General features: G+C 43.0%; 54 protein-coding genes and 1 pseudogene (2 of these 55 running past the window's edge). 20 read left to right on the top strand and 35 right to left on the bottom strand.

The window, feature by feature from the left end:
• Positions 1 to 384, top strand: partial view of a DNA polymerase III subunit beta gene (dnaN, locus tag B1A85_RS02725; RefSeq protein WP_104545376.1) — the end only. It extends 756 nt beyond the left edge of the window; only the last 384 of its 1,140 coding nucleotides appear in the window; its start codon lies off the left edge, out of view; it ends in the stop codon at positions 382 to 384.
• Positions 385 to 395: 11 nt separating this feature from the next.
• Here dnaN and B1A85_RS02720 read toward each other — a convergent pair whose 3' ends face one another.
• The 3 genes from B1A85_RS02720 to B1A85_RS02710 all read right to left on the bottom strand — a co-directional run bounded on the left by B1A85_RS02720 (position 396) and on the right by B1A85_RS02710 (position 3,056).
• On the bottom strand, positions 396 to 1,211 hold the full coding sequence (locus B1A85_RS02720; RefSeq protein ID WP_104545375.1) for an SAM-dependent methyltransferase: 816 nt from the start codon (positions 1,209 to 1,211) through the stop codon (positions 396 to 398).
• 224 nt (positions 1,212 to 1,435) lie between these two features.
• Complete coding sequence (locus tag B1A85_RS02715) at positions 1,436 to 2,623, bottom strand: TRC40/GET3/ArsA family transport-energizing ATPase (RefSeq protein ID WP_104545374.1); 1,188 nt, start codon at positions 2,621 to 2,623, stop codon at positions 1,436 to 1,438.
• A 43-nt stretch (positions 2,624 to 2,666) separates the two neighbouring features.
• Positions 2,667 to 3,056 (bottom strand): DUF2358 domain-containing protein, encoded by a 390-nt coding sequence (locus B1A85_RS02710; RefSeq protein ID WP_104545373.1) that lies wholly within the window; start codon positions 3,054 to 3,056, stop codon positions 2,667 to 2,669.
• A gap of 391 nt (positions 3,057 to 3,447) precedes the next feature.
• On the opposite strand from B1A85_RS02710, the gene B1A85_RS02705 reads away from it, so the two are divergent.
• Both B1A85_RS02705 and B1A85_RS02700 read left to right on the top strand, forming a co-directional pair.
• Positions 3,448 to 3,813 (top strand): hypothetical protein, encoded by a 366-nt coding sequence (locus B1A85_RS02705; protein ID WP_146087131.1) that lies wholly within the window; start codon positions 3,448 to 3,450, stop codon positions 3,811 to 3,813.
• A 63-nt stretch (positions 3,814 to 3,876) separates the two neighbouring features.
• Entirely contained in the window at positions 3,877 to 4,413 is a 537-nt protein-coding gene (locus tag B1A85_RS02700; RefSeq protein WP_104545371.1) for a hypothetical protein, read from the top strand.
• Between the two features lie 93 nt (positions 4,414 to 4,506).
• On the opposite strand, the gene B1A85_RS02695 is transcribed toward B1A85_RS02700, so the two are convergent.
• Both B1A85_RS02695 and B1A85_RS02690 read right to left on the bottom strand, forming a co-directional pair.
• Positions 4,507 to 5,073, bottom strand: a complete 567-nt coding sequence (locus B1A85_RS02695; protein ID WP_104545370.1) for a hypothetical protein — start codon at positions 5,071 to 5,073, stop codon at positions 4,507 to 4,509.
• 76 nt (positions 5,074 to 5,149) lie between these two features.
• Positions 5,150 to 6,403, bottom strand: a complete 1,254-nt coding sequence (locus B1A85_RS02690; protein WP_104545369.1) for a DUF4912 domain-containing protein — start codon at positions 6,401 to 6,403, stop codon at positions 5,150 to 5,152.
• Positions 6,404 to 6,985: 582 nt separating this feature from the next.
• Here B1A85_RS02690 and B1A85_RS02685 point away from each other — a divergent pair.
• A complete protein-coding gene (locus B1A85_RS02685; RefSeq protein WP_104545368.1) occupies positions 6,986 to 8,374 on the top strand; it encodes a cobyrinate a,c-diamide synthase in 1,389 nt (462 codons plus the stop codon).
• A gap of 93 nt (positions 8,375 to 8,467) precedes the next feature.
• Here the strand turns inward: B1A85_RS02685 and B1A85_RS02680 are convergent.
• From B1A85_RS02680 to B1A85_RS02665, 4 genes and pseudogenes are all read right to left on the bottom strand, one after another.
• A pseudogene (locus tag B1A85_RS02680) lies at positions 8,468 to 8,999 on the bottom strand (Uma2 family endonuclease).
• Positions 8,996 to 9,121 carry a hypothetical protein gene (locus B1A85_RS02675; RefSeq protein WP_210404141.1) on the bottom strand — a complete coding sequence of 42 codons (126 nt, stop codon included), beginning with the start codon at positions 9,119 to 9,121 and terminating at the stop codon, positions 8,996 to 8,998. The pseudogene B1A85_RS02680 and the gene B1A85_RS02675 overlap by 4 nt, the downstream one beginning before the upstream one ends.
• 32 nt (positions 9,122 to 9,153) lie before the next feature.
• On the bottom strand, positions 9,154 to 9,591 hold the full coding sequence (locus B1A85_RS02670; protein ID WP_104545367.1) for a DoxX family protein: 438 nt from the start codon (positions 9,589 to 9,591) through the stop codon (positions 9,154 to 9,156).
• A gap of 227 nt (positions 9,592 to 9,818) precedes the next feature.
• Entirely contained in the window at positions 9,819 to 10,940 is a 1,122-nt protein-coding gene (locus tag B1A85_RS02665; protein WP_104545366.1) for an AI-2E family transporter, read from the bottom strand.
• A 202-nt stretch (positions 10,941 to 11,142) separates the two neighbouring features.
• On the opposite strand from B1A85_RS02665, the gene B1A85_RS02660 reads away from it, so the two are divergent.
• Entirely contained in the window at positions 11,143 to 11,730 is a 588-nt protein-coding gene (locus B1A85_RS02660) for a DUF99 family protein (RefSeq protein WP_104545365.1), read from the top strand.
• Positions 11,731 to 11,804: 74 nt separating this feature from the next.
• Positions 11,805 to 12,218 (top strand): gamma-glutamylcyclotransferase, encoded by a 414-nt coding sequence (locus B1A85_RS02655; RefSeq protein WP_104545364.1) that lies wholly within the window; start codon positions 11,805 to 11,807, stop codon positions 12,216 to 12,218.
• A gap of 32 nt (positions 12,219 to 12,250) precedes the next feature.
• Here the strand turns inward: B1A85_RS02655 and B1A85_RS02650 are convergent, their stop codons facing one another.
• The 12 genes from B1A85_RS02650 to B1A85_RS02595 form a co-directional block, all read right to left on the bottom strand.
• Positions 12,251 to 12,811 carry an anti-sigma factor gene (locus tag B1A85_RS02650; protein WP_104546282.1) on the bottom strand — a complete coding sequence of 187 codons (561 nt, stop codon included), beginning with the start codon at positions 12,809 to 12,811 and terminating at the stop codon, positions 12,251 to 12,253.
• Between the two features lie 159 nt (positions 12,812 to 12,970).
• Positions 12,971 to 13,627, bottom strand: a complete 657-nt coding sequence (locus B1A85_RS02645; protein WP_104545363.1) for a sigma-70 family RNA polymerase sigma factor — start codon at positions 13,625 to 13,627, stop codon at positions 12,971 to 12,973.
• Between the two features lie 188 nt (positions 13,628 to 13,815).
• Entirely contained in the window at positions 13,816 to 14,001 is a 186-nt protein-coding gene (locus tag B1A85_RS02640; protein ID WP_104545362.1) for a hypothetical protein, read from the bottom strand.
• 181 nt (positions 14,002 to 14,182) lie between these two features.
• Positions 14,183 to 14,743: a late competence development ComFB family protein gene (locus B1A85_RS02635; protein WP_104545361.1), complete on the bottom strand. Its 561-nt coding sequence runs from the start codon at positions 14,741 to 14,743 to the stop codon at positions 14,183 to 14,185.
• A 98-nt stretch (positions 14,744 to 14,841) separates the two neighbouring features.
• Positions 14,842 to 15,717, bottom strand: coding sequence for a M23 family metallopeptidase (locus tag B1A85_RS02630; protein ID WP_104545360.1), 876 nt, complete (start codon positions 15,715 to 15,717; stop codon positions 14,842 to 14,844).
• Positions 15,718 to 15,942: 225 nt separating this feature from the next.
• Positions 15,943 to 16,287, bottom strand: a complete 345-nt coding sequence (locus tag B1A85_RS02625) for an STAS domain-containing protein (RefSeq protein WP_104546281.1) — start codon at positions 16,285 to 16,287, stop codon at positions 15,943 to 15,945.
• 36 nt (positions 16,288 to 16,323) lie between these two features.
• Entirely contained in the window at positions 16,324 to 16,902 is a 579-nt protein-coding gene (locus B1A85_RS02620; RefSeq protein WP_104545359.1) for a DUF6272 family protein, read from the bottom strand.
• A gap of 64 nt (positions 16,903 to 16,966) precedes the next feature.
• Positions 16,967 to 18,676 (bottom strand): SpoIIE family protein phosphatase, encoded by a 1,710-nt coding sequence (locus tag B1A85_RS02615; RefSeq protein ID WP_104545358.1) that lies wholly within the window; start codon positions 18,674 to 18,676, stop codon positions 16,967 to 16,969.
• A gap of 4 nt (positions 18,677 to 18,680) precedes the next feature.
• Positions 18,681 to 19,052 (bottom strand): response regulator, encoded by a 372-nt coding sequence (locus B1A85_RS02610; protein WP_104545357.1) that lies wholly within the window; start codon positions 19,050 to 19,052, stop codon positions 18,681 to 18,683.
• A 10-nt stretch (positions 19,053 to 19,062) separates the two neighbouring features.
• Positions 19,063 to 22,023, bottom strand: a complete 2,961-nt coding sequence (locus B1A85_RS02605; RefSeq protein WP_104545356.1) for a response regulator — start codon at positions 22,021 to 22,023, stop codon at positions 19,063 to 19,065.
• A gap of 208 nt (positions 22,024 to 22,231) precedes the next feature.
• Positions 22,232 to 25,228 carry an amino acid adenylation domain-containing protein gene (locus B1A85_RS02600; RefSeq protein WP_104545355.1) on the bottom strand — a complete coding sequence of 999 codons (2,997 nt, stop codon included), beginning with the start codon at positions 25,226 to 25,228 and terminating at the stop codon, positions 22,232 to 22,234.
• A gap of 121 nt (positions 25,229 to 25,349) precedes the next feature.
• Positions 25,350 to 27,464, bottom strand: coding sequence for a diguanylate cyclase domain-containing protein (locus tag B1A85_RS02595; RefSeq protein WP_146087130.1), 2,115 nt, complete (start codon positions 27,462 to 27,464; stop codon positions 25,350 to 25,352).
• 607 nt (positions 27,465 to 28,071) lie between these two features.
• On the opposite strand from B1A85_RS02595, the gene B1A85_RS02590 reads away from it, so the two are divergent.
• A complete protein-coding gene (locus tag B1A85_RS02590; protein WP_104545353.1) occupies positions 28,072 to 30,351 on the top strand; it encodes a cation:proton antiporter in 2,280 nt (759 codons plus the stop codon).
• Between the two features lie 115 nt (positions 30,352 to 30,466).
• On the opposite strand, the gene B1A85_RS02585 is transcribed toward B1A85_RS02590, so the two are convergent.
• On the bottom strand, positions 30,467 to 30,733 hold the full coding sequence (locus B1A85_RS02585; RefSeq protein WP_146087129.1) for a hypothetical protein: 267 nt from the start codon (positions 30,731 to 30,733) through the stop codon (positions 30,467 to 30,469).
• 84 nt (positions 30,734 to 30,817) lie between these two features.
• Complete coding sequence (locus B1A85_RS02580) at positions 30,818 to 31,033, bottom strand: RNA-binding protein hfq (RefSeq protein WP_104545351.1); 216 nt, start codon at positions 31,031 to 31,033, stop codon at positions 30,818 to 30,820.
• A gap of 130 nt (positions 31,034 to 31,163) precedes the next feature.
• Between B1A85_RS02580 and dapF the strand changes: the two genes are divergently transcribed.
• Positions 31,164 to 32,009 carry a diaminopimelate epimerase gene (gene dapF, locus B1A85_RS02575; protein WP_104545350.1) on the top strand — a complete coding sequence of 282 codons (846 nt, stop codon included), beginning with the start codon at positions 31,164 to 31,166 and terminating at the stop codon, positions 32,007 to 32,009.
• Between the two features lie 52 nt (positions 32,010 to 32,061).
• On the opposite strand, the gene B1A85_RS02570 is transcribed toward dapF, so the two are convergent.
• From B1A85_RS02570 to cofH, 3 genes are all read right to left on the bottom strand, one after another.
• Complete coding sequence (locus B1A85_RS02570; RefSeq protein WP_104545349.1) at positions 32,062 to 33,570, bottom strand: family 10 glycosylhydrolase; 1,509 nt, start codon at positions 33,568 to 33,570, stop codon at positions 32,062 to 32,064.
• Between the two features lie 364 nt (positions 33,571 to 33,934).
• Positions 33,935 to 34,339 carry a photosystem II protein Psb27 gene (psb27, locus tag B1A85_RS02565; protein ID WP_104545348.1) on the bottom strand — a complete coding sequence of 135 codons (405 nt, stop codon included), beginning with the start codon at positions 34,337 to 34,339 and terminating at the stop codon, positions 33,935 to 33,937.
• Between the two features lie 149 nt (positions 34,340 to 34,488).
• Complete coding sequence (gene cofH, locus B1A85_RS02560; protein WP_104545347.1) at positions 34,489 to 35,655, bottom strand: 7,8-didemethyl-8-hydroxy-5-deazariboflavin synthase subunit CofH; 1,167 nt, start codon at positions 35,653 to 35,655, stop codon at positions 34,489 to 34,491.
• Between the two features lie 121 nt (positions 35,656 to 35,776).
• Here cofH and B1A85_RS02555 point away from each other — a divergent pair, with 121 nt between their 5' ends.
• A complete protein-coding gene (locus tag B1A85_RS02555) occupies positions 35,777 to 37,450 on the top strand; it encodes a glycosyltransferase (protein ID WP_104545346.1) in 1,674 nt (557 codons plus the stop codon).
• A gap of 103 nt (positions 37,451 to 37,553) precedes the next feature.
• Here the strand turns inward: B1A85_RS02555 and B1A85_RS02550 are convergent, their stop codons facing one another.
• Positions 37,554 to 38,156 carry a DUF3318 domain-containing protein gene (locus B1A85_RS02550; protein ID WP_104545345.1) on the bottom strand — a complete coding sequence of 201 codons (603 nt, stop codon included), beginning with the start codon at positions 38,154 to 38,156 and terminating at the stop codon, positions 37,554 to 37,556.
• A 187-nt stretch (positions 38,157 to 38,343) separates the two neighbouring features.
• Between B1A85_RS02550 and B1A85_RS02545 the strand changes: the two genes are divergently transcribed.
• Positions 38,344 to 38,598, top strand: coding sequence for a hypothetical protein (locus B1A85_RS02545; protein ID WP_104545344.1), 255 nt, complete (start codon positions 38,344 to 38,346; stop codon positions 38,596 to 38,598).
• 71 nt (positions 38,599 to 38,669) lie between these two features.
• Here B1A85_RS02545 and B1A85_RS02540 read toward each other — a convergent pair whose 3' ends face one another.
• The 7 genes from B1A85_RS02540 to B1A85_RS02510 all read right to left on the bottom strand — a co-directional run bounded on the left by B1A85_RS02540 (position 38,670) and on the right by B1A85_RS02510 (position 47,762).
• Complete coding sequence (locus B1A85_RS02540; protein WP_104545343.1) at positions 38,670 to 40,301, bottom strand: iron uptake porin; 1,632 nt, start codon at positions 40,299 to 40,301, stop codon at positions 38,670 to 38,672.
• 238 nt (positions 40,302 to 40,539) lie between these two features.
• A complete protein-coding gene (locus B1A85_RS02535) occupies positions 40,540 to 42,180 on the bottom strand; it encodes an iron uptake porin (protein WP_104545342.1) in 1,641 nt (546 codons plus the stop codon).
• A gap of 138 nt (positions 42,181 to 42,318) precedes the next feature.
• Positions 42,319 to 42,885 carry a Crp/Fnr family transcriptional regulator gene (locus tag B1A85_RS02530; RefSeq protein WP_104545341.1) on the bottom strand — a complete coding sequence of 189 codons (567 nt, stop codon included), beginning with the start codon at positions 42,883 to 42,885 and terminating at the stop codon, positions 42,319 to 42,321.
• Positions 42,886 to 43,295: 410 nt separating this feature from the next.
• The gene (phoU, locus tag B1A85_RS02525; RefSeq protein WP_104545340.1) at positions 43,296 to 43,955 is read right to left on the bottom strand and encodes a phosphate signaling complex protein PhoU; all 660 of its coding nucleotides are present in this window, start codon (positions 43,953 to 43,955) and stop codon (positions 43,296 to 43,298) included.
• 54 nt (positions 43,956 to 44,009) lie between these two features.
• Complete coding sequence (locus B1A85_RS02520) at positions 44,010 to 45,293, bottom strand: cell wall metabolism sensor histidine kinase WalK (RefSeq protein ID WP_104545339.1); 1,284 nt, start codon at positions 45,291 to 45,293, stop codon at positions 44,010 to 44,012.
• Positions 45,294 to 45,446: 153 nt separating this feature from the next.
• A complete protein-coding gene (locus B1A85_RS02515) occupies positions 45,447 to 46,199 on the bottom strand; it encodes a response regulator transcription factor (RefSeq protein WP_104545338.1) in 753 nt (250 codons plus the stop codon).
• Between the two features lie 348 nt (positions 46,200 to 46,547).
• Complete coding sequence (locus B1A85_RS02510; RefSeq protein ID WP_104546280.1) at positions 46,548 to 47,762, bottom strand: FAD/NAD(P)-binding protein; 1,215 nt, start codon at positions 47,760 to 47,762, stop codon at positions 46,548 to 46,550.
• A gap of 46 nt (positions 47,763 to 47,808) precedes the next feature.
• On the opposite strand from B1A85_RS02510, the gene B1A85_RS02505 reads away from it, so the two are divergent.
• The 6 genes from B1A85_RS02505 to B1A85_RS02480 all read left to right on the top strand — a co-directional run bounded on the left by B1A85_RS02505 (position 47,809) and on the right by B1A85_RS02480 (position 52,193).
• Positions 47,809 to 48,555 (top strand): GTPase, G3E family protein, encoded by a 747-nt coding sequence (locus B1A85_RS02505; protein ID WP_104545337.1) that lies wholly within the window; start codon positions 47,809 to 47,811, stop codon positions 48,553 to 48,555.
• Positions 48,552 to 49,367, top strand: a complete 816-nt coding sequence (locus tag B1A85_RS02500; RefSeq protein ID WP_104545336.1) for a metallophosphoesterase — start codon at positions 48,552 to 48,554, stop codon at positions 49,365 to 49,367. Before B1A85_RS02505 ends, B1A85_RS02500 begins: the two co-directional genes overlap by 4 nt.
• A 24-nt stretch (positions 49,368 to 49,391) precedes the next feature.
• The gene (locus tag B1A85_RS02495) at positions 49,392 to 50,111 is read left to right on the top strand and encodes a metallophosphoesterase (protein ID WP_104545335.1); all 720 of its coding nucleotides are present in this window, start codon (positions 49,392 to 49,394) and stop codon (positions 50,109 to 50,111) included.
• Between the two features lie 215 nt (positions 50,112 to 50,326).
• A complete protein-coding gene (locus tag B1A85_RS02490; RefSeq protein ID WP_104545334.1) occupies positions 50,327 to 50,893 on the top strand; it encodes a Crp/Fnr family transcriptional regulator in 567 nt (188 codons plus the stop codon).
• A 368-nt stretch (positions 50,894 to 51,261) separates the two neighbouring features.
• A complete protein-coding gene (locus B1A85_RS02485) occupies positions 51,262 to 51,678 on the top strand; it encodes a DoxX family protein (RefSeq protein WP_104545333.1) in 417 nt (138 codons plus the stop codon).
• An 83-nt stretch (positions 51,679 to 51,761) separates the two neighbouring features.
• Positions 51,762 to 52,193 (top strand): SufE family protein, encoded by a 432-nt coding sequence (locus B1A85_RS02480; RefSeq protein WP_104545332.1) that lies wholly within the window; start codon positions 51,762 to 51,764, stop codon positions 52,191 to 52,193.
• Positions 52,194 to 52,675: 482 nt separating this feature from the next.
• On the opposite strand, the gene B1A85_RS02475 is transcribed toward B1A85_RS02480, so the two are convergent.
• Positions 52,676 to 53,353, bottom strand: a complete 678-nt coding sequence (locus B1A85_RS02475; protein ID WP_104545331.1) for a bifunctional 2-polyprenyl-6-hydroxyphenol methylase/3-demethylubiquinol 3-O-methyltransferase UbiG — start codon at positions 53,351 to 53,353, stop codon at positions 52,676 to 52,678.
• Between the two features lie 237 nt (positions 53,354 to 53,590).
• Here B1A85_RS02475 and nikA point away from each other — a divergent pair, with 237 nt between their 5' ends.
• The 4 genes in view from nikA to B1A85_RS02455 are tightly spaced (at most 8 nt apart) and all read left to right on the top strand, a layout consistent with a single transcriptional unit that may run on beyond the window.
• Positions 53,591 to 55,177, top strand: coding sequence for a nickel ABC transporter substrate-binding protein (gene nikA / locus B1A85_RS02470; protein WP_104545330.1), 1,587 nt, complete (start codon positions 53,591 to 53,593; stop codon positions 55,175 to 55,177).
• The gene (gene nikB / locus B1A85_RS02465) at positions 55,174 to 56,163 is read left to right on the top strand and encodes a nickel ABC transporter permease (protein ID WP_104545329.1); all 990 of its coding nucleotides are present in this window, start codon (positions 55,174 to 55,176) and stop codon (positions 56,161 to 56,163) included. Before nikA ends, nikB begins: the two co-directional genes overlap by 4 nt.
• An 8-nt stretch (positions 56,164 to 56,171) precedes the next feature.
• Positions 56,172 to 57,056, top strand: a complete 885-nt coding sequence (gene opp1C, locus B1A85_RS02460) for a nickel/cobalt ABC transporter permease (RefSeq protein ID WP_104545328.1) — start codon at positions 56,172 to 56,174, stop codon at positions 57,054 to 57,056.
• Positions 57,049 to 57,671, top strand: the 5' portion of a protein-coding gene (locus B1A85_RS02455; RefSeq protein WP_104545327.1) for an ABC transporter ATP-binding protein. 187 nt of this gene lie beyond the right edge of the window; 623 of the gene's 810 nt are visible here — the first part of the coding sequence; the start codon lies at positions 57,049 to 57,051; its stop codon lies off the right edge, out of view. The genes opp1C and B1A85_RS02455 overlap by 8 nt, the downstream gene beginning before the upstream one ends.

Genomic DNA, 57,671 nt, shown 5'->3' with positions numbered 1-57,671 from the left:
TATCGTCAACTAATTCCCCGTCAATTTGAAATTCAAGTTACACTCGAACGCAAGTATCTACTCAGTGCAATCGAACGAATTGCTGTTTTAGCAGACCAGAAAAATAATATTGTTAAATTTACGCTAGATAGTCCAAGACAAGAATTAGCTCTATCAGTTGATGCGCAAGATATTGGTAGCGGTAGAGAATCAATGTCTGCACAAATCTCTGGTGATAGCATTGATATTGCCTTTAATATTAAATATCTAGTTGATGGCTTAAAAGCACTTCCAACTTCAGAAATTCAAATGCAGATTAATACACCAACAAGCCCAGTAATCTTAACGCCGCTGGGTGGTGTAAAAATGACTTATTTGATTATGCCAGTGCAAATTAGAACTTAGATACGCTAACCTCAGCGAGGAAATTTCTGCGCGGTTACAAGAAATACCCGTTCGACATTGGGAACGTCGCGAGGTGGTAATTTGCGAGTATAACGCCCAAAATGCGCGCCCTCATCTCCAGGTTGAATAACTTTTGCTTTCCACCCGTAGTCTGCTAGCAACTCTTCTGGGTTATCACATCCAGAACGCCAATATCCTTGAAAACTACTGTCTGTGGTTGATGGTATTGCTGTAGTATTAATGACATCTAAACCGAGCCAGCTTCCGGCTACCGCTAGTTGCGAGACTGTTGTCAGCAAAGTATGGACTTGCGGTATATCTAAGTACATCAATAAGCCTTCGATTAACCATACAGAAGGCAGATCAGTACGATAACCTCGATCTAATAATAAATGCGACCAAGGTTGCGTCAGATCGGCGGCGATCGCGTACCGTTGGCAAGTAGGTGTTGCGTCTTTTAGTACAGCATCCTTATAACGAAGAACTTCAAGTTGATCGAGTTCGTAGACTTTGGTATCTGCTACCCAAAGAAGCCGATAGGCTCGCGTATCCATTCCTGATGCTAAAATGACAACTTGCGGAAGTTGTTTTGCTAAGAGAAAATCATCAAAAAATCGCGTACGAACAACGACATAAGGTCTTCCATCCTGTTCTGGTTGAATTTTTCGTTGTGCTAAAAAGGCGAATGCATCAGCACCCGCAAGTTGAGTCGCAAATGGATCGTTAAAAAGGCGATCGCATCTTGCAGTTTCTTGCGATCGCATTGCTGCTGTGAGTCTTGCAGAGAGCGATACAAACGCCTTTGAATTAAGCTTTTGTTGCGTCATTTTTTGCTCCTAGTACGCTTTTATGCAATTGAATGTGTCGCTTGCACAATCACTACACGAAGCTGACGCACTTTTCCGGTTATGCTTTCCCGCGCCCTCTCAGTCCCCCCAATTTTGGGGAAAAGTCGTCGAGGCAATGCCTAACTCATACAAAAAGTTTGCAATACTAAATTGTAGCTAGCCTGCGAAAGCAGACTTTGTTTATTTAGCTGCAACTTTAGTTGCTAAGCTCCTACACCATTAGCAAAACGAATCTTCAAATAATCATCCTCCATTTTTGCACCTGCTGGTTGTAATGCGGCTAAAGCTTGCGGCAATACTAAGTTACGGCGATGATTGCCAATGGTGATATTTAATTCATCGCCAGTTTTACTTAATTGAATATTGTCTTTAGCGATTCCTGGTAGATAAAGTTCCAAGCTGTACTGATTGTTATTTTGAACAACGCGTACAGTCGTTTCTTTGTAATAAACTTGCGTTGGGTCTTCATCTTTATAAAGCGTATCTTTCAGTCGCTCTAAAGCTGCTAAACCGCACAGTTCTTCAGAATATAAAGGGACTTCCTTTACAGGTAATGGACGAAAATTTTCATGAATTTCTTGGCGATATTGCTGTTGATTTTCCTTCCATCTTTGAAAGAAAGGATCTTGCACTTCCTCAGGAATAATCCGATTGGCAACGACTAAATCTGTTGCTACATTATACAAACTTAAATAAGCATGGGCGCGTAGCGATTCTTTCAGCACCATTTTTTCAGGGTTTGTTACCAAGCGTACCGAAGTTTGCATATTATCAGTTAATACTTTTTCCAAAGCTTCGATTTGCTCGTAAAATTCATACGGCGCATCCATCACTTCTTTGTCAGGTAAAGAAAATCCTGCGATCGGTCGAAATAAAGGCTCTACAAGCGGTCTTAACGCCACAGACATCTTTTGTAATGGCTTGTAAAAACGTCGCATATACCAGCCACTCACTTCGGGTAGACTCAATAAACGCAGTGCAGTACCAGTCGGAGCCGAGTCGATAATTAAAACATCAAACTCGCCCTCGTCGTAATGGCGCTTCATACGTACCAAACCGAAAATTTCATCCATTCCAGGCAAAATTGCGAGTTCTTCAGCTTGTACGCCGTCGAGTCCCCGTGCTTGTAAGACTTGAGTAATATAGCGCTTAACAGCTCCCCAATTGCCTTCTAATTCTAATAATGCGTCTAATTCTGCTCCCCAAAGGTTCGGGCGGACTGGTCGCGGATCGTGTCCGAGTTCTAAGTCAAAACTATCTGCAAGTGAATGTGCTGGATCGGTACTCAAAACGAGTGTGCGATAGCCTAACTCTGCGCAACGAAGTCCAGTAGCAGCAGCAACAGAGGTTTTTCCGACTCCTCCTTTGCCTGTCATCAGAATTACACGCATGAATACTTTTGTCCTGTCTAAGCAATGTTTATATTTCTTTACTCTATCTATTCTTGGTAGGAAATAGGTGTTGTTTAATGACGTCTAGCCGCGAACATTTCCAATAATCGACGTGAGAAGTAATAATGTCCTGTTGATTGACACGCAACTCACTCCAACCAGGAATTGCAATGCGGGGTTTCCAGGGTACAGGAGTATTCCAGCTTAAAGTCCACTCAGTTTTGATTGTGTCTCCTTCGCGGCGGATATCGTGTAAGTCCATTTTGGGCGCAATGAACCACGTTTCAATAAACTTGATCGTCGCTTTATATTTTGCAACGCCGCGAAATTCGTTTAGAGGATCTTTGAAGTACACATCTTGTGCGTAGATGCTGTACGTCTGATTTGCGGGGAACCTTTGGTAATCCTGTTTGAGGATTTCAACTATGTCCATACGTGTGGCTGTTTTGTAGCAGGCTACTTTTGAGTTTAGGAGGTTATTCGTCTTGCCTTCCTTGACCCACCGAAGTAATTCAAATGTCAATGGGGTGTAGGCAATTTATAGACAAATCTTTCAAAAAAGGCTGCTTTTCTTCCTCTTCTGCTCACAACAATCCTGAATTTTTCTTTAACTTTATGTTTACAACATATTCTCAGAAAATCTCATTTTGCCAATAGCCTATAGCACTTTGACACTTCTGGTATCAGTGCAAATACTTACCTTGATGTAAAAAAAATAATAAGAAGTAGTACTGTATCTTTACTCACTCAGTAATTTAACTGATACTAAGGTCATGCAGATAACAACTGCAATAGCAAATACGCAACTATCAAAAGAGGTATTTATGTTGAAAAAGTTCGCTGTAGTTCTACCCACATTAGCTTTAGCTCTTTCCCCTATCGCTGCTTTCGCTGGCGAAGTTGGAGTTTCCAATAAGTATACCGATGGCTGGAGTCATGGTAATAGCCATATTAATATTAGCTCCTACGAAATTCGTAAAGGGTTTGAAGCTTCTTTTGCCTACGCCGACAAGGACTACTCTAATATCAAATTCGATAAGAGTGGTTTTTCTTTTGAAGATGTCAATGCGACTTCTGGTTATCTCAGTGCTGGTACTTACTTGGTAGAAAATAAAGCTAATGGTTACACCGCTAGCCACTTTGGTAACACCAGTCACGAACACAGAACAACCGCTTTCAGCAACTTCTAATTAGCTAAAAGCAGTAGAAGATCCGAGGTGCACATCGGATCTTTTTAAGAATTAGGAGGAAAAATGAAGCGTTATATCTATTTATGTACAGCAGTAGTCTTGTTGTTGTCTCACCCAGTACTGGCGAGTGAAAAAAATCAGTCAGCGACACATCGTAACAAAGATGCCAAAAGTTTGAATAGTAGCTTTCAGCTTGATAATGCTCAAAGTAACAATGCTGAAACTTCTCAAACTAACACTGGCTCTGTGCAAAATGTCGGAATTCTCAATCAAACTATTGGCGAATATAATTTTGGTCCAGGTATTAGTTGCAGTACTCCCAGTATTTCGCTTAATGGCTATATGAGTTCTCTGAGTAGGGAGCGCGAAGTATACGGCGCTACAGTTTCTCTGATGATTCCTCTTGGAGGAAAAGTAGGAGGTAATTGTCGCCGCCTCACTGATGAAATTGTCAAACAACGTCGTCTAGATACTAGCCTGACTCTAGTAAAGACTTGCGTTGATTTTAGCAGCAGGGGAGTCAGAATCGACCCTAAGGTTCATCCTGAGTTAGCAGCAGCGTGTGTTGGTGTTTCTGCACCAGCAGCACAACCAGAGTAATTGAGTAAGTTACATTCATTATACTGAATACTAGTATAATTTGCAACAACGTTTTTAAAATCGACAAGCAGGAAAATCAATTACCTTCTAAATTTACTCAACTTCTTGCCACAAGCGTTCTAGCTGTTGCTTCCATACTGCTAGTGTTTCCTCGCGTGACTGCGCTCCTTGTTCCATATCGCCTAAAATTCCTTCTTCATAAAAGCGATCGAGATTCTGTAAAGTTGCTTCAAGGGTTAACCCTTGCTGTTTTGCTGCAAGAATAATTTGACGCATCCGACTTTCGACTAATTGCGAAAAGACATCATTGAGTCCGGCTTGGTGTAGGGAAACTAAACGCGCGATCGCATCTGCTAAATCAGCCTGTACTAAACTTTCGGTTCTATGCTGAAACACACCCCAAACAACACCTTGTTGCAGTGCGTAGCGTACTTCTTGCGTATCATCAAAATTGGCAGCTAGCAGTTGTTCTATAAAAGGTTGTGCCGCTTCGGCAGACATAATTGGTAGTAAAAGTCGCAACCATGATTGATCGTCGGATAAAAGTACCAATAACCGGAATTCTAGTGTTTCCACTTGCCACGAACCAGGGGTGATTTCCTGCACAGTTACTGGGTCAAAAATTTCTTTCAGCGTACTTGCAATTTCTTCAGGTGTCATAATCTTTAGCGAAAAGAAACCCCCGACAATTGTCGAGGGATTTTGTAATCTATTTATCAGTGTGGCAGATAATGCTTTAAGCAAACCACTCTGGAACTGCTTCTTCTTTTGTATTCGTATTTCGTGATGGTGTTTCGCGGGTGAACTTCATGTGAATAGAGCGTGTTTGCTCGCCATCAGCCGCTACTGCCTTAATCGGATAATCGATTAAACCATCTTGGAAGGACATCTGGAAGCGGAATGTCCCATCAGGATTGAGCTTGATCGGGCGTCCGCCAATTGTTACAGTAGCATCCGGTTCGGTTGCACCATAAACAATTAACTCAGCATCTGCGATTAACCAGAACTGACGCGGGCGCATTGGAATTGCCGAAGCTGAGAAGCCAACGCCGGACATTCCTACACCGGACATTCCTATCCCAGACATTGTTGGTACTGCCCACATACCCATTCCAGAAGCAGTGATATACGAGCTAATTGATTGTACGCCGACCATTTGAGCCGAACCTGGTACTTGCTGCATCGAGCCATAGAGCGAACCTGCCACTCTTTGTGCTTCGGCGCCTTGAGCCATACCGAAGATTTCGTCGTAGATCGGATTACTGTCTTGTTGAACTCCAGCAACTGCCATGCGCTTAGCTGGTGGTACAAGTTCGTAAACAGTTTTACCGCGCAGATCTTCTTCAAAGCTGACCGTAATGAAGCGATCTTCAATCCAATCGCTAGGGTAAACCGGCGGTACGTGAACGGGTGCAGAACGTGCTAAAACTAACCAACGACCGTCAGCACAGCGATAACCAATATCGACAACGTAGTCGCGATCGCTCACAGGAATCGGTAAATACCATTCCCGTGCCAACTCATCGCAAGGATATTCTTGAATGCTGTGAGGACTTTGGTAATCGATATTAATATCTGTGACGTCGTATATGCGCAGTGCTAGCTGTTGTCCGCCTTGTTTGCGCAAGTCTTCTTTATGCTCGTTGGGGATATCCCAGTAAGTGTATGCCCATTGAGGATCGCGGGGCAGTAACACGATCCGACTTTCACCGTATCCATCAGGTAGTTCGGCTAAACCTTCATCTACGTCAGCTAAGGAGCCACCTGTGCGGTCATCTTGACCTAGTTCAAATTTAGCTGCTTCCACTGCTTCTTGTGCCTCCAGTGTACGAGTTGGAACAACAGAAACTTTTGTGCGCTCGATTTGTTGAATTGCCGCTAGCAGTTGCGCCTTCCGCATTCGGCTATAACGCGAGACACCGTATTCACTTGCAACTCTTCTTAGTTGCCGTAAGGTCATCTCTTCTAAAGGTGGGCGTTCTTTAGCCATGAATTTTGTCTCCGGTAATTTGAATCAACTATTCTGTTGCCGGACAAAAACTCCGTTCTGTCGGTGACATCCAATGCCAGAATGACTGCAATCAATTTGACTGCTGGGAGGAGTGGAATGTCTTAGCTATGCATTTAGCTTTTTGAACGGCTCTTGTTGGTACATTCCCAACAATCCTGCGTCTGCCAAAAAACAGCATTTTTTCGGGATCGTGGGGATCGCTGGTTAATAACTATTAAGCCGCAAATCCTTCCTAGGGATCAAGGGGTACACCTGGCAGCTTTGAGTAATTCTACGTATCAATCAGCCTTTCGGGGATCGCAATGTCAAGATTTTATAACAACAAGCTTTGGTCGAGGGGAATGATGTCAGAGTTTTATAACAAATCAACTTATCTGCCTACGCTCCCTACTTTTCAGCTTTTCTCAGTTCGTGCAGATAAAATAACTTACAGTAAGAACTTAAGCTTTTTCTTGTCTCTCTCCAATCATGAACCATTCATACTATTTCACCAAATGAAAACTACACATCGTTTCTCCTTTTGCGCCCCTGCTCCTCTGCTCCTCTGCTTTTTTACTTTAAATGGCATTAATTATTGCTGGAGAACGTAGTGGCGTTGGTAAAACGACAGTCACTCTGATGTTGCTTGCATATCTAAGCCAGCGACTACAAGTACAAGTGCAATCTTTCAAAGTTGGACCTGATTACATCGACCCGATGTTTCATCAGTATGTAACAAAACGCCCCTGCCGAAATTTAGATCCGATATTGACTAATGATGCTTATGTAAAGCAGTCTTTTGAACGTCACAGTCGAGGTGTTGATTGTGCGCTGGTAGAAGGCGTTATGGGATTATTTGATGGGGCTACGGGGATTGATGATACAGCAAGTACAGCACATATTGCACGGTTATTAAAGTTACCAGTTTTACTTGCGATCGACTGTAGTCGATTGTCACGCTCGGTGGCGGCGATCGCCCACGGTTATCGTTCGTTCGATCCGCGCGTCAAAATTGCGGGAGTTGTATTAAATCGCGTTAGTAGCGATCGCCATCTGCAATTTTTAAAAGAAGCTCTCGAATCAATACAGTTACCGATTCTTGGTGTATTACGCCGTGCAGACGATTTAACAATTCCCGATCGTCACTTGGGCTTAGTTCCCACCGCAGAAATAACGCAACTCGATCAATTGATCGATAAATTTGCACGCCTCGGAGAAACCTGTTTTGACTGGGAACGGCTCTTACCACTTTTAAAAGGAGTGAGGAGTTTGAACGTAACGACACAAGATGACAAAAAAATCGCAGATGCTACCCGTAGTACTTCACTTAGAATAGCAGTGGCATGCGATCGCGCGTTTAGTTTCTACTACCCAGATAATCTAGAAATTCTGACACAACTTGGTGCAGAAATCGTTTATTGGAGTCCATTGACTGATCCTGATTTACCCGAAAATATCCAGGGATTATATTTCGGAGGCGGCTTTCCGGAAGTATTTGCCCAACAACTAGCAGAAAATAAATCAGCACGGGTAGCAGTAAAAACAGCAATTGAGCAAGGAATGCCAACTTATGCTGAATGTGGTGGGTTGATGTATCTGTCACAAGCGATCGTCGATTTTGAGCAAAAATCGTGGTCAATGGTAGGAGTTATTCCCGCAACAGCAATTATGGATGCTCGCTTAACACTCGGTTATCGCCAAGCAACTGTACTACAAAGTCCACTATTTAAAACCGGTACAGCAATATGGGGACACGAGTTTCATCGGTCGCGGCTAAATCAAACACCAACAAAACCTTTATACAAGCTACAAGGATACAATTCCTCAAGCTTGGTGTTAGAAGGATGGCAAGCGTATCAAGTTCATGCGTCTTATCTTCACCTTCATTTTGGTGGGAATCTAGAAATTCCTCAACAGTTTATACAACGCTGTCTCAAGTTTCGCGAATCTCAAGTAAGTGCGCCAAATTAAAAGTTACGCATTTTAAATATTTTTCTTGGCAACAGTACAAGCGATCGCGTCTTTCTTCACTCCACTTAAAAGGCTCATCTACGAATACATACACTACCAACCCGAAAGCGCTTCAGGTGCTTGTAAAACCTCAACCGCCTTGCCCGAACGATAAACTTCAACTTGCTTTGCCTTGCGATTCAGTAGCCAGCCTAATACGCGCACCATTGTCGATGTATTCCTGCATCTTAGCTTGAACTGTCACCAGCGAATCACTGGGAGACATCAACTCCACGACAAAATCGGGACAAAGCGGGATGAACTTCTCTTGCTGCTCAGGCGTAAGCGTATTTCAACGCTCTAGCGTTAACCAAGCTGCATCAGGAGAGCGGTTGGCTCCATTGGGTAATTTAAAACCAGTCGAATCGAAAGCAATACCAGTTGCATCAACATCAGTCCAGTTGAATAATTGCTGAATAAGCCGACCGTTGCGATTTCCAGTCTCCCCTCCGGTAGGTGGCATAATAATCAGTTCTCCTTGGGCTGTGCGTTCAAACCGCAAATCCCGATTGCGCTGACACAGCTGGTAGAACTGCTCATCGGTCAAGTCAATGACTGATTTAATGTCAACGGTAAGAGCGTTCATAGAATTTCAGCTAAATATTTCAAGTTCTTCTTAAAGTCAACTTCACTATTTGTATCTACCATCACTGTAGGCGCGATCGCCGATAGCAGCGCATAGTATTGCGCCCGCCATATATGACCCACAATTAAATCAGGTTTGAGGCTAAGAATTTTTTCTAAGTTTCTGTATCGTACAAATTGATGATTGCCGCTTGGTCTTTAATATTTGTTGAAGGCTTTGTATACCAAAACGCCCAAGCGATGAGAACTCCTTGAAAGGGAAGTCTAACAACCTGAAACCAAGGTGAATCAGGAATGCCATCAATATGAATGTGGTTTACCGCCATATTAATATTGGCAGGAAAAACCGCAATAAAAAGTGCAATTAATCCCCAAGCAGCCGCACGACTAACTGTAGGAACAAGTAACCCAATTCCTCCTAAAATTTCAAAAATGCCACTAATATAAACTAACTCTAAGGGATATGGTAAAAGAGATGGTACAATCCTGACGAAAATATCAGGTACGGCAAAATGTAGCAGACCAACTACAGTAATAGATACAGCAAGAATAACCCGTAGAAGTTCTTTGTTTTTACGAACTATTTTCAACATAGATGCGTTGGTACCAAATAACTTTTGTATTCTCTATATTTCTAGAATTCAATTACTATTAATAGCTATAGCATTTTTATCTGATTTGTGAATATTGTTTTTAAACATAGATGCTTCTTCGGCTTGCGGTAAGCTACCACTCCAGACACAGGAACACAGAGAGAAGAATAAAGAGAGATTTTCTCGAATGAATAGAAGATTGGTATACAAAGTAAAAATGACGAAAACTAATTGCTATCATCATTAGTTTTAGAACTGACTCTGAGTAAAATTTGATCGCTACTATCAAGTGGATTGTAAAAAAACGAGCCAGTTTGAGGCGGTAGTGTGGGGTCAAAAACAATTTCTGTCAAACTTTTGATAACACCAGTGAGAGGAATTGCCAAAATAACGCCCAAAAATCCACCGAATTGCGCTCCCAATAGCAAAGAGACAAAAATAATTACTGGAGATAGCCCTGTAAGATTGCCCATAATTCGAGGAGCAACTAAATTATCTTTGATTTGTTGCAGTGCTACTGCAACTGCTAAAACTTGCAATGCTAGCCACCAATCAATGAATGCGACTACAATCGTTACCGTTGCGATTCCTAAAGTTGCGCCAATGAAAGGAATCACTTCCATAAACCCAATAAAAACTGCAAATACAAGAAAAAATGGCACGCGCAATGTCCAAAACGCCAGTGTCAGCGTTACTGCCATAAATAAACCGAGTAATAACTGACCAGAAACGAATCTTTGTAAGTTACGCTGAAGTGATTCTGTCAGTCTGTCTCGAATTGTTGGTGCAAAAATACGTGTTAAACCTTGCCATAATCGCTCTCCATCAATGAGCATATAAAACGAGATGACCAAAACGAAAATTAAATCTAACACCCAGTTAAAAGTTCCTAATACCAAACCAAAACCTTTCGTGGCGATCGCTTCACTCCAAGTTTGCGCCCGTGCGAGAAACTGCGATGCTAATATCCGGACATCAAACGGTAAGTTGTGCTCTACACTCCAAGTTTGAAACATTATTAACTGCTGTTGTGCAGAAGCTACTAATGAAGGTAAATTCACAACTAATTGCCGTGCTTGAATAAACACTGGTGGTACTAAAGTCACCGCAGTGAAAGCAACAATGACTCCGGCTAACAAGTAAACAAAGATTGCAGCAATACTCCGAGGTAAAAATGGTTGTAACGCTGCAACCGCGTAGTTAAGCAAAAACGCAATTAGCCCAGCTGTAATCAAAATGCTGAGTAGTTCCCCAATGTACCTTAAGGCGTTAAGTGTCACCCAACCGGTTATCAAGATCAGCAGCCAGGTAATTAAAAACTGTTGTAGTGGCGAAAAGACACGATTCATTGGAAAGCTGTATTCACAAGCTACTTTCCAAAATGTAGCAGTAAATAAACGCAACAGTCAGCGCGATCGCTTCAGGCGCTGCGCGTAGCGTAATCGTTTTGGCTTGGTCGCTAAAGAAAGAAGTTGTCACTCAACTTGAGTTGTTAATTATTAATCGTTTTGCTAGCTTTTGTTTGCAAGTGTTGTGGTTTTCATCCACCGCATGGATCTAGAAACTTTGCTACGACGCGGTCGTACTATTCGTGTTATTGGCTTTGATGATGCACCATTTTCCCGCCCTAGCAGTGGCGGAAAAGTTAATATTGCGGGTGTAGTTTGTGCAGATACTCGATTTGAAGGTATGGTTTGGGGAGAAGTGCAGCAGGATGGTTGGGATGCAACAGAAACGATTTGTCAATTGCTATTAGGAAAAAAATTCTTACCACAGTTGCATATTCTGTTACTTGATGGCATTGCTTTTGGCGGATTTAATATTATTGACCTACCATTGCTTGCGCATACACTTTCGCTTCCGTGCGTTACTGTCATGCGCCGCCTACCTAATCTCCAAGCAATGCAAGAAGCAATACATCATTTACCTCAACCTGCTCGACGCTTACAGACGCTGCAACGTGCTGGTACGATTTATCAGTATCCACCTTTTTTCTTTCAGGTATCTGGTGCGAGTCCTGAAGTTACGTTTGCTGTTCTGCAACGTTTGACGAACTGTGGTAAGGTGCCAGAGGCATTGCGTCTCGCCCATCTGATCGGTGCTGCTGTAGTCAAAGGAGAAAGTGGGAAATCGGCATAAATTTAACAATCGAGTTTGCTCGAACTATGATTGAAGTGTGCTAGACACGTGAATTTGTGTAACCACATTCACACATGAAATCGTCGGAAGTTATTAATATTTTTGTTTATGGAACCTTGAAGCCTGGGGAGGTTAACTATCAACGCTATTGTGCGGGTAAAGTTTTGCAACAAAGGCGGGCGATCGCTTTCGGTCAACTTTACGAGCTTCCTTTTGGGTATCCAGCAATGACTTCTGGCGAGCATCGCGTCCAAGGATTTGTACTTTCGTTTGCTGATGCAGAAATATTAACTTACCTCGATCTGCTAGAAGACTACAATCCTCAGCGCCCGATGGAAGAAAATGAATATTATCGCCAGCAGATTGATACTTACAATTTAGACTTATCTTTTCTTGCTTCTGCTTGGGCGTATTTTATGACATTAAAGCAGGTTAATGATTTTGGCGCTAAGCTGTTACCAGATGGTTGGTGGAGTGGTTGTCGATAACCGTAAATCAACCACTCGTTTTCACTGGGATTTTACTCGTGACGATAGTCAGCTTGATTGATAAAGTGAGGTTCTGGAGCGGCGACGGCTGCTTTCGGAATTTCAATGACTGGGCTATTCAAAGCCACCATCAAAGTTTCGCTAGCTTCGGGTACTGGTTGCAATTCAGCGATTTGCAGTGATGAACGATCCGTCAATACGCCAGACAAAGCACCGACGAACAAGGCAGCGATCGCTGTTCCTCCCCAGAGGGCGAAGCGCCGCGAACGACGTCGATCAATTCGAGTAAAGACTTGCTGCACAGTTTGTTCTACTGGCTGTTGTTCGGTCGGTGTCGGTAGCGTTCGTATACCTTGACGTAACTTGAGCAATCGGGCGTATAAACGTTGCATTTCTACGTCCTTTGCCAGCCATTCTTCTACTTCCTTTCGTTCTGCTGCTGTGACTTCACCATCGAGAAAAGCACTTAGTAACTCGAAGCGGTCGCGCTGACATCTATCCATAACACCCGTTGGCTTAGCATAACCAGTGTGTATTGCTGGCAAATCCCTTGTATGGGACTGCTCGCGTGGCAACTTGATCTCAGACGTCATTTTAACATTACTACCAAATTTGATTGGGGAGACGAGCCAACTATGCACGCTAGTTAACTGCTACTTTTAATAATCTGCAAAAACCTAAGGTTTTGAGAATCTTCTTTAAGACATAATCCTCCTCTGCTTTTTTACTTATCTTCATCAAGTCAACATTCGTTAACCTTCTAAATATTGTTGAAGTTGTGACTGTAATCGGGAACGTGCCCGCGCGATGCGAGACTTAACAGTACCCAAAGAAACACCAGTAATTTCGGCAATGTCTTCATACGCCATGCCTTCGATTTCGCGCAGTACGATAGTCGTACGGAAAACTTCGGGTAAGTCAGCGATCGCTTCTTGGAGTTGTTCGTAAAACTCGCGCGTAGTCAACTCTTCGTCAGGACTAGGGTGATCGCCTGCGATTTCCCAATCCATATCTCCATCTTCCACTGCACGGGGAGCATCTAAAGATAGCGGGCTTGAATTGCGTTTGCGTTTGCGTAATTCGTCGTAAAACAGGTTTGTTGCTATCCGACTCAGCCAACCTCGAAATTTCACTGGATCGTTTAAGCGCTTGATATTGCGATAAACTCGAATCCACACTTCTTGAGCTAAATCTGCTCGATCTTGCCAGTCGGGAGCCAGATGGTATAAAACCTTATCTACGTGGGATTGATACCGACGTAACAATTCAGCAAATGCATTCCGCTCTGGGCGTAACCCAGCTTGACAAAGCAAAATCAAATCGTAGTTAGATAAGCTGTCTACTTGCACTGGTGTCTGAGGAATATTTGCCTCAACAGATGACCAGCTTACAGGAATTGATTGACTCATAAAAGCCACTGGCTCGACACATCCCTCATTATTAGACACCATAGATGCAGGGAAGTTCCTTATCTGAGTGCCAGATTTATCACTGGATCACTAGAGGGGTCAGGAATTAGAAATCGGGGATCAAAGGTTAGGAAATACAATGTAAAGTTTTTCTGTTTCTCTGACCCCTGACCTCTTTTTCAGAAGAGCTACCAGGGGATGGAAGCCGCAGGTAATTGAGGTATCTTTGAGCGATTTGGGGCATTCACTAAACGCGTTGGGGTTTCTCCTATGCGATAACTTGGATAGGTAACGGTCTTGTTTGGCAGACGTACTCCCAAAAATAAATTAAGGCAAAACGTAGCTGCGATCGCTAATATAAGTCTCTCTAGCATCACTATTCCTCATCCTCACGCCACACTTTTTTGCTAAATCACAAATCTTGGCAATCAAGCTGGCAACACCAAGCCAGATACCAAAAAATATGACTGAATTCCTAGCTATAATGTGCCTGAGGTATGAGGAAAAATGCATGAAAAACTGGTAAATCTTTATTAATTTTTTGTTTTAGAGTTATTAAGATGCCTCGCGGTCTGTAGCAGTTTGTTCTTCAAAATCTGGTGCGTAAGCTTGTAGAAGGCTACTGACTTGTTTAAGAACTTCGTTTCCAGTACTCTTGCTGATAGCTTGCCGCTCAGGGAAGAAATTCGGTTGGTCAAGACTGCGCGCGATCGCCGCGCTGACTTGTTCGCGAATTAAATCTTGCAGTTCTTCACTTGCTCTTTGGCTTTGGTATTTAGCACCTTCTTCGGTTGTGGCATAAAGCGGGGGAAGACGATTTAATGCATAAGCGGCAATATCGCCTACGTCAATCGTATGTACGCTTGTCACTTGAATTTCGGCTACCCGCGCGATCGCTTCGGTTAGCACTAATTCTTCCATCACATTGATGAATTGCTTGCGCGGTACTGCGACAACTTCCCCCGTTAATAGCGCTCCCATGAGTTTGTCGAGTGCCATGTAATCTTCAATGGAAAGCTCCACTGCTGTGTCGCAAATTCGACCGACCTCGGTTTCCATTGCTGGTGTTAAATAACCATCTTGCAAAGCTTGTTCTACTATTTTTTGGATACTCATAACGCTTCCAAACTCCACGGCGCTTGCTCAAATAGATCGCAGTAACCTTGTATTAATTTTTCCCAGCTTCTCCCGCAAAACGATCAAGCTCGATGTAATTAATTAAATCCTTGTTCGCGCCAAGGTACGGGGTCGACCGATTCGCCATGAACGTACAATCCCCAATGTAAGTGAGGTCCGGTCACGGCACCTGTGGCTCCCACTGCCCCAATAACTTGACCTGGTTTCACCATGTCTCCTTCTTTAACATCAATACGGCTGAGGTGTAAAAAGGCGCTTGTCACCCCTTGACCGTGGTCGATGCCGATAATATTACCGTGAATGCGAAAGCCTTGAGATACTGTGCCCACCAAAGCAACGCGTCCCGATGCTGGAGCGACCACTGGCGAACCCACACCACCTGCATAATCAACACCGCGATGGTAGTAGTCTTTAGCAAATTTGCCATTGTAGTAACGACGAACGCCATAAATCGCACTGATTCGACCTTTGTTGGGTCGGGCAAAAGGACCATTCCAATATTTTTGTGGTGTTACCAGTTTTTTAAATTCCGCGACGCGGTCAAGTTCGTATTGCGTTGCCGAGATTCCTGCTTTTCCTGGAGGAAGATTAATGCGTTGAATGGGAAATGAGCGATTCCGTACTTGTACTGCTAAGTTGCGCACTTGCTCGCCCATGTTGACTTGAATTCGACGTACTCCTGGTTGCTCCAAAGGTGTCGTGGGAATCATGGCCCGAAAACGATGCGGGGCTATTTCAAAAGCTGGGTATGTTTTCTGATTGAGCGTTACGGACGGCTGACCATTTGCGTTGCTGTCTTGCTGAATCAAAACTGACAGCGTATCTCCTAAGTGAGGGTTGGCTGGTAATATCTGTACTTGCGCAGCCTGTCCTGGAGTTGCCAAGGCAACAAGCAATACGACAATGCTGCCTAATAACAACACTTTGTTGAGAAAACCTGATTTCAATTTCATGTTGCTGAGCCGAAATTGCTTAGTTGGTATAGCTATTTAAATCAAAAAACTCAAGATTAACAATACCAACTTAAATTAGCTTTTCATTTTATAATGGGCTTCTGCCCTTACTACTTTTTATATACTCTAGACTTTTCAGAAAAATATGTTGACTTTTAATATATGTGTATAAATGTGTTCTAAAAATATAAAGATTTTTCAATTGTGTAAATTTATGTAAATATTTTAAACAATGTCTAGCTTTAGTGAAGGCATGAGTCGTTGTAAATTTTTTAATGACTTACTCTGCCAAGGGATTTCCTGAGAACCAATCACGCGCATCTGGATATTTTTTTTCTTGCGTACATTAATCGCGAATTTTGATAACATACTAATACCTGAACTATTAAGAAACTCTAATTTCCGCAAGTCTAAGGCTATGCTTGGCAGTTCTCGCTCTATTAAATGATTCAGTAGCTGTTCAATAGGAGCATATTCTTCTGTGCCACTGAGGCGGAGTGAACCCTGAAATAGTACAGTTGCAGTAGATTCATCGTAGCGAACACTGTAATTTTTTCCTTCTATTTTCATTAGATCTAAGAATTTTTTCATAGTTGATTAAGTAGTTTATACTATCAACTGTACCATTGTAGTAACAATTATTTGATCTGAGTCGCCTCGATTTTTTTCAAACTTCCAGCCTAACTTAGCTTTGTAGTCGTTGAGTATTGTTAGTAAACCTAAACCAGAGGTAGTAGGATTTTCTTCTTCTGTATTTTTTTCCAACTGGCTGATGTATAACTCCTCTACGTCTGATGTTAATAATGTTTTGATATATGATTGAAAATCATCGACTTGTTGAAGGCTAATACTATTAGAGATGACAAAAATAATTTTATCGCTGTGTAGATGAAGTTGAATGCTGATAGGAGCAGAACTTTCATGATTGAATTTCATCGCGTTTTCGAGTAATTCGTTAGCGATGTAACTAACAGCACTTTTGATTTCTATCTGCTTGCGAGCAACGATAGGATCGTCTTCATTACCAGGAAAAAAAGTCGTTAGGTAATCAGCTAAAAAATCTGCAGAAAGACCGTTGTTACGCCATCTTTGCTTGAGAGAAGTAGAGCTAGGCGAGAAGCCAACAATCAAGTGTTCTTGATTAAGCGGTAGGCAGGTAATAAAATCTCCAAATATTTGGGACATGATTTATTTTAAATTAATCAAATTATAAAAGTTTTTATTAAAAATTAATGACTAGCTGCGCGAATTATTTTTGCTTGAGTATTACTAAAGTAATATCGTCGTATACTTTATGTTGACCAATGTGCTGGCAGAGGTCATCAATAACAATTTGTCTAATTTCTCTAACTGATTTTTGCCAATTTTGTTGAACGACTTCACAAAGCCTGTCAATACCGTATTGAACTCCTAAACTGTTTTCAGCTTCAGTAATACCATCGGTGTATAACACTACAACATCACCAGTTTGTAATTGAATTTGCGTTTGGGCAACAAAGTCTACAATACTTTCTTCAAGTCCTATAGGAAAACCTAAATCTATTGTATCAATGCATTCTAATGCGCCGTTAGAGCGGATAACAATAATTTTTTCATGCTGACCACTTAAATTTAATTTACCATTATGATAATCAGCTAAAGAAAGTGTTAGATTTTTATTAGAACTCATGCGTTGAATATTGTTATAGATTGTGCGATTGAGAACTTCTAAAAATTTTTTTGGATCGGTTTCATTATTCTCCATAAGTGTTCGCACGGCAGTTTGTACCATAATCATTAAAACTCCGCTTTCTAATCCGTGTCCAGTGACATCGCCAATCCCAATTTTGACTCGCCCATCAGCGTGTAGAACATCGTAGTAGTCGCCGCCAACTTCATCGGCTGGTTCCATATATCCAGCAATATCTAATCCTTCAATTTGACTTAATTCATGGTCTTTAGGTAGGATCATTTGCTGTAGTTTCCGCGTCACTTCAAGTTCTGCACTCAAGCGAAAGTTTTCAGCTTTTAGACGTTCATTGAGAATTGTAATTTCCTGATTTGCACGACCAAGTTCTGCTAAATATTGAGCTTCGCGATCGCGGAGACGTTTTTTCTCTAAACAAGCTTCGATTCTGGCACGTAGTAAAACTGAGTTGAAAGGTTTTGTTAAATAATCTTCTGCTCCCATTTCGATACATTTAACAACACTATCAATTTCATCTAGAGCAGAAATAGCGATCGCCGGAATATGTTGAAATTGCTCGCGCAGCCATTGTAAAACTTCATAGCCATTAACTTCTGGCATGAGTATATCCAGAAGAATTAAGTCGTAGTTACCTGTCTTAATCAGTTGAATAGCCTGCAAACCATTAGCAGCCGTTGTCACAGTGTAACCTTGAGCAGTGATGAGTCTAGAAAGTAAGTCTCGATTGCTTTCGTTGTCGTCTACAACTAAGATATTGCCTGAGCGATTTGTGGATTTTTTATAGCTATTTCTTTCTATATGATTTTCTTCCGAGACTTTATTTTCGAATTTAATATTGTTCAACTGGAGATAACGTTCAGCAAAATGAGTAATATTGTTAATTATTTCGAATAATGATTGCGTAGCAGTACGAATTTTATTGATATCAGCGATTAATTCTTCTGCTGCCTGTTCTGAAAGCTGATCGCAACAAGAAATAACCATCTTTAAAAGAGGTTCTAATGCTAAAGGTATAGCTTCACTAATAGTAGCTAAATGAAGAGAAGAATAATTATCTACACTAGCTGGATCGAGATGTTTATTAATCAGTGCTAGCAATTGATTACCACAGTTTTGAATTTGCTCTAAATGAGAAGTTGTTGCTGTTTGAGGATCAGTTGCTATTTCCTCAAGTAGCATTTCACTGTAGCCAATGATGGCATTAATTGGCGTACGCAATTCATGCCTTAGATATGACATCAAAGCAAGTTGCGTACTGTGATTATTTTCCATTCTGTTAGTTCGTTCTTCCTAAAAGAGCCTCAATTTTTGCGAGTAAGCGCGGTAACTCGATGGGTTTGGTGTCGTACTCATCGCATCCAGCTGTAAGTGCTTTTTCGCGATCGCCTGACATGGCGTGTGCTGTTAAAGCAATAACTGGAATATTTCGAGTGCGGGGATTCGTTTTCAGTTGTCGAGTTGCTTCCCAACCGTCAATTACAGGTAAACTCATATCCATTAAAATAATGTCAGGATTTTCTGAGGAAGTCATAGATAAACCCTGCGCGCCGTCAACAGCAAAAACGACATCATAACCTTTACGAGTCAGACGTCGCGAGAGCATATCTCGATTCATTTCATTGTCTTCAACTAATAAAATTTTGGTCATCGATTTCACCTTAAGCTTTTAATGTCAAAGTTTTTTGCAGGTTAACTGCTTGTGACAACAAATAATGAACTTCTTTGAGTAAGGCTTGGCGATCGTAAGAACCTTTTTCAAAAACTTTATAAACGTGCTGGCGCAAATGGTTTTCTTCTTCTTCTGTTAATTCTTTAGCAGTAATCACAATAACTGGAATTGATGCCCATTGTGGAGTTTGGCGAAGGATGTGAATAAACTCAAAACCATCCATTTCTGGCATCATGAGGTCAGTGATAATCAGTCCAGGATTGTTGACTTGAAGCAGTTCTAATGCTTTGCGCCCATTTTCAGCTTGCAGAACTTGCCAGCCTTCTTTTTCGAGTTGACGACCAATCATTTGACTGGTGACTTTGTTATCTTCTACCATCATTACTGCATTAAAAGATTGTGCTGCATGGTATTTCTGCAACATTGCCATTAAGCGATCGCGATCGATAGGTTTGAGCAGATAATCAGAAGCACCTAAAGCGTAGCCTAAGTTTTTGTCATCGACGATGGTTGTCATAATGACTGGAATATTGGCAACTTCAGGATCGGCTTTAAGCGAAGCTAGCACTGTCCAACCATCCATACCAGGCATCATTACGTCAAGAATAATCGCATCAGGTCGTATTTCCTTAGCTAGCGACAAGCCTACAGCGCCATTACTCGCAGCGATTGTTTGGAAGCCTTCCTTATTGAGATAGCGTTGGATTAAGTCTTTGACAGTTTGATCGTCATCGATAACCAGAATCGTCGTTAACTGACACGAAGAAGACTCGGCGATCGCAATCTTTTCGGTTTCAACATTATGGGAAAGTTCGCAAGTTTTAGTTGGTAACTCGATGACAAAGGTAGAACCTTCACCTGGCGTACTACTGACACTGATGTCGCCTTCCATCAGCTGACAAAATCGTTTTGTAATTGCGAGTCCTAACCCTGTTCCCCCATATTTGCGCGTTGTTGACGCATCCGCCTGGGTAAAAGCTTGAAAGATTTTTTGTTGTTGTTCTAGAGTTAACCCAATTCCTGTGTCTTTGACTTGAAAGCGAATCCAACCTTGGTCATCTTTTGTATAGCGATTGACTGTGAGAACGATTTTGCCTTTTTCTGTAAATTTACAAGCGTTACTAAGCAAATTAAATAAACTTTGACGCACCTTTGTCAGATCGGCGTACATTGTACCCGCCTGTTCAGGACAATTGACAATCAAGGTGTTGTGATTTTTCTCAGCTAAAGGTGCGATCGTATTGATGACTTCATTGACAAGCGTATTAACTTCAAAAGTTTCTTGATAAAGTTCCATCCGACCTGCTTCAATTTTAGACAAGTCAAGGATGTCGTTAATTAACGATAATAAGTGTTTACCCGCATTATGAATTTTACGCAAGTCAGGAATGAATTCTTCTTGTTCGAGATCTTGTGCTTCTTCTTGCAGCATTTCACTATAGCCAATAATTGCGTTTAAAGGAGTGCGCAATTCGTGGCTCATATTCGCTAAAAACTCACTCTTAGCACGATTAGCTGCATCAGCAGTCTCTTTAGCTTCTTTAAGTTCCGCAGTTCGTTCTTCAACTCGCAGTTCTAGTTCTTCGTTCGTTTTCGCTAACTTACAGAAAGATTCTCGTAACTGCTGTGCCATCTTGTTAAATAAGAAAGCTAAATGACCTAATTCATCTTGCCGAGATACGTCTAGCTCAACGTTCAATTCACCAGCCGTGATGCTTTCCGTTGCCTTCATCATGTTAATGAGCGGCTCAGAAATTTGTCGGCGTAAAATTAGGAAAATAATAATAATTTCAATTGCTAACGAGATGAGTCCTAAAAAAAGAATGAGCCGAGCACTAGAAAAAGCTTGTTGTTGAAGGAGGCTTTTGGGATAAACAGTAACTAAATACCAATTGGGTCCTTTAATATTAGTGACGGCTAAATATTGACGATCTTTATTGTTGTCAATAATAACTTGATTGGTTTGTCTTTGTTTTACTAGTGCAAAAATACGACGTAAGTTAGCATTTCCTGAGTGAGAAATATTAAATCTTCCCTCACCATCTTGAATTTCTTGCATGAAATCAGGATGTGCGATTAAACGTCCATCTTCACGAAAGATGATGTTGTACGTTCCTTTCAAAGCATCTCGAATCGCACGTTCGCGTAATTCATCAATTAAAATATCGTGTCCAATTGTGGCAATATGCCTGCCATTTAAGTCTATTGGGGTAACGCACGAAGCCATCCAATGTTTTGCAACTTGGTCATAGTATATACCAGTCCAAGTAGTTTTACGCTCTGGGTTATGCACTTTATCAGTAATATAAAATGACTCATCATCAGTGACTCGAAAGGATTTATCTGAAGGAGCATTTTGTGTCCAAGCATAACTGGGCATATAAATCGCAATTCCGTTTTCTGGAATTTGCATATAAGTATTGACAAAACGATTCCGCCATGCTGGACCGTAAGCACTCAGTAAGTCAAAGTAAGTCATAACCCGACGGCGCATATCAGGATCGATCTTGACGTTACTACCCAAAAATACTCCAGGAGTTTTTTGCGGATCAAAGTTTTCAAGACGATTACGAATAGTACCATCAGGCATTCTGACAAACAGCTGTTCAAACTGAGCTTGAGGATCTTGCTTACCTTTCTCCTGAATGGCTTCTAAAAGAACTTGTTTAAGTATGACGTGATTGTCTTCTGCCAAGGTAAAAATAGCTTTTTCCCGTTCTGCTCGTGAAAGAGCATACTTTTCTACTTGTGTAAGAGTTTGTGCTGTGATGCGCGAAATTAATTGGAAGTATCCTACTCCAGTTGATGCAATAATGACAGCTCCAATACTGAGTGCTGTTTTGATGAGCGTTTTTTGTGTCAGCGATCCTGTATATTGATGCTGTTCAGAAGACTTTCTCTGAAGTGCAGGCAAGCGGGTTTTTATCTTATTTATCCAATTTACGTTCATTCGCCAACTCTTAAACTCGCTTCGATGTCGTTGGGAGCTAACCTGCCAAACTTGGCAACGGAGATTTCATGTGAATTCGCTTAGAAATCATAGAATTGTCAAGGCAAGTTTTGCTGTACGTTGTTAGTTTGCCCAAACTTGGTTGCTAAACTCACCTTGGAGATCGTCTAACCGAAATAAATTTTGGTAATTATTGCGTCAGTACAAGCTAAGCAGGAATTAGCTCTTTTGACTGATGATGTGAAAGTTGAGAGTTGAGGGAATTATGGTGGTTAATCCATGAGAAGTTGGTATGCAGCAAGTCATCATTAATTGGAGGACAGGTGATAGAGTGTGCAGCTAACACTTTCAAGGTGCTTTCAGAATCGAAGAAAAAGGCTCCTAAGAGTTGTTGAACTAAGCACTGGTTAGTAAAAAGACTTGCTAGAGGAGTTAGAGTATTTTCTGAATTTTGGGCAGCCAGTTTCAGCAGTTGAGAATACCAGAAGCTATATGATTCTAAGCGAACTGAGTGACCTTTCTGATTCAACCAGTTAATCAGTTGTTTCCACTCGATTGGTTGTGGATTGACTATTTGAAAAGCTTGAGTGCAGAGTTGTTGCTGTTGTGACAAAACAACGATCGCTTGACTGACATAATCTACTGGTACAAGGTTCAACATTGCATTTAGGTTGGGAGCGATTCCCATTTGCAGGCAACCCTTGAGCATCAAAGTAATGAATCCATCGCTCAGGGAAATTCCTGTTTTACTGTCTCCTATGATGTTACTGGGTCGATAAATAGAAACTGGCAAACCCCTAGAAGCAGCCTCGATGAGTAATTGCTCAGCTATGTACTTACTTTGGGCATAGCCACTACAAAGTGCAGTTTTTGGACCTGGAGCATCCTCTTCTTTGATTGTTCTGAGCGTATCGCTGTTAGTGACCGAGAAAACGTCGATTGTCGAAACAAAATGTACTGGTTTTGTTTTTGTCTGGCTTGCTAAACGGATAATTTCTTGAGTACCCAGAACATTGGTAGCTTTCAGGGCTGAATAGGGATAGGCTATGTTAACCCATGCACCACAGTGGTAAATTAAGTCAATTTTTTCTGCTAGTCGAGTGAATTGCTCAAATTTTATGCCTAAATAAGGCTGACTTAAGTCACCTAGAACAGGTATGATTCTTGCTGCCAGGCTACTACTCCAAAGTCCGTAACGTTTTAAGACGTTTTGAAGTTTTGCTTGAGCTTCGGCAACACTGCTGGCACGAACAAGACAGTGTATATCTGCACGAGTTCGTTGTAACAACTCATAAAGTAGATATGCACCTAAAGTACCAGTAGCACCAGTCAGCAGAATTTGAGGAATAGAACCAGTTAAGATATTTTCAGGATAAATAGCAGAGTCTAACTCTACTTCGCTTTCCACTTGTTTAGTTAGCTTATCGGTATCTGTGCTACAGATTATCTCAATATGGTGAGCCATTCCTGCGATCGTTGGCGTTTCTAGAAAATGCTCAAGGGGTAGCTCAATCTGAAAAATCTCATTGACGCGATGCACAAGTTGAATTGCCAACAGTGAGTGCCCGCCTAACTCGCAGAAATTATCGTGGATACTGGGCTGTTCTACGCCAAGTAATTGGCTCCAAAGTTCGGATAACTGAATTTCTGTGGAATTGCGAGGGGCGACATAAATACCCTGTTCCATGCAACTCCATTGAGGAATTGGCAATGCACGACGATCAATTTTGCCGTTGAGAGTCAGGGGTAGTTCCTCTAGAAAGACAAATGCTGAAGGAATCATAAACTCAGGCAATTCCATCTTCAGAAAATCACGCAATTCGCGCATCATCAGATTTTGTCGTGGCAAGTCTGAACCATTAGGAACTACATAAGCTACTAAGCGCTTGTCATCTGCGGAGACCTCACGAGCAACTACTACGACTTGACATACTCCAGGGTGTTTTGTTAATACTGACTCAATTTCTCCTAATTCAATCCGAAAGCCACGAATTTTAACTTGGCGATCGATACGTCCTAAGTATTTGAGATTACCATCGGGTAACTGTATTGCCAGATCTCCAGTTTTGTAGAGTCGCGAACCTGGCTCGGTGCTGAAAGGATTAGGAATGAATTTCTCGTCGGTAAGATCCGGACGATTGAGATAACCTCTAGCTAAACCGGCTCCAGCAATATAAATTTCACCTTCAATTCCCTCTGGCACAGGTTTGAGGTGAGAATCTAGCAGATAAATTTGAGTATTAGAGATAGGACGACCAATGAGAGGAGTTTCTGTTGAGCCTTTTTGCATTAAGGCAACGGTAGAGTAGGTAGTATCTTCAGAAGGACCGTAAAGATTGAATATGTGACGAACGCGATCTAGTTGATACAGTTGTTGTACTAAGGCGTTTTGTAGCGGTTCTCCAGCAAGGTTAATTGTCTCTACAGAACTAGGAATGCCATTAATACGAAGTAAAGCAGCGATCGCTGAAGGTACTGTGTTAATTAAGGTAACTTTTTGTGCTGCTGGTAGTTCTGGTAACTGTAAGGCATTTTGCGCCAAAATAACTGTGCCTCCACAGCTTAAAGTGACAAACACTTCAAAAACTGATAAGTCAAAGCAAAGTGAAGTAGAAGCTAGTACCCCTTTTAATTGCTCAGCGCTAAAGAAATCTTTTGCCCAATCGATGAAAGTGACTGTATTGCGATGTTCAATGGCTACTCCTTTGGGTTTACCAGTTGAACCTGATGTATAGATGACATAGGCAAGATTGTGCGGTGCAACTTCACTAAAAGGGTTATTTATAGGTTGCTGAGCAATCGTTTTCCAATCACTATCTATGAATAGATATCCAGGGTGTGAAGGCAGTAAAGGTGCTAGTTTTTGTTGTGTGAGTAAGATGGGAATTTGAGTGTCCTCGATCGTGAATGCTAGGCGCTCTTTAGGGTAAGTAGGATCGAGGGGAACGTAAGCACCGCCTGCTTTGAGAATACCGAGGAGGGCGACGATCATCTCTAGCGATCGCTCGACACAAATTCCTACTAAAACTTCGGGTTTGACTCCTAATGATTTGAGATAGTGCGCTAGTTGATTTGCTTTTTCGTTGAGTTCGCGGTAGGTTAAGTGTTGCTCTTGAAACGTAACAGCGATCGCATCCGGTGTTTTTGCAACTTGAAGCTCAACGAGTTCGTGAATCGATTGGTTAGAAGCTAAATAGTTTGACATTGTTATCCTCTTAATGAATCTGAATAGGTTTATGCGGGAATCGATAAATTTTTAAAAGGCAAGCTGAAGCTACGTGTTACTGAAAAACACGATGCAGTGCTATGAAACTAAGCTTTAAAGTCTACTGATTAGAGTCGCCAGTCTTGGAAAGAACAAAGCGATCGCGCCCTTGCATTTTTGCTTGGTATAATGCTTTATCTGCTTTTGCGATCAAAGCATCGGGGTTACTTTCTGGTGTGGGAATAGTGCTAGCAATACCCAAACTCATCGTTACATAGTCGCTGATTGCCGAATCACCATGCACAAGTTGAGCATTGCGCAGTTGCAGTTGAATTTTTTGAGCAACTTTAGTTGCGCCTTCACTATCTGTGTTTGGTAGGATAACAGCAAACTCTTCTCCACCATAACGAGCGACTAAGTCCCCAGGGCGATCGAGTACGCTACTAATAATTTGAGCAACTTGTTTTAAACAAAAATCACCTGCTTGATGACCGTAGCAATCGTTATATTTTTTAAAATAATCAACATCGCAGAAGATCAAAGCCAAGGGATGTTTTTCCCGTGCCATGCGCCACCATTCTTGGGCGATCGCCTGATCGAACCGACGACGATTAGCAATCTGCGTTAAGCTATCGATACAACTAAGACTTTGGAGTTTTTTGTTTACTTCTTGTAATGCTGCTTCAGCTTTTTGATGGTCGCTAATTTCTTTGTGTAACTCTAGTTCTACTACGCTTGAGTGTTCATTCGTCATCTCCAACAAAATTTCCAAATCAGTTTTTTCCTGTTTTAACTCCTCTAGTTCTTGCTTGAGTCTTTCAATATGAATTAGTAGCTGCTCTCGCGAGAATTGTTCTTCCGAGTTATATTGTGGCTTTGTTTGTTTATAGTATTTTTGAGCTAATAACTCAGATTCGAGAAAAACTTCGACTCCTTGGCGCTCTAAAGCTTTGGAAAACAAAAAGCCTTGACCATAAGTACACTTCAAAACTTTGAGTTGAGCGTGTTGGTTTGCCGTTTCTATTCCTTCTGCTACTACTTCCATATCTAAATTCAAAGCAAGCGTGACAATTGCTTTGACTATTTCTAGCTTTTGCCTGCTTTCATTCATTTTCTGAATAAAAGAGCGGTCGAGCTTTAAAGTATTAATTGGAAAATTATATAAATAACTCAAAGATGAATAGCCTGTGCCAAAATCATCCATTGAAAATTGAATACCTAAAGCTTTCAACTCCTCAATAATATTGACAGCAGTACTAATATTTTTGATTAAACTGCTTTCAGTAATTTCTAGCTTCAAGCAATGGGGTTCAAGTTTTGTTTCTTGCAAAACTTGCTTTACTTGGTCTAAAAAATCACTTCTGAGAAGTTGTTTGCCAGAAATATTGACACTAATTGTATCTAAAGAAGCATCAGGAAACTTTAATTGCCAAGTCCGCATTTGATGGCAAGCTTCTCTAAGTACCCAGTAGTCTAAAGCTGTAATCAATCCTGTCTCTTCTGCTAGAGAAATAAACTCAGAAGGATACATAAGTCCGCGCTGTGGGTGTTGCCAGCGCACAAGTGCCTCAAATCCCACAATTTGCTTATTTTCTAGCAACACAATTGGTTGATAGTGTAAGCGAAACTCTTGGCGCTCGATTGCCCGTCTTAAATCGTTCTCCAGTTTTAAAACCTCTACTGCTTCATCATGCATAGCTGTATTAAATATCTGATAGCACGATCTGCCAAGCTTCTTCGCATAATGCATTGCTATGTCAGCATCTCTTAATATATCCTCCGGTTGTTGATAATCTTTCTTGCTCAGCGCAATCCCAATACACACATTGATAAAAACTTCATGCCCTTTGATGTAAAAAGGTAAAACAAGTTCTTTGTAGATGCGCTCTGCGATCTGTTGTACGTAGCTGACATCTTTAATACTATTGAGTAGAATCGCAAACTCTCCACTGCCAAGATGTACGACTATGTCGTGATGACGCGTGTATGCTTCTAGCCTACGAGCAAGTGCGATAATTAGTTGATCTTCTATACCATATGCTAGATTATCGTCTACTACTTGGAAACGGTCTAAATCTAATAGTAAAACAGCAAAACTTTCAGTAAGGTTTTGTTTGACACTATTGAACTTTTGAGATAATTCTTGTGCTAGAAAGCAGCGATTAGGTAAACGTGTTAATCGATCATAAAAGTCTCCTTGCATTGATTTGCCTTTCAATTGTTTATAAATCAACATGGTTGAGAATGGCAAATTAACTCGTTCTAAAGTCTGCAGTAAAGAAATACTTGTTTGAATTTTATTTAATAAGAGTTTAAGAACAGCAGGTGGATAGAACAAAAAAAGTATTGCCTTATTAATACTTATTTTTAATAGCTTAAAGAAGCTATTGTATTTAAGCAGTTGAATGAAAGCTGTTTTAACATCATGTTTTTTAAGTTGAGGTTTACACGATATAGTAAATTGAGTTGTATTTGCAATATTCTCAGCAACATTTTTATTATGTTGCTCAAAGGATTTTGCCAAAGTTTTTGAACTAGCTGTTTCTAGAACTTTGGTACTTATAATATTAAAAAATAAAAACTCATTTACTATTGAATCATTTGTAGCAAGGTAAATTGCTGATAGCAACCGTAAAACTATTGTCAGTGCATAAGAATATTACTTGTTGGTTTTATTTAGAAATTCACTAGAAGTTGTTAAAATTTGATAAAAATACAGAAAAAGTGATTTTACAGACTGTACTGCGAGGTGTTTTGCTAGGCTGCGCATAGCGTACTAGCTTTTGTCTGCAAAAACCTTTATGGTGAGATTTATAGGGTTTATATAGTTTTGTTAAAGACTTGTGCAAGAAGATTTTAGATTAATTGTCGATTTAGTGTTAGTTCTTGCAGTTGCGGCTGGCGGAGGGCTTTTGGCAGCACTATTGCGCCAACCTGTGCTGCTTGGTTATTTGCTGGGCGGAATGATCGTGGGTCCTGCTGGACTTGGATTGATCAAAGAATTAATTCAAGTGGAAACGCTGGCACAGTTTGGAGTTGCCTTCTTGCTATTTGCTCTAGGTGTTGAGTTTTCTTTTGCAGAACTTAAAAAAGTACAAACTATCAGTTTAGGTGGTGGTGGCTTACAAATTGCCCTGACTATTCTGGTGACAGCGCTTGTATCTTTATTTGTTGGTTGGGTGAATTCACCAGCCCAAGGTGTCTTTTTAGGTGCAATTTTATCTTTATCTTCGACAGCGGTTGTACTCAAGTGCTTAATGGAACGCAACGAAACTGAAACTTCCCACGGGCAAGTGATGTTAGGGATTTTAGTTGTTCAAGATTTAGCACTGGGGTTGATGCTGGCGGTGTTACCTGCGTTGGATCAACCGGCGGAAGCGATTGGGATGGCAGTGCTAACAGCATTGTTGCGGATTGGGCTATTTGCGGCGGGGGCTGTAGCTGCGGGGATTTGGTTGATTCCACCATTGCTGAAACTTTTGGCACGCACCGAGAGTCGCGAGTTATTTTTACTTGGTGTTGTGGCTTTATGTTTAGGTATCGCTTTATTGACTGAACATTTAGGTCTTTCGATCGAAATGGGGGCGTTTGTTGCAGGATTGATGATTTCGGAGGTGGAGTATGCCGATCAAACGTTGACTTATGTAGAACCGCTGCGAGATATCTTTGCGACGTTGTTTTTCGCTGCGATCGGAATGTTGATCGATCCTGTATTTTTGTGGCAAAACCTGGAATTGATTCTGGGGTTGGTAGCGTTGGTTTGGGTTGGTAAATTTTTGATTGTGACTCCGCTGGTCAAAGCATTTGGTTATTCCTTAAAAACTGCCTTACTAGCGGGTTTAGGTTTAGCTCAAATTGGGGAATTTTCGTTTGTACTGGCAAGTGAAGGACAAGCACTGGGGCTAGTTTCTCGTAGAGTATATCTGTTAATTTTGGGAACAACCGCAGTGACGCTGGTACTCACGCCGTTTGTTTTGCGACTTGTTCCTTCATTGTTCAACTGGGCAGAATCGCTACCTTGGCTCAAGCTTTATTTAGACGCGGCTGATGTACCGCGTGAAGTTTCTCCAGATCTACCAATCCAGGATCACTTAGTCGTCTGTGGTTATGGGCAAATGGGGCGCAACTTGGTTCGTTTGATGCAAGATCGCGGGCTGGCTGTGGTAGCGATCGATCAGTCGGAAAGTAAAATTCAACAGTTGCGTGAAGCTGGAGTGCCTTATGTTTATGGTAATGCTAGTAGTTTACGAGTATTAGAAACTGCTGGGGTGGATCGCGCGCGAGCGCTGGCAATTGCCTTGCGCGATCCGATGAGTACGCGGTTGTGTCTGAAGCGGGCTTTGGAACTCTCGCCGGAACTTGATACTGTGGTTTGTGCGAACAAAGATCAAGATATTGAACTGTTGTATCAACTCGGTGCTAGAGAAGTTGTCCAACCTGAGTTTGAGGCGAGTATTGAACTTGCAACGCATTTATTAGCAGGGGTAGGCTTAGCACTACCAGTGATTCAACAAGAAATGCAGCAAATTCGATCGCATCATTATCTTGAATTGCGCCCTGAGCGATCGCCTGCACAAGTTTCGCGAGAGTTACAGCTAGCTGCTAGAGATATGAATAGCCGCTGGTATCGTTTACCTGATAAATCTCCGCTGGCTGGTATGACGTTGGAGGAAGCAAACTTACGGTATCTTACTGGTGTCAGTTTGATAGCAATTCGGCGAGATAAAGGTGAAGAAGTCGATTATCCTGATGCGAAGGCAATTTTACAAACAGGCGATCGCTTACTGCTTGTTGGAACGGCTGAGGAACTCGCGGCGTTTGATGAATTAGCGAAAGGTGAAGTAGCAATTCATGATGAAAATATGTTGTGTCACTGGATTACACTCGGAGTGAATAGCCCAGTGGTTAATCAAACCTTGGCACAGTTAGATATTTTTACGCGTTGCAGTGTGCAAGTACAGGCAATTCGACGTGATGGCAAATTCTTTTGGTTTCCCGATAGCAGTATGAATCTACAAGCAGGTGATTTTTTACTGTTGTGTGGAGCCTATCCAGCGTTGAATCAACTACAGCAGTTGCTGTCAGCAGAAGGCGTACAAAGTATTTTGCCTATTGTATCGTAATATTTGGGGCAGGAGTAGGGAATTGGTAATCTGATTGCGACGCACAGCTAGAAAATTTCTTGAACAGTATCAATAAACTTCTGTAACACTGGAGAAAAGTCGTATTGTCGCCAGGCTACAGCAATTTCAAGTTCTGGTGTGGGCTCTTGAAGCGTTTTACAAACAACACCTGGTCTTTGTAAATTTTGTAGCGAAGCGGAAGGGCGACACCAAAACTACCAGCAACTAAGCTAATTGTTGTTTGCAGTTGCGTCGCTTCTTGGACAACGTTTGGCATAAAATTTGTCTGTTGAAAAAAGCGTAGAATCTGGTTGTATAACCCTCCTCCTAAATGATGCAAAGGCATAATAAATGGTTCGTCTTCCGAGAAGTGCTGAAGCATAAAATCAAAACTAGTTTTACCACAATGTATTAAAAGAGAAATGAAACACCATTACAGGAGATATACTTTTAGACTACTACTCACTTATTTCATGGGCTTGAGATAAGCGATCGCACTTCTCCAGACAATGATTGTCTGATTATTTGCATCGATAATACACAAACAGTTTTGATCTTGCCAGCTAATTTTGCCAATGACTAAATCGCCAGTGACAAGTTTTAACTCGACGCGGTTTGCTTGTTTAATTAAGGTTTGAACTTGGCGAGTGCTAGGTAACGCTGGATCGAATTCGTTAGACATAATTTTGGTTTTTTCGTTGGGAAAGGGGTAATGGGTAATCGGTAATGGAAAACAAAAAGATATTTACCAATGACCAGTTACCAGTTACCAATCTTTAAGTTACAGTTATTTTCACTTACTAGAAAATTCTATGATGATTGAATTTGCCAAATATCACGGACTCGGAAACGACTTTATTTTGATTGACAATCGCTCGTCATCACAGCCTGTAGTCACGCCCGAACAAGCAATTAAGCTGTGCGATCGCCACTTTGGTATTGGTGCGGATGGCGTTATTTTCGCATTACCAGGGCAAAACGGTACTGACTACACGATGCGGATTTTTAACTCGGATGGTTCGGAACCGGAGATGTGTGGTAATGGGATTCGTTGTTTAGCGGCATTTGTTGCAGAAATTGACGGTGATAACGAAAATAATAGCCAAAAACGGATTCATACGCTGGCTGGCATTATTACACCGCAAATTATGCCTGATGGTCAAGTCAAAGTTGATATGGGCGTTCCTCGGTTACTAGCAAGCGAAATTCCAACGACTTTAGGTGCAGAGAATGAAAAGATCGTCGATTGGTCCTTGGAAGTTGCAGGACAAAGTTGGGATGTTACGTGTGTCAGTATGGGGAATCCGCACTGTATTACATTTGTTGAAGATGTCGCGGCAATTGCTTTAGAAAAGATTGGTCCGCAATTTGAACATCACGCGGTTTTTCCGCAACGAACAAACACAGAATTTATTCAAGTTGTCAACCGTAACTACCTGAAGATGCGCGTATGGGAACGCGGTGCAGGCGCTACGTTAGCGTGTGGGACAGGGGCTTGTGCGGCTTTAGTTGCAGGTGTGTTAACGGGGAGATGCGATCGCACTGCGACAGTCGAACTTCCTGGAGGTTGTTTGCAAATTGAGTGGTCCGAAGTCGATCAGCGGTTGTGGATGACGGGACCTGCGCAGCGCGTGTTTACAGGTGTTGTCGAAATTTAAGCCCAGAGGTTCTAGACAAAATGCAACACAAACCGCTGTCCTCTGCTAATACTTAGCGGATTCGACAAGACTTACGCTCGCTTTCTAGCTGTGGTTCTTGCCAAGAGAGTGCAAAGTGACTAATACCTTGGATTCGTGGCGCATAGGCTCGCAGTGCCTGCATTTGGGCTTCTAAGGATGGACGATTGCTAATTGGTCTACCCCAAACGCCAGCGATCGCAGGAATCACTTGTGTCCCTGGAGGCGCGTACTGCAAAACTCGCTGCACCAATGCCGCAATACAACTTGTATTATTACAAGCAGCGTAAGACATTGGATGCCATTCTAAAGTCGTTGGAAAGCGATCCCAAGGCTGCAATCGCGAGTCATAACCTTGACCAACTGCTTGGTTCCCATCTGGGAAGAAGACCGCACCTGCTTTCACTCCCTGGCGCTGGACAGGCCACGCTGCAACTGCTAAAAAGTCAATAATACCTTGAATCGCATGAGCAACACTGAGTTGCCATAATTCCCACTGTAATTGAGGCTGTCTTTGCGCAGCCGTTGGCGGTTCATTAGGTGGTTGTGGTGCTGGAGGTGGCGTGCGACCTTGCCACAGCGGTTCGCCTTCTTGTGGGTAAAGCTGATCGACGATTTCGATATCTCTGGCGGTGACATATCCTTTACTGAGAAAGCGCTGAATTAAATTGAGTCCTTTGTTGTTCAGCGCCCGACGATACAAGGCTTGTTGCGCCGCTTCGCTGTGAATCCACAAATCTTGCACTCTGTTGACGACAGACCCTGCACCTAAGCCTCTGGGATAGCGCACATAATCGAAGAGAACCCCGTCAGGACGACGGCGCATAACTTCGAGTACTAGTTGGTAATAATCTCGTTTGGCTTGCAGGTTATAGGGATCGACAAATACTTGGCTTGCATTATCGACGACGTACAAACTTGTTTCACCTTTACTATTGCGCGCTAGTACTGATTGTCGATCGGGGCGCTGTCCGTAGGAGTAGCCAAAATTCATCAAAAACATCCAAGCATAAACTTTCAAGCCGCGATCGCGTCCTTTTTGAATCGCTTGGGCAAGTAAATCGGTTCGTTCAGCCCCAGGAACTCGCACCACTGAAGGCCAAACGGTAGGATTTGCTGCTGCTGGTAGTAATACTTGACCGTCGTAGAATACTTCTACATACACTTGGTTATAACCGCGATTAACAACGTGGTCCATCACTTTATCGAGGACGCCTGGTTGAATATCACAAGGATATAACCGTAACCATACAGCTTGCGTTTGTGGCCAAGTACGATTGCGACAATCTCGTAAAATTTGAGCGTGTTGATTGAGTATTGCTCTATAGCGATTCTGCGCGTCTGTACTACCTTGTAGTGCTGCTTGACGTAAAGTTTCTTTTTCTTGGATTGCTGCTGCTGTGAGCTGACAATATGCCGTTGTCTGCGCTTGTGCTGGAGGACTACCAAAATTGGCACTCACTAAGCTACCTGTCAACACAGTAGCAACCAAGCGTTGCCAAGCAAAACGAGAACGGGCAAATCTCAAACGATGGTTGGACATTACCACAAACACAACATAAGTACAATCAATCAATTTGTCTTGTAAGGCTGATAGTGACAAGGCTAATTATTAACGCATACATTAAGTGATAGCCTCAACCAGCGTTGCTCAAAAAACAACGCTTTCTGCAACTAGTTGCACTTAAAAACGTTACAAGGCACGCTAATAGGTCACTAGTAAGTACCCTGCGTTGCAGAAGTTTTCAAGACTAGTGTTAGAGACTACAAAAGCTCTGCTTCGGTTTCCTAAGCCATTCAATTTCTTAGCTGTGGCAAATAAAGGAAACCGTCTCAGGTTTTTAACTTAATTGCTCAAACCGCTACACCTAACTATTTTTGATAGGAATATTTCTTTCATCAAGATTTTAGCTACCTCGGTTAAGTGCCATTTCTACTTGCTTGAATTCTTGCTCTAACCGTTGTTTGAGTTTCTTTGGTACGGGACGATTTGGATAAGAACTATAGTGTCCTGCCAAGGAATTTAACGCAGTTCGCATTGTGGTAAAAGAACTCAACCCAGCAACGGCACTATCGCGCTGGTAACGCGCAGCAAACTCGTTGATCTTTTGACGTGCTTCTGCTTGTGCTTCGGCTTTTTCCGGCGCATCCTCAGGCAAGTCGAGGGCATTTCTCAGCGTGTTGACCACAGCGAGCGTATCTTGACGATAATCTCCACTTAGACTATCTGAAAAAATGTTGTTAGAACAGCCTGTCAAGCCAATAACAACAACCAAAGCGAGGGTAAGTAGACGAGACAAATAGCGCTTCATAAGCATTAGGTAAGAAAAGACAGAAATCAACGTCCATCCTATCTCGGATTGGCACTGTGGGGATCAATTATTTGGAGTAGAAGGGTAGAGGAAGAATAGTGTTTTGTATAACTCAAAACTCATCACTCACTCCTCACCCCTCGTCACTTCTAGCTACTAACTGCTTGCTTCTCATCTTTTTTTACAACTAAGTTATAAAGCGTATCGCGTTGTGCGTATGGTCTTTTGATAGAAGTAATTGCAGTTTGTAGCGTTTCTACTTCCATGCACGTACCGCCGATCGCACCTGCCATCGTGGTAATGTGTTCTTCCATCAAAGTACCGCCGATATCGTTGCAGCCCCACTTTAAAGCTTCTACTGCCCCGAAGAGCCCCAGTTTGACCCAGCTGGGTTGATGGTTGGGTATGACGTTTCCTAAAAAAATTCGCGCTACTGCTGTGAGTAATAAGGCATCAGCAAGTACTGGTTGATCTCTGCCAACACGGCGGCGTAATGCTTTGGGGGCTTCTTGACCGACAAACGGTAGCAAAATGAATTCGGTAATCGCTGCGGGATAGTTGCGATCGCGTGCTGTTTTTTGTAGCGATCGCAATTGTTCGAGGTGATGAATTTGCTGTTGGGGTGTTTCTATATGCCCAGAGAGCATGGTACTCGTTGTTGGTAAGCCTAGGCGATGCGCGGTACTGACGATTTCGAGCCAAGTTGCTGTGTTGATTTTTTCTGGGCACAAAATTCGCCGAACTCGATCGTCGAGGACTTCGGCTGCGGTTCCTGGCATTGACCCCACTCCCGCATCGCGTAAAGCAGCAATGACAGCAGCATAACTGATATCGTCTTCTCGCGCGATAAATTCAACTTCCTGGGGTGAGAAAGCGTGTAAGTGCAATTGTGGAAAGTGTGTTTTGATAGTTTCTACGAGTTTTAGATAATAAGGCAAGGAACGTCCGTTGATTTTTGCTTGCGGGTTTAATCCGCCTTGCATGCAAATTTCTGTTGCACCACGCTGGACAGCATCAGTTGTTTTTTCGAGAATTTGCCCCCAGTTGAGCCAGTAAGCTTCTTTTTCACCAGAATCGCGGCGAAACGCGCAAAAACTACAGTGCTGTTCGCAAATATTTGTAAAGTTAATATTACGATTGATGACGTACGTTACCGTATCGCCTGCCTGCCTGCGGCGGAGTTGATCGGCAGTATCGCGAATTGCGGCGATCGCGTCTTCATCGGTTTGCTGTAATAAGATGACTCCCTCGTGTGAAGATAATTCGTCACCTGTTAAAACCCGCGCCAGAATCTTTTCAACGGCTTTATTAGTCACAGAACATCAGAAATTAACTGCACTTCTGTTTCAATTGTGTCAGTAAATATTGAAAACTGATGAGTATGGAAAAGCTTTTAGCTACACAGACGCTAACTACTAACCACTAATCGCTATACTGATGTCACGCAATCACAAGCTCAAGAATGAATGCCAAGATATATTGTTGCTGTTAGGATGGACAGCGATCGCTGTTGGTTTGCGGTTGACGCGACTTGCGAGTAAACCACCTTGGACGGATGAATTTTCGACGTTAGTCTTTAGCTTGGGGAATAGTTTTCTGGGCGTGCCTTTAAATCAGGCGATCGCGCTTGATACACTTTTGCAACCGTTGCAACATAATCCGAGTCATGGTGTTATACAGGTCGTTCAAAATCTAGTTACAGAAAGTAATCATCCACCGCTATACTTTGTGCTAGCTCATTTGTGGATGAATTTTTGGTCGCCAGAATCAACAGATTTAGTTTCGGTATGGGTAGCGCGATCGCTTCCGGCGTTACTTGGTGCAGCATCGATTCCGGCAATTTATGGGCTGAGTTGGCTGAGTTTTCGTTCGCGCCTTGTGAGTCAGCTAGCGGCGGCGATGATGGCGGTTTCGCCCTATGGCATTTTTTTAGCGCAAGAAGCCCGACATTACACGCTGGCAATTGTATGGGTGATTGCTTCTTTGAGTTGTTTAGCGATCGCCATTCGACGGCTTGAGTACCGCAAACCAATTCCTCTGTGGCTCGTTGTTGTTTGGATTATTACAAATTTTTTAGGAATTGCCACGCACTATTTTTTTGTGTTGACTTTGTGTGCTGAAGCGATTGTGTTAATCGTGTTGTGGTGGCGTCAGCGTCAAAGTGCTGGATTTCACTTGACGTGGAGTGCTAACCCTTGGTGGCAAATTTTGCTTGTTGCGGTGGGGACATTTTTGGGCAGTTTAGTGTGGCTACCTGTTTTTTTCCAAAATAATTATGGTAGCGACCTCACAGATTGGATTCAAAACGGTAGCAATGGGTTATTGGCGTTGCTTAACCCGATTTTTCAAGCACTGGCGGCTTGGTTGACGATGATATCGTTGCTACCAGTAGAAGCCCCACAGCTACCGATTGTCATTGCTTCAGGTGTTGTGATGCTCATTTTCTTTTTATGGGCGCTACCTTGGTTGTATTGCGGTATCAAGGTAAAACTCGCACAACCGAAAATGCGGTTAATGACTTGGGTTTTTGTCGGGATTGTATGTAGTGCGATCGCGTTGTTCTTTTTCTTTACTTACGCTTTAGGGATCGATCTCACGCGTGGTGCGCGTTACAACTTCGTCTACTTTCCGGCGGTGATGGTTTTACTTGGAGCAAGTCTTGCTGTTTGTTGGCGAACTCCTGATTTGCAAGGAAAACGTGCTGTCGCCTTAATTTGGCTGATGGGGCTACTGAGTGCGATTACGGTGGTGTGTAATTTGGGCTATCAAAAATACTACCGTCCTGACTTGATGCTGGAGATTATACAAAATGCCTCGCGATCGCCGATTCTCGTCGCCACAACACACAGAACGCACGTACAAATCGGTGAAATGATGGGGATAGGAAGAGAATTTAAATTGGCTGGAATAGATACGCCGCAATTTCTGCTAGCACGTGAAACAAGCACAGCTTCTGCAACTTTACAACAAGTGGTCAATAATTTTCCTCGACCTTTAGACTTGTGGTTAATTAATTTTCACGCCCCAGTGCAAGTAGATGGCTGTACGGTTGATACTTTATCTTCACCACCTGTGAATGGTTACGACTATCAACTGTATCGCTGTAAATGAGTAAATGAGAGGTCAGAGATCGGGTTCGGGGATGGGGAAAGCGTAAGGAATACTAAACATCATTATCCCTCGTCTTTTGCCTTCTGCCTCTCACCCCTAACTCTTACTTAAAGGCTTCAGGGACACTTACTGGGGATAAACCCGCGATCGCGCGTAAATTTTGGCAACGAACAAGTTCAACAAACGTTAAACTAGGACGCTTTTCGAGTTTGGCAACGGCTTCGATGGCGGATAGTAAATGTTCTGCGGCTTCAGCTTTGATGTAGTTGCGCCTTTGGGCAATTTGAATCGCGGCTTCATCAGCTTCGATTTCGAGTTGCGTACTGCGATTATTACGCCAAATGCGATTAATGGCGATCGCGCTCAAACCACCTGCAACTACAACTCCTACAGCGTCTTGTTGCACTAATTCGATTGTTGCGCCGATTAATCCAGCGATCGCAACACCTTGATAAATATCTGGCTTTAACCACTTAACTTGCAAAAGCCAAGATACCGTGCGTAACAATAGCAGGTCTCTTTGCGGTTGCGAGAGCCGACGCCATAAGTCAAAGTTAATATATATCAATCGTTGCTGATTCCAAGGCAGGGGAAACGGGCTATGGATTACGGTTGCTTGCTCTGGTTTATTTACAATTTTAGTCATCATGCGACCAGAAGCTGGCATGATCTCTACAAGGCGGCGAATTTCAATAGCTGGCTCCATTGACTTTAGTTCAGCACAATAATACGACAGTGGGGCAGTAAGATAATGGGGACGAGGGAAGAGACATTCTTTTCAATTACCGATTACCAGTCACCTATGTTTATTTTCCCCCACTTACTATAGATATGGATGCATTTGCTTCCCTAATCTCCGACCTCTATCTAACCTCTTCATAAAGGATTCCTGAATGGATGCGTTTGCTCCTGTTCCGCCTGAATGGACTAAAAAAGCAATTCACGCGTATGAATTTTGCTGTCCTACTTGTCGTGCTTCGAGTCGAGATGCGGAAAATGTGTGGCTGAATCGGCGATCGCCTGTGATGACCGATAATTATCGCCGCAAGTGGCAAGAGTTTTATCAGTGTCGTTGTGGCTGTGTGTGGTGGGCTTGGAGTAGCGATCGCCCGCCTTCAAAGTTTTCCTCTGAGCAGCAATCAACTTAATATGAAAAAATAAGTGGGGCGACCAAAGTAGCGATCGCCCCAGCCTCGGCTAAATAGTTCTAATAATTACTTTAGAACGAGAATGTAGTACGAAGTGTTCCTACATAAATTGTATCGTTGGCATTATTGTGTTCTGGATTAAAGATCACTAATACGCCAGGAGTAATCGAAACATTTTCGGTAAGCTGTAGGCGGTAGAATCCTTCAAGATGGTAGGAAATGTCTGGGTCTGTAGCAATTGTGCTTTCTGTAACTCGCGGTGGTTGACCAAAAACGATACCCAGCTGATTGCCTTCTCTACCGAAGTCTTGTAGTGCTAATGAAGCTGCCCAGTAGAATATATCTGCATCAGCGGCAGGTCCTACTAAAGCATCAGCAGTCGAGTAACCTGCCCAACCTGAAAGGTTCAAGGTGGTACCCAGTTGTAAGCTTGCTTGCAAGCCGTAGTGGTTAGCTTCGGTAGCAACGTCACCAAACGGTGCGTTAGCATTACCGCTACCTGTTGAGCCAAACAAGTTAATTCCGCTGGCTGTGTTTTGATAAGCACGAGCGTAGGTTGCACCAATTGTGAAAGTATCGCTGATTCGGAGAGCAACTTGACCTAAAGCAGTGTAAGCCCCTTGAAAGACTCCTGTACCTGCTTCAGGAGTGTTTGCCGTAGGCGCAATGAACGCCCCCGATACGGTGAAAGGACCTTCTGGATTCAAGATCACAGATAATCCAGCACCGGTGCCGCCTGTGCGGTAGATTGAGCTACGTTGACCGTAACGCGAGATTGAACCGCGACCAGTACTGTCAAAAGCAGGGTTGAAGGTGAATAGCCCGCTATCTAGTCCTGCATTAGCATTAAGTTGAACTAAAGCGGCGTTACCAATGGGGAAACGATAAAACAAGTCATCGATTTCAACATCGTTCCCCGTGTTGGTGTCAAAGCCTAAACGGGTCATTGCTGTCCCCGTCTCGTTAGTGGTATTATCAAAGTTTGCTGCTTGGAGACGCGTTCTCAATAGATCTCGACCACCAAAGCTGGTGTCAAAGTTCAACCGCGCTCGCGCGCCAACAACGGTGTTGTACTCTAAGTCGGCGCCACCGACGGCTGAGTCGCCAAACACGTCCGAGATGCCGAAGATCACTTCGCCGTTGAGGACGGTTGTGGTTGAGAACTGATTTGCCTCTAGTTCTGCGGTTTGTGCTTCGAGCGCATCCACGCGACCGCGCAGCGTTGCAATTTCTGCGGCAAATTCTTCTTGCAGGCGCTGCAGAGTTGCTAAGTCTTCGCGGGTCACTTGGTCGGCGGTGGCGGTGGCGATCAACTCGTTAACGCGGTCTAAACAGGCGTTTAACCCAGCGGCGAATTCAAAGCGGGTCAAGGCGCGATTGCCGCGATACGTTCCATCTGGATAGCCGGCAATACAACCGTAGCGCTCGACTAACGACTGTAACGCTTGAAATGCCCAGTCGGTCGGCTGCACGTCGGATAACTGCGACACTGATGTCACTTGTGCCAGGGAATTATTGGTCGGCGCTTGGCTTATGACCATTTGCGGCGCTGGTTCGACTTGAGATGCCACTTGGCTTGTGGTTGCTGTTGGCACTACAATGTCTGCTGGCGTCTCATTTGCTTGCACGCGGTCAGCTAGCAGCAGGGTTGCTCCTAATAGGACTGGACTGAGCCGCAAAGCATTCCAGAATATTTTTGTCATTAGTTTATCTCTCTCACACCGATTTTTGAACAGATTATAGGTTTGAAGTATATCTGCCATCAGCATTAGATTATACAAGCAAATCTCTTATCTTTTACCCGTGATTTCTCTAGAATTTATATAAAAAAAAATAAGTAATTGACATAAGAATTTCTAGATGCATTGTTTTTGGTATTGAAATTGTCACTCCAAAAAAATGGAAGATTAAACTATAGTTACAGCGCGTTGATCGTGTCTCTTAAAACGAGAATGTAGTACGGAGTGTTCCTACATAAATCGTGTCGTTAGCATTATTGTGTTCTGGATTAAAGATCACTAATACGCCAGGAGTGATAGCAACATTTTCGGTAAGCTGTAGGCGATACAATCCTTCAAGATGATAGGAAGTATCTGGGTCTTCGACTAGAGCGCTGTCTGTTACTCTCGGAGGTTGACCAAAGATCAAACCTAACTGACTACCTTCTCTACCCAAATCTTGTATTGCTAGTGCAGTTGCCCAGTAGAACATATTCGCATCAGCACCTGCGTTGGGTCCTGCTAAAGCATCCGCAGTTGAGTAACCTACCCAACCTGAGAGGTTTAAGGTTGTACCGAGTTTTAAACTGGCTTGCACGCCGTAGTGGTTAGCTTCAGTTGCTACTTCGCCAAAAGGTGCGTTAGCATTAGCGCTACCCGTAGAACCGAATAGATTGATACCGCTTTCTGTATTTTGATAGGTACGTGCATAAGTAGCACCGATACTGAAAGTATCATTAGCACGCCAGGAAAGTTGACCTATAGCGCCGTAAGCACCATTAAAGAGTCCACTACCTGTGCCAGGGTCTTCTGCATCCGGTGCAAAGAACGCTCCAGATAAAGAAAGAGGACCGTCTGGATTAAGTGTTAAGGTTATGCCAGCACCACCTTCAGCTTGGCGGTAAATTGGGCTGAATCGACCATAGCGGGATATTGCACCACTACCGCTGCTTTCAAACGCTGGGTTGAAGGTGAAAATGTTATCGTCAAGTTCAGCATTCGTGAAGTTAAGTTGAACTAAAGCGGCGTTACCAATGGGGAAACGATAGTAAAAGTCATCAATTTCAACATCGTTCCCCGTGTTGGTGTCAAAGCCTAAACGGGTCATTGCTGTCCCCGTTTCATCACTATTGTTGTCAAGGTTTGCTGCTTGGAGACGCGTTCTTAAGCGATCTTTACCGGTAAAACTAGTGTCAAAGTTCAACCGCGCCCGCGCGCCAACAACGGTGTTGTACTCTAAGTCGGCGCCACCGACGGCTGAGTCGCCAAACACGTCCGAGATGCCGAAGATCACTTCGCCGTTGAGGACGGTTGTGGTTGAGAACTGATTTGCCTCTAGTTCTGCGGTTTGTGCTTCGAGCGCATCCACGCGACCGCGCAGCGTTGCAATTTCTGCGGCAAATTCTTCTTGCAGGCGCTGCAGAGTTGCTAAGTCTTCGCGGGTCACTTGGTCGGCGGTGGCGGTGGCGATCAACTCGTTAACGCGGTCTAAACAGGCGTTTAACCCAGCGGCGAATTCAAAGCGGGTCAAGGCGCGATTGCCGCGATACGTTCCATCTGGATAGCCGGCAATACAACCGTAGCGCTCGACTAACGACTGTAACGCTTGAAATGCCCAGTCGGTCGGCTGCACGTCGGATAACTGCGACACTGATGTCACTTGTGCCAGGGAATTATTGGTCGGCGCTTGGCTTATGACCATTTGCGGCGCTGGTTCGACTTGAGATGCCACTTGGCTTGTGGTTGCTGTTGGCACTACAATGTCTGCTGGCGTCTCATTTGCTTGCACGCGGTCAGCTAGCAGCAGGGTTGCTCCTAATAGGACTGGACTGAGCCGCAAAGCATTCCAGAATATTTTTGTCATTGTTCATCTCTCACACCAAATTGTGTTACAGACAAATAAGTATATTTGCTGTAACGCGTAGATTATTCAAGTTTACATTATTCCAAAGCCGATAGTGGCTCTACTAATTTCCATTACTTTTTGATTTCGATTGGTTGATTATTTCCTTAAACATAAAATCAACCGTCTTTGATAACGCAGCAACATTCCCTCCTCTTCAAATTGCTGCAATAATCGAGTTACAGAGACACGTGTCGTGTTGATTACTTCTGCTATCTCTTGATGCGTAATCGCTAAATCAATTAACCGCCCTTGTTCGACTTCGCGACCAAACTTCTCTGATAGCCAGATTAAAAAGTGCCACAGTCGCATAGACACAGGTTTGCGATGCACGATACTGAGGAGTTCTTCTGATTGTTGGATGTGTAGTAACATTGCATCTACTGCTTCGTGCCACAATCCTGCAGGCAAAAGACTCATCTCTACGCTGGTTAAGCACTCGATTTGATAAGGATTGACGCGTGAAAGAGGATAACCTACTACATCGTCTGCTCCCCAATATCCCAATGTAATTAATGTCCCTTGTTCGCTCCAGGTAAAGGTACGTACGGCTCCACGTTCGATTTTCCACAAAAGATCTTGACGTGGTGGAATGAGTTCTTTACGGCTAAATATGCGCTGACTAATTGGAGAAGGTAAAGGTGGGTTTGGAGCGGAGATAGTCATATTTGGTTTAACCGTTTTTGTTTCGTTGGTGTGGTTATTATCGATTAATCTTCACTCGTGTTGTGGTAAATTTCGTTCTCCATAGGCTGCACATTTCAGTTAAGTTTAAATATTTTAGATACGTTAGTTTGTTAAATCTTGCATTGATAAAACTAACTAGATTTTTTAAGCAAAAAACCACACCTGTGAGAGCAAATCGTAAAGTCAAGTTAACACACTTAAGTTTTATTAGCTGTTGTAAGCTTAAGCGCGACTATAATAACGTTGAATTAGCCTATGGCTTTTACTATAGCTTTAATGATAATAATCTTAAAGCTACAAGTTTAAGAACAGGTAAGGCTTTTGTTAAAGATTAGAGCAATAGGTAAATAGCCTTGGATAACGCACAAAAATCCTGCAACAAAGTTGTGCTAAGATCTATGACCAGTGACAATGTAGGCTACTCTTTGACCAATATTAGTTGCATGATCTGCCATGCGTTCTAAATGTCGAATGACTAGTACTAACAACAAAATTGGTTCGACAACACCTTGAATATCGCGTTCGGTTGCTAAGGTTTGGTAGAGTGTGTCATAAGAGTTATCTACGAAGTCATCAAGCTGTTTGACTGCTTTTCCAGCATCGGCATCGAGATCTGCAAGTGCAACTAAACTAGTGGCAAGCATTGCTTGCGCGTGAAGCGACATTGCTTCGATTTGAGGAATGCAGTAGTGTGGGGGATAACGAAAAAGTTTGATGGCGATTTCGGCTAAATCCTTGGCATAATCACCGATGCGCTCCAAATCGCGGACAAGTTGCATGAAGGCACTTAGTAAACGTAAATCCTGTGCTACGGGAGATTCTGATGTTAGTAATGCCGCACACTCTAACTCGATTTGTTTGTAGAAGCGATCGATTTGTTTATCCAGGCGGGGGAGTTCTTTGGCAATTTCTAAGTTGCGGGCAAACAATGCTTGATGACTCAGCCTAAAGGAATTTTCTACTAAAGCTCCCATGCGGAGAACATCACGCTCTAAGCTTTTGAGGCGGCGTTCAAAGTGGCGGCGCTCCGAACTCGAATTAACATTCACGCTTCGCAATGTTTGCGCTCAAGATTTTGGTTGTGTGGTACCTTCATGTTAGTGCTAATTTTGAGGATTCGCTAATACCTCTGGAAGCAGAATTTGTAACCAAGCGCCACCTGTTTGCGGATGATTCATTGCTTTGATTGTTCCGCCGTGTGCTAAAACAATTTGGCGGGCGATCGCCAAGCCCAAACCACAACCTGAACTGATAGAATAACTTGGAACGGTTGAAGGAGCTTGCTGACGCGTGCGTGCGGGATCTCCTCGGTAGAGGCGATTAAACACATAAGGTAAATCGCTGCTGGGAAAACCTGGACCAGAATCAATAATATCGATCTGGAGCTCGGCTGCGATAATACTGAGCTTGACGTCAATTTTTCCGGTGGGAGGGTTGTATTTGATGCTGTTATCAAATAAATTCAAGAACAAGCGATAAAGTCGCGATTCATCAGCGTTGAGCCATACAACTTCGGGACCAGAATAACTTAATTGTATTTGTTTATTTTGCGCTAAAGGTTCGAGGGTTTCCCACACCCTGTTGATGAGCGATCGCACTTCGACATTTTGGCGATTTAATTTACCGTTAGCTTCGAGTTGATTGAGTTCTAGCCAGTCTTGAACTAAGTTGATCAAGCGGTCAATTTCTGGGAGGATGCGCGCCGCCCAACGCTGAAGTGGTGGTTGTAGCTGATCGTGCAAAGTTTCGGCGACAAGACGAATTGAGGTAAGTGGTGTTTTTAATTCGTGGGCTAAATCGGAAAGCATGCGATCGCGAGATTGCGCGAGTTCTACTAATGGTTGGCGATTTTCAATAAAGACAGCGACTCTTCCTTCTGGTAACGAATAGCCGAACGCTCGTAACGTGCGGGGTTGAGCTTCGCCGATGGACATGGTATTTGTAAAAGCTGGGTGAAATACCCATTCTTTGACTTGTGGCTGTTGCTGGTTGCGGGTTTTGTCAATCAGATGGTCTAATTCATACGATCGCACGAGCTCTAAAAGTAGCCTCAATTGTTGTGGGTTCCACTTTTGGATATTCAATAACTGCTGCGCTTGGGGGTTACAGCACAGCAATTGATTTTCTTCATCTACTTCTAAATAGCCTATAGGCGCAACTTCTAAGAGATATTCGCTCAAGTCAATTTTTGCTTGTAACTTGGCGTTTTGCTCTTTTTGTCTAATGATTGCTCGCTGCAGTAAATTAATCGAAGGTAGCGAAATTTCTGTAGCTTCAGAAGGAAGCCTGCGCAACACTTGCTGTAATTTTTTTTGGAATCTGGTACATTGCCAAAACCAAATTCCCAGTCCTATCGCCAGTCCCAATAAGAATTCCAACAACGCCATTCAAAGCTCATAGCTTTTTTTACCTATCTGCTACTAGCTTATCGGTTTTGGCAGAAAATGAGTTAATGTGAGTCAGCGGTTGGGGGACGCTCCACAGGCTTTCGTGCAAAGAACCAATCCCTCACGACTAGCCACCAGTCACTTACTCGTATCTTAACCAAAGCGGTAGCCGAAGCCGCGTACAGTGATGATGTATTCGGGGTGGCTGGGGTCTTTTTCTAATTTTTCGCGTAGCCAACGGATGTGTACGTCAACGGTTTTGCTGTCACCAATAAAATCTGCGCCCCAGACTTGATCGAGTAATTGCTCGCGCGACCAAACGCGGCGAGGGTATGTCATGAATAGTTCGAGTAGACGAAATTCTTTTGGGGAGAGACTTGCTTCTTCACCGCGTACAGTAACCCGACATTCTTGCGTGTAGAGCGTGACATCTTTAAACTGGAGTAGCGGTAGTTGCGGTAGGCTATTGAAGCGCTGGCGACGTAACAAAGCACGACATCGAGCAATGAGTTCGCGCATACTGAAAGGTTTGGTAAGGTAGTCGTCAGCTCCTACTTCTAAACCTAAGACGCGATCTGTTTCGCTGCCTTTTGCACTCAGAATGAGGATGGGGATTTGATTTCCTTGATGGCGGAGTAGGCGACAGACATCGAGACCGTTGATTTGCGGTAGCATCAAGTCTAATACGACTAAATCGAACGGAACTTCGCTTTGAATTGCCTCGGTAGTTTGCAGCATGGATAATGCTGTTCTGCCATCCGCAGCAGTTGCGATCGCATAACCTTCAGCCTCTAGCGCGAGAACTAGCATTTCGCGGATTAACTCTTCGTCCTCGACGACTAAGATGCGGCTCATTTGTCCAATTTCTGCCCTCGGAGGACATTTGGCTGGTTCAAGAGTAAACATCAATTCAATATTTCGCGAGTAGGCTGCATAATTATTATCTACCTCTGATGGTATACGTAGTTCTCCTACTTATAAAATTAATATACAAATTTATTTTGAAATTTATATAGCTTGATGGTGATGACAAGGGTCAGGGGTCAGGCGTAATTGCGAACCGGACAAATGGGTTAGGTTTATTGGTGTCTGGCGGTTGAAACTGCAACTACATAGACACAACCCGTCTTCACAGATTTCTAATACAGCTCTAGTCAATAGAGTTAGGACATTGTAGAAACTCATAATGGTCTTTTTTGAGGGGAGTTTAACCCTGACCTGTGACCCCTGCTATTTGTTGCCAAGCTAGATCGCTTAGTGGGAAAAAGCAATGCTGGGTTTCCACAGTGCGGGGATAATTCTTTCACTTGCCATTCTGGCACCAGATAAATTACGGGCTACAGGTCCAACTTGGAGCGCGGCTAATCCTCCGGTGATGAATAATTCGCAACCCGCCCAGCGCAAGTATTTATCAAGGACTGGTAAGCCTTTTGCAATAGGAATCGGATAGCGTTCGATGATTTCTGCGAGTAAAGGTTCGGCGGTGATATCGACTTTGGTTCCTGTGGCGAGCCAAATGCGATCGCACTCGTGTTGACTACTGTCGTCACAACAAATTTGCCAAGCATTATGCCATGTAGCAGATATTACTTGACATTTCTCCAATAATGTGATATCTCCTTGACGTTGAGCGCGGCGCAGTTGCAGCATCATTGCAGGTGTCAGAGAACCGCCGTTTCTTGCTTGTTGAACTAATTCGGCGCGAGTTTCCCAATCCGGTTCTGCCCAGAAGTGTTTGAGGTATTTTGGTCCTAGCCAACCTGGATCGGCATCGAAGAGTTTTTCTTGCAGATTGCGGCGGGACATGAGTATAACTTTAGCACCGCGAGCGATCGCGCCTAAAGCTAGGTGTCCGCTGGTTAAGCCACCACCGACGATTAATATCGTTTCTCCGTGTAGTTGTAAATGACGCAGATCGACATGACGCGAATGGCAAAGTCTGTCGTGTGGGTAGGATGCTGCGATTTTTTGTACCCAAGTGGGAATTTGCAGCGTACCGCTACCTGTTGCGAGAATGACGCGTCGCGCAACAATTGATTGATTATTGTCTAACCAGAGACGAAAGCGCGATCGCAATTGTTTAATCGGTTCAATACGAACAACTTGAGCGGCGACAACGTGATGTTGTAATGACCAACGACGAATTAATTCTTGGCAAAAATCTTGAAATAATAAGGTTCCTGGCAGATCGTACGGCGGATAAAGTTCGCGCGATCGCGATTGCGCAAATTGTCTTAAAGCATACGGGTTGGGATCGGGATGATGCACCGCAGGCGATCGTAAATGCGGAATCTCAAAGGCAGCAAATTGATTTTGCCATTGTCGCATCCAAGTGCCATTGGGGTCGAAAACTAGTAACCGCTGACGTAGCTGCGGGCGTTTTTGCAATAAATGCGTTACCACAGTCATCGCATGCGGTCCCGCACCGATGACGGCAATGTCTATGTAATTCGTAGTTGAGGAATTCATCTTTGTGGCATAATGCTTATGCATTGATAATCATTATCATAACGCAATGCAAAAAATTACTGCGGTGGCTGGTCTTCCTGGCGTAGGAAAGACAAATTGGATTCGCCAGCAATTTACAGAACAACCAACTTTGTATTTTTCACCAGCAACGCGGGTTGGAATTGACCGCACTCGTTTAGCAACAGAGTTTCCTCACGTGCAATTTTTAGCTGACGACCAACAAGCACAATTTTGGAATTTACTTGCTTCAGGTGTGACGGCTTACTTGGAGCTAGGATATCACTTAGACTTAGCCAAGTTATCCCCGATTCTTGATACTCTCAACTGCTATCGCGTGGCGATTGTGCCTGCTGGGGGGGATGCTGATTGGAAAGAATGGGCGGATGAGATTGTTGAGGGTTCATCAACTGCGACAAAAGCAACTTCGTTATGGGTTGCGAATACGACGGGTCATGTCATCGATCCTGATAGTTTAGCGGTTTTTTGGTACGAACTAACTCAAGGCGCTTATGGTACAGTATCGCGCGCTAAGGGAATCTTTGAACTGGCGGATGGGTTATCTGTTTATGGTGACTTTGTTGCAGGGATGCAACCGCAAGAATTTGATGAATTAAATCTACCACGTTGGCTGGAAGGAAGACCGCAGCGACTTAGTGGAATTGAAGTTTGGGGAAATCAATTAAATGAAGATGCGATCGCCCAAACTTTTCAAGATTGTTGTTTATCGGATGCTGCGATTCGCCACTATCAACAACAAGTGAAAGAAATGCTACATGAGGAAGCAATGGTATGAGATTAGCTGTTATGTCGTGTATTCATGGTAATTTACCCGCATTGGATGCAGTCTTAGCCGATATAACTCAACAAAACGCTGAGAAAATCTATTGTGTTGGCGATTTAGTTGGTTATGGTCCTTATCCAAATGAAGTTGTCGAACGCATCCGCACGTTAAATATTCCCACATGTGCGGGTTGCTGGGATGAAGATGTTGTCGAAGGAGTTAATGCTTGCGAGTGTAGTTATCCTTCATTATTAGCCGAAAAACGGGGGATGACGGCTCATGCGTGGACAAATCAGGAAGTTACACCAGAAACACGCGAGTTTTTAGCGCAGTTACCGCATAGTTTGCACGAGGGTAACTTGTATTTCGTTCATGGTAGTCCGTATAGCGCGCATGAGTATCTGTTACCTGATATGGATGCTTTTGTCGCAATGGAACGCGTACTTGCGACAGGGGCGGATGTGCTATTCTGCGGACATACTCACGTACCATACGTGCGATCGCTGGCTCATGGACAGTTGCAAATTCGAATTACTGGTCCTAGCCTCGATTCAGAACAACATTTGAATTTTACAGCACCTTTCAAGCAAATTGTGAATGTCGGTTCAGTTGGCGAACCGCGTCACGGACGTCCGAATGCAACTTATGTTCTCTACGATACCGAGACGCAACAAGTAGCGCTGCGCGAAGTTGCTTACGACTACCAAAAAACTTGTGCAGCGATCGTCGAAAAAGGTTTACCGCCGATTTTTGCTTGGCGGTTAGCAAGAGGATTGGAGTACGCAGAAAAAGCTGAAGATCCTACTCACGTATGCGCGCGGTAGGTAATGGGGAATGGGTAATTGGTAATGGGTTACTGGGCAATTTTAAGTGGTGTTGAGGGTAATTTAGCGGCTTATGAAGCTGTAATTGCGGATATTAAACTTCAAAGCGCGGTAGAAGAAATTTATATTTTAGGAGATTTGGTAGGACCGCACCCAGACTGTGAAAAACTGGTACAGCGCGTTCGAAATCCTCGTCAGGGGGAATTGCAACCTCAAGTATGCAAAGGATGGTGGGAAGAACAATGTTTAATTTTGCATGGAGTGGGTGCGACTGGAGATGCGAGTAGCTTAATTCAAAAATATGGTGTTGAAATTGTCGAATTATTGTGGAAATCTGTTTCTCGTCAAACTGTAGAATGGGTTCGCCAACTTGATTTTGGCTTTCATGATTTGGATTGTTTATTGATTCATGGCAGTACTTTAGGTGTTGATGATGAATTAACTCCTGAAACACCTGCACCGCAAATGTTGGATCGCCTGCTACGTGGAGAAGCGAAAACTTTGTTCTGTGGACGTTCGGGGTTAGCGTTTCAGTATCAAGTGCAATCCGGTTCAATGACATCAAGTATTACGACGTTGGATGAGCAAATGTTACCCTATGCGATCGCCGCACAGCCATGCCAAGTGATTGGGGTGGGAAGTGTTGGCAAGTTGCCAGAAATTGCTATTTACACTTTGTTTGAACCCAAAGCTAATCGCGTACAGTTTAAAACTGTTAATTACACAGTGACAACAAGCTACTAAAGGTTGGTTATCGCAATTTTTCGCTATAAAAAAGGCTTTTTGGCTTCCTTTGTCATCTTTCTTTGGTCTTATCCCTTCGTATCATTTTTTTGGAGCGTAAAGAACATCAAAAGATTAATTGAGAATTTTTTTCATTTAGCTTGCATTTTTAAGTCAACGAATCTATACTCAATTCCAAGCAACATCTGCACTCCTCACTTTTAAATCCAAATGCTATGGCTTTTGTAACTCACATCCCAACGTCGCCGACTCATTGGAGTCAGTTCACCTTCAGTCGTGGCGACAAAATTCCATTGCAACCAAATGTCCTACTACGTATTGAACGCGGGGCAGTACGTAGCTTAACTTGGAGTGAAGAAGGTACAACAGTAACACTTGGTTATTGGGGTGCTGGAGATATCATAGGTCAGCCTTTATCTCGCATTCAACCTTATCAAATCGAATGCTTAACGAGTGTCGAGGTGACTTATGTTCCCGCTATACAGTGGTGTCAGATCATTGATAATATTTTACGGAACGTGCAGCAAGCAGAAGAGTTACTCTGTATTGTCCGCCACGAACGAATACCCAATCGTTTACTGCAACTTTTAGCTTGGTTGGCTAGCAAGTTTGGGCGTAGCGTTGACCAAGGACAGTTAATTGATTTGCGATTGACGCATCAAGAAATTGCCGAAGTGATTGGTACAACACGCGTTACTGTAACGCGAATGCTAGCGCGATTTGAGGAAGAAGGTATTATTTATCGCCCTCGGCGTCATTTTATTTTGTTGCGTCGGGCTTAGGTTATTTCAATGTAACTATAAAGAGCGAAAAAGACAAAGAAAGACGCTACTGTATCAAGAACTGATACTGATGCGGAGTTCAAGTGAGGAATAGATAATCCCAAAGATTTAAAAAGTTGGGGACAGGGAATTAAAGTAACTGAGGAGATTTACTGTTTGACTCGCTTTGCAAATTACCCAGATCGCTTACCTTGATAGGGGACATATTTGCGGTTTCTTCTGACTGCTGTTTTTAAAAACTTCAGTCGAGTGATTCAAGTAGAAATTACGAAATAAAGCGGAGAAGACAGCGATATCCCTACTTCGGATAGACGTAAGTGTGGATGACACTGCTCTACCGTGTGAATCGTCTGCATTTTTAGTTGCTTATGTCTTCTACGCACAACCCACATCGCCGTAAGGAGATTTTGCGCGGCGTTCTTGCTGTATCTTTAGTGATTGTCGGCATTACGCATTTTATTCGTCCTGAACAATATGCGCGAATTGTACCGCCACCATTTCCGCCCTTTGCTTCAGTCTATTTGAGTGGTGTATTTGAGATTCTTGGTGGTATTGGGCTATTGATTCCTAGTGTAAGTGTGATAGCAGCATGGTGTCTAATTGCGTTATTTATCGGGGTATTTCCAGCAAATATTTACATGACTATACACAACATCAAAGTTGAGGGAATTCCTCATAGTCAATTACTGTATTTGGCGAGGCTACCACTACAAGCTGTCTTAATTGCTTGGGCGTATTGGTACACTCGTAAGCCGGAGACACAATTAGAAACGACAGATGGATGATTTGAACGAGTGCGATCGCGTGTAGATTTTTTAATCAAATTACCTGCAAACTAAAATAATGATAATCCTTATCGTTAGCAGCTATGGCTTCTACCGCAGCGCCTTTACCAGATTCACTTGCGCGTGTTGTGCAGCGCTTCCAAAGACTTTCTAACCCAAAACAACGTTACGAACAATTAGTGTGGTATGCTAAACGACTAAAAGAATTTCCCGAAAGCGATAAAATTCCAGAAAATAAAGTCCCAGGTTGTGTATCGCAGGTGTATATCACTGCGGGAATAGATCGAGGGAAAGTTTGGTATCAAGGTGATTCGGATTCAGCGCTTGTAAAAGGATTAGTTGCAGTATTAGTGGAAGGTTTGAGTGGGTTGTCACCCGAAGAAATTTTGCAAGTCTCGCCAGAGTTCATTAAAGATACTGGATTGAATGCGAGCCTGACACCATCGCGCAGTAATGGATTTTACAATATTTTTCAGAAGATGAAGGAAAAGGCTTTGCAATTGCTGATGGAATGATTAGTAGCTTTAACTGAGTTGCACCATTCTCAGTTAACCCGACAATGCGCCTAGGAATTAATTCCCACGCTTATATCTCAAGCCCACTCAAAGTGGACTGAAAGACTGTTTCAGTCTGATGAATCAGACTTTCACTGTTAGCCCGCACTTTAGTACAGGGTGGGAGAGTGGGTAATAGATAAAACGCGTCTTTTCCCTCATCTAAACTAGTACAGCGAAGTAGTAAGCTAGCTGATGGAATGATTAGTAGCTTTAACTGAGTTGCATTATTCTCAGTTAACCCGACAATGCGCCTGGGAATTAATTCCCACGCTTATATCTCAAGCCCACTCAAAGTGGACTGAAAGACTGTTTCAGTCTGATTCATCAGACTTTAACTGTTAGCCCGCACTTTAGTACAGGGTGGGAGAGTAGGTAATAGATAAAACGCGTTTTTCCCCTCATCTAAACTAGTACAGCGAAGTAGTAAGCTAGCTGTATTGTTATTGTTTCACAAACTTCCACAAAATTTTGTAATCCCAATAGTAGTTAAGAGAATCAATGACACTGGGGAAATAGCTATTACTTTCCTTCATTAGCATAAAGTCATTTAACATAAACTTTTGAGCAAAAACAGTGAAGCCCGCATCGCGAAATGTATCAGCAATAAAATTCAAGCTGTAGTTTTGCACCTCAATATTAGACTCTGCTTCAATCATTTTTTTCCAATTTGTCCACAAAGGATTATCTGAATGACATCCCAATGCAGCGTAGTACACTCCTTGAGATTTTAAGCAATCAAACATTTTTTGAGCGTGTTGCTGTAAATCTTGAATCAAGTACAAAACTTCATGACTAAAGGCAACATCAATTTCTGATTGAAATGGATCTAAATTATCGCGAGCTTCGTAAGTTAGTGGTAAATTTCCCTTATTTTCATTGGCAATTTGAATAGCTTGTCGCGCTACATCAATTCCAATTCCTTTTTGAAAAGGCTTGTGTTGATACAAAACTCGTAAAAACCCACCTTGATTACAGCCAAAATCAAGGATAGTTTTGCCTTCTAAGCTTTTTTCAGTCATGCGCTCAATCATTACTTTCCACAATGGATAATGATCGTCAAACATGGCATTTTCTTCTTGAGAATTAGTTAGCCAAGTGTCAACAATTTTACTCGTCATGAGTTTATTCTCACTGTAAGATTACGTTTGATAAGTTGTTCAGATCGGCATATAAGAAATCAAAGCCTATCATTCTAATTCCGGTAAAGAAAATACTCCCTGGGGGGATACTGGCTAAAATTGCTATTATTTGAATTGCCAAAAATGAAGTGAATATGAGATTATTAAAAGCTAGAATAAGTAAAAAATATTCTGATTACTAGTTTGAGATTCGCTGCCACTAGTATTAGTGAGTGTATGAACTTTTTAGGTAAGGTTTTACTACCTCTTGCGATCGGAGCATTGGTTGTATTACCTGGTTGTACGCAACCACAAGCAGGAAATCGACAAGAAAATCTTGTCTTTTCTTGGTCTCAAGATGTAGGACCACTTAATCCGCACCTGTATGGTCCTAGTCAAATGTTTGCTCAAGATATGATTTTTGAGTCATTGGTGAATTATGGGCGGGGTGGTGAAATTTTACCTGGTTTGGCTGAAAGTTGGGAAGTTTCGCCTGATGGCAGGGTGATAACTTTTCAACTGCGTCAAGGCGTACAGTTCTCGGATGGAGAAGCATTTAATGCTACAGCGGCTAAACTCAATTTCGACCAAATCTTGGCAAATGCGCAAGCGCATGATTGGTTAGAACTGGTTCAGCAAATCGACCGCGTTGAAGCAGAAGACGAGTATACGCTAAGAATTTATCTCAAAAATGCCTATTATCCAGCCTTACAAGAATTAACGCTGATTCGTCCAGTGAGGTTTCTCTCGCCCGCAGCCTTTCCTGAATCAGGAACAACCGCTGATGGCATTAAGCAACCGATTGGTACAGGACCGTGGATACTGACGGAATACAGTAGAGATAATGTTGCTGTATTTCGGCGTAATGAAAACTACTGGGGCGAATTGCCCGCCATAGAACAAGTCACCGTCAGGGTGATTCCAGATGGCGAAACGCGGGTAGTGGCGTTTGAAAGTGGAGAGTTGGATTTGATTTATGGTAATGGTGTCATTAGTTTAGATGCTTTTGAGCGGTTGCAGAAGTCTGGTCGCTATCAAACTGAAGTTTCGCAACCTCTAAGCACGAGGGCGATCGCTATTCACTCTGGTCGCGGTCCAACGCAAGAATTAGCAGTGCGACAGGCAATTCAGCACAGCTTCAATAAAGATGCGGTGATTCAGGCAATTTTCTATAATACCGAACGGCGAGCCGATACGTATTTTTCTGATGAAGTTCCCTATGCTGATATTGGGCTAGAGCCGTACGCCTATGATGTACAACGCGCTAGGGCTTTGTTGGATGAAGCAGGATGGACATTACCCGCTGGGGGAAGCATTCGTCAAAAAAATGGTCAGTCGTTAACTTTGGAACTATCTTTTGATGCGCTCAATAATATTGACAGGGCGATCGCAGAAGCTTTACAAGCTGATTTAAGGCAAGTTGGCATTGATGTGCGGCTGTTGGGAGAAGAAAGACAAGCATGGCTCGATCGCCAAACAAACGGCGAATTTCACCTCATTTTCAATAATACTTGGGGACCGCCCTACGAACCTCACGCAATGGTGTCATCGATGCGCAAGCCTTCTCATGCTGACTATGAGGCACAATCAGGTTTACCGATGAAAGCAGAGATCGATCGAAAAATTGCCGAGGTACTCGTATCAACAGACTCAGCGACGCGGCAGCAATTGTACCGTGACATTCTGACTACATTACACGAGCAAGCCGTTTATCTGCCAATTTCTTATTCAACGAAGCTTGCGGTATTGCAAGAAAATATCGGTGGATTTGAATTTATGCCTCAAGAAAATCAGGTTCCGCTCAACAAGTTAACCAAACGATGACAACCCAGTATTACTCATGGTTAAGACCGTTTGAGCAGTTTACCCAGTTGTATGCAGTCCGGCGGGTACTGCAATTGATTCCAGTACTGCTGGGGATTTCACTGGTGACATTTTTGCTCGTGCAATTAATGCCAAGCGATCCGGCGGTTGTCGTTTTGCGAATTTCCGAAGTGCCAATTACGCCAGATGCGATCGCGGCGATGCGAGAGCAATTGGGGCTAAATCGTCCTTTGCCAATTCAGTATCTCAATTGGTTGTGGCGTGTCATTCACCTTGACTTTGGCACATCCTTCGTTACTGGGCAACCGGTGCTACAAGAAATTTTTTACTACTTGCCAACAACTATAGAACTAACTCTTAGCACTACCGTTTTAATTTGGCTAGTCAGCATTCCTTTGGGAGTTTTGGCGGCGCTTTATCGAGATAGTATTTTTGATTATGCTAGCCGTCTATTTGCTTATGTGGGAGCGGCATTACCTAACTTTTGGTTGGGCTTTTTGTTGATGTATTTTTTCAGCTTTCAATTAGGTTGGTTGCCAGTCATGGGACGGGGTAACTGGACTCATTTAGTACTGCCTTCAATCACGCTAGCATGGTCTCCTGCTGCTGTTTATGCACGGTTGTTGCGCAATAGTATGTTGGATAGCTTGAGCCAAAATTATGTTCTCTACGCGCGTGCTAGAGGGTTAAGAGAGCGTTTTGTTGTGGGCAGACACGTTTTAAGAAACGCTTTGCTTCCTGTGGTGACGTTGTTTGGCATGAGTATTGCGCATCTCTTAGCAGGAGCGGTTATTGTCGAAAATGTGTTTGCTTTGCCAGGAATTGGACGGTTTGCAGTGAGGTCGATTCTCAGTCGCGACTATCCGGTGATTCAAGCTTATGTCTGCTTGGCAGCAATTTTCTTTGTAATAACTAACTTGATTGTCGATTTGACTTACAGCTACCTCGATCCCAGAATTCGTTTAGGAAAAGTTGAGGATTTGTAAAGCGAATCATGTTGTTGCTAAAACGATTGTTGGATAACAAAGCGGCTTGGTTCAGTGTAGGAGTTATCTTTTGCATTGCTTCGATCGCCTTGTTTGCTCCTTTGATTGCACCGCACGATCCTTTAGAAGTAGATCTCACTCGGCGCTTGCAATCTCCCAGTGCCACTTTTTTGCTGGGTACGGATCATTTAGGGCGCTGTATTCTGTCACGATTAATTTACGGAGCGCGAATTTCTCTTTCGATCGCTCTTACTGTTACCGCACTCACGACGAGTATTAGTTTGATTGTAGGTACGATCGCAGGTTACGTCGGCGGGAAAGTTGATAATGTTTTGATGCGAATTTGTGATGTGTTTTTGTCGTTCCCTAATTTAATTTTGGCACTGGCGATCGTTGGTATTATGGGAGCGAGTCCTGTAAATTTGGTTATTGCCTTAGGGGCATCGCACTGGGCTTGGTATGCCAGAATTGTGCGCTCTAAAGTACTGAGCTTAAAGCAAGAGAATTTTATCAAAGCCGCGATCGTATCGGGAACGAGCAGCGTTTATATTATGGTCAAACACTTGTTGCCGTATACGATTGCCGAAATTGCCGTGTTAGCTTCTTTAGATACAGGATGGGTGATTCTACAAATTTCAGCTTTGTCGTTTTTGGGATTAGGAATTCAGCCACCGACTCCAGAGTGGGGAGCTATGATTACTGATGGTCGCGAATTTTTCCGCCGCGAACCAGGATTGATGCTTTATCCTGGCTTGACAATTTTTATTGTGGCGTTGTCGTTCAACTTGCTAGGTGATGCCTTGCGCGATGCACTCGATCCTCGTTTTGGTAGGACAATTAAACAAAGATCGTCGCTTACTACTACTGTAGAAACATCACTTCCCAATGGTTGATCCGGTTCTCACGGTTACAGATCTGCAAGTCGAATTTCAGCAGGGAACAAGTTGGACACCTGTTGTACGTGGCGTGAGTTTTCAACTCAAACCAGGGAAAGTTTTAGGCATTATTGGCGAAAGCGGCTCAGGTAAAAGTACTATCTGTTTAGCAATTTTAGGATTACTAGGTCGCGAAGGACGAATTTCACGGGGAACGATTCGCTTGTCGCAGCAAGATCTCACGAGTTTACCGCCTACGACTTTGCGTCAAATTCGCGGACAGCAGATTGGTGTCGTGTTACAAAATCCTGCTAGCTTTTTCAATCCGATTCTGACTATTGGACAACAGTTTACGGAAACTTTGCGATCGCATCAATCTTTAACGAAAACAGAAGCAAAGTCGATTGCACTTGGATGTTTATCTGATGTGAATTTACCTCATCCAGAACGGATTTGGAAGCAATTTCCCTTTCAACTTTCTGGGGGGATGTTGCAACGAGTGATGATTGCGATCGCTATCTCGCTGCGTCCTCAGGTTTTAATTGCTGATGAACCGACGACCGCTTTAGATGTGATTACCCAAATGCAAATTTTGAACTTACTCGCACATCTACAACAGCAGCATGATGCGGC

Source organism: Chroococcidiopsis sp. TS-821 (assembly GCF_002939305.1).
Lineage (GTDB): Bacteria > Cyanobacteriota > Cyanobacteriia > Cyanobacteriales > Chroococcidiopsidaceae > Chroogloeocystis.
This window is presented reverse-complemented; position numbering and strand designations above follow the sequence as displayed.

What these genes read in the sequence shown, in the direction of transcription:
- B1A85_RS02595 (WP_146087130.1), bottom strand. Translation starts at nt 27,464, where the DNA reads ATGTTGATTTATAAACAATTGAAAGGCAAATCAATGCAAGGAGACTTT.
- B1A85_RS02580 (WP_104545351.1), bottom strand. Translation starts at nt 31,033, where the DNA reads ATGTCTAACGAATTCGATCCAGCGTTACCTAGCACTCGCCAAGTTCAA.
- B1A85_RS02620 (WP_104545359.1), bottom strand. Translation starts at nt 16,902, where the DNA reads ATGTCCCAAATATTTGGAGATTTTATTACCTGCCTACCGCTTAATCAA.
- B1A85_RS02710 (WP_104545373.1), bottom strand. Translation starts at nt 3,056, where the DNA reads ATGGACATAGTTGAAATCCTCAAACAGGATTACCAAAGGTTCCCCGCA.
- B1A85_RS02715 (WP_104545374.1), bottom strand. Translation starts at nt 2,623, where the DNA reads ATGCGTGTAATTCTGATGACAGGCAAAGGAGGAGTCGGAAAAACCTCT.
- B1A85_RS02535 (WP_104545342.1), bottom strand. Translation starts at nt 42,180, where the DNA reads ATGACAAAAATATTCTGGAATGCTTTGCGGCTCAGTCCAGTCCTATTA.
- B1A85_RS02555 (WP_104545346.1), top strand. Translation starts at nt 35,777, where the DNA reads ATGTCACGCAATCACAAGCTCAAGAATGAATGCCAAGATATATTGTTG.
- B1A85_RS02685 (WP_104545368.1), top strand. Translation starts at nt 6,986, where the DNA reads ATGGCATTAATTATTGCTGGAGAACGTAGTGGCGTTGGTAAAACGACA.
- B1A85_RS02545 (WP_104545344.1), top strand. Translation starts at nt 38,344, where the DNA reads ATGGATGCGTTTGCTCCTGTTCCGCCTGAATGGACTAAAAAAGCAATT.
- B1A85_RS02665 (WP_104545366.1), bottom strand. Translation starts at nt 10,940, where the DNA reads ATGAATCGTGTCTTTTCGCCACTACAACAGTTTTTAATTACCTGGCTG.
- B1A85_RS02720 (WP_104545375.1), bottom strand. Translation starts at nt 1,211, where the DNA reads ATGACGCAACAAAAGCTTAATTCAAAGGCGTTTGTATCGCTCTCTGCA.
- B1A85_RS02495 (WP_104545335.1), top strand. Translation starts at nt 49,392, where the DNA reads ATGGGTTACTGGGCAATTTTAAGTGGTGTTGAGGGTAATTTAGCGGCT.
- B1A85_RS02635 (WP_104545361.1), bottom strand. Translation starts at nt 14,743, where the DNA reads ATGAGTATCCAAAAAATAGTAGAACAAGCTTTGCAAGATGGTTATTTA.
- dapF (WP_104545350.1), top strand. Translation starts at nt 31,164, where the DNA reads ATGATGATTGAATTTGCCAAATATCACGGACTCGGAAACGACTTTATT.
- B1A85_RS02515 (WP_104545338.1), bottom strand. Translation starts at nt 46,199, where the DNA reads ATGTTTACTCTTGAACCAGCCAAATGTCCTCCGAGGGCAGAAATTGGA.
- nikA (WP_104545330.1), top strand. Translation starts at nt 53,591, where the DNA reads ATGAACTTTTTAGGTAAGGTTTTACTACCTCTTGCGATCGGAGCATTG.
- B1A85_RS02655 (WP_104545364.1), top strand. Translation starts at nt 11,805, where the DNA reads ATGAAATCGTCGGAAGTTATTAATATTTTTGTTTATGGAACCTTGAAG.
- B1A85_RS02540 (WP_104545343.1), bottom strand. Translation starts at nt 40,301, where the DNA reads ATGACAAAAATATTCTGGAATGCTTTGCGGCTCAGTCCAGTCCTATTA.
- B1A85_RS02570 (WP_104545349.1), bottom strand. Translation starts at nt 33,570, where the DNA reads ATGTCCAACCATCGTTTGAGATTTGCCCGTTCTCGTTTTGCTTGGCAA.
- B1A85_RS02530 (WP_104545341.1), bottom strand. Translation starts at nt 42,885, where the DNA reads ATGACTATCTCCGCTCCAAACCCACCTTTACCTTCTCCAATTAGTCAG.
- B1A85_RS02630 (WP_104545360.1), bottom strand. Translation starts at nt 15,717, where the DNA reads ATGAAATTGAAATCAGGTTTTCTCAACAAAGTGTTGTTATTAGGCAGC.
- B1A85_RS02660 (WP_104545365.1), top strand. Translation starts at nt 11,143, where the DNA reads ATGGATCTAGAAACTTTGCTACGACGCGGTCGTACTATTCGTGTTATT.
- B1A85_RS02705 (WP_146087131.1), top strand. Translation starts at nt 3,448, where the DNA reads ATGTTGAAAAAGTTCGCTGTAGTTCTACCCACATTAGCTTTAGCTCTT.
- B1A85_RS02485 (WP_104545333.1), top strand. Translation starts at nt 51,262, where the DNA reads ATGTCTTCTACGCACAACCCACATCGCCGTAAGGAGATTTTGCGCGGC.
- B1A85_RS02600 (WP_104545355.1), bottom strand. Translation starts at nt 25,228, where the DNA reads ATGTCAAACTATTTAGCTTCTAACCAATCGATTCACGAACTCGTTGAG.
- psb27 (WP_104545348.1), bottom strand. Translation starts at nt 34,339, where the DNA reads ATGAAGCGCTATTTGTCTCGTCTACTTACCCTCGCTTTGGTTGTTGTT.
- opp1C (WP_104545328.1), top strand. Translation starts at nt 56,172, where the DNA reads ATGTTGTTGCTAAAACGATTGTTGGATAACAAAGCGGCTTGGTTCAGT.
- B1A85_RS02605 (WP_104545356.1), bottom strand. Translation starts at nt 22,023, where the DNA reads ATGAACGTAAATTGGATAAATAAGATAAAAACCCGCTTGCCTGCACTT.
- B1A85_RS02615 (WP_104545358.1), bottom strand. Translation starts at nt 18,676, where the DNA reads ATGGAAAATAATCACAGTACGCAACTTGCTTTGATGTCATATCTAAGG.
- B1A85_RS02585 (WP_146087129.1), bottom strand. Translation starts at nt 30,733, where the DNA reads ATGCTTCAGCACTTCTCGGAAGACGAACCATTTATTATGCCTTTGCAT.
- B1A85_RS02650 (WP_104546282.1), bottom strand. Translation starts at nt 12,811, where the DNA reads ATGACGTCTGAGATCAAGTTGCCACGCGAGCAGTCCCATACAAGGGAT.
- B1A85_RS02500 (WP_104545336.1), top strand. Translation starts at nt 48,552, where the DNA reads ATGAGATTAGCTGTTATGTCGTGTATTCATGGTAATTTACCCGCATTG.
- B1A85_RS02480 (WP_104545332.1), top strand. Translation starts at nt 51,762, where the DNA reads ATGGCTTCTACCGCAGCGCCTTTACCAGATTCACTTGCGCGTGTTGTG.
- B1A85_RS02695 (WP_104545370.1), bottom strand. Translation starts at nt 5,073, where the DNA reads ATGACACCTGAAGAAATTGCAAGTACGCTGAAAGAAATTTTTGACCCA.
- B1A85_RS02550 (WP_104545345.1), bottom strand. Translation starts at nt 38,156, where the DNA reads ATGGAGCCAGCTATTGAAATTCGCCGCCTTGTAGAGATCATGCCAGCT.
- B1A85_RS02640 (WP_104545362.1), bottom strand. Translation starts at nt 14,001, where the DNA reads ATGCTAGAGAGACTTATATTAGCGATCGCAGCTACGTTTTGCCTTAAT.
- B1A85_RS02490 (WP_104545334.1), top strand. Translation starts at nt 50,327, where the DNA reads ATGGCTTTTGTAACTCACATCCCAACGTCGCCGACTCATTGGAGTCAG.
- B1A85_RS02520 (WP_104545339.1), bottom strand. Translation starts at nt 45,293, where the DNA reads ATGGCGTTGTTGGAATTCTTATTGGGACTGGCGATAGGACTGGGAATT.
- B1A85_RS02670 (WP_104545367.1), bottom strand. Translation starts at nt 9,591, where the DNA reads ATGTTGAAAATAGTTCGTAAAAACAAAGAACTTCTACGGGTTATTCTT.
- B1A85_RS02510 (WP_104546280.1), bottom strand. Translation starts at nt 47,762, where the DNA reads ATGAATTCCTCAACTACGAATTACATAGACATTGCCGTCATCGGTGCG.
- B1A85_RS02475 (WP_104545331.1), bottom strand. Translation starts at nt 53,353, where the DNA reads ATGACGAGTAAAATTGTTGACACTTGGCTAACTAATTCTCAAGAAGAA.
- B1A85_RS02625 (WP_104546281.1), bottom strand. Translation starts at nt 16,287, where the DNA reads ATGAAAATAGAAGGAAAAAATTACAGTGTTCGCTACGATGAATCTACT.
- B1A85_RS02700 (WP_104545371.1), top strand. Translation starts at nt 3,877, where the DNA reads ATGAAGCGTTATATCTATTTATGTACAGCAGTAGTCTTGTTGTTGTCT.
- B1A85_RS02645 (WP_104545363.1), bottom strand. Translation starts at nt 13,627, where the DNA reads ATGAGTCAATCAATTCCTGTAAGCTGGTCATCTGTTGAGGCAAATATT.
- B1A85_RS02505 (WP_104545337.1), top strand. Translation starts at nt 47,809, where the DNA reads ATGCAAAAAATTACTGCGGTGGCTGGTCTTCCTGGCGTAGGAAAGACA.
- B1A85_RS02690 (WP_104545369.1), bottom strand. Translation starts at nt 6,403, where the DNA reads ATGGCTAAAGAACGCCCACCTTTAGAAGAGATGACCTTACGGCAACTA.
- nikB (WP_104545329.1), top strand. Translation starts at nt 55,174, where the DNA reads ATGACAACCCAGTATTACTCATGGTTAAGACCGTTTGAGCAGTTTACC.
- B1A85_RS02610 (WP_104545357.1), bottom strand. Translation starts at nt 19,052, where the DNA reads ATGACCAAAATTTTATTAGTTGAAGACAATGAAATGAATCGAGATATG.